We start from the raw sequence: 54,623 nt of genomic DNA on the forward strand, positions 1-54,623 counted from the left end.
GCGTCGAGGACGAAGGCGGCATGACGGGCGTCGGCGCGGCCGCCCCGTCGTCGCACTACGGCGAGACCGCCGACACCGTCGAGGCCGTGCTTCCGGACCTGCTGTCCGTGGTCGAGGAGGTCGGCGACGTCCACGCCATCGACCGAATCGAGCGCCGACTGGCCGAGACGGTCCGCCGCAACCCCGCCGCGCGAACCGCCGTGAGCATCGCCCTCCACGACCTCGCGGCCAAGCGCCTCGGCGTCCCGCTGTACCGCCTCTGGGGGCTCGACCCCTCGCGGACGCCCACCTCGTCGTACACCGTCGGTCTCGACGACCTCGACACGATACGCGAGAAGACCGCGGAGGCGTACGAGGCCGGCTACGACGTGCTCAAGGTCAAACTCGGCACCGACCGCGACCGGGCCATCATCGAGGCCGTCCGCGACGAGGCCCCCGGCGCGACCATCCGGGTCGACGCCAACGAGGCGTGGACGCCCCGCGAGGCCGTCGAGATGACCGAGTTCCTCGCCGACTTCGGCGTCGAGTTCGTCGAACAACCCGTCCCCGCCGAGGACCGCGAGGGGCTGAAGTTCGTCTACGACCGCGGCGCGCTCCCCATCGCGGCCGACGAGTCCTGCATCACCGCCGACGACATCCCGCGCATCGCCGACCGCGTCGACATCGCGAACCTCAAACTGATGAAGTGCGGCGGCCTCACGGAGGCCAAACGCGCCGTCCACGCCGCCCGCGCCCACGGGCTGGAGGTCATGCTCGGCTGTATGATAGAGTCGAACGCCGCCATCGCGGCGGGCTGTCACCTCGCGCCGCTCCTCGACTACGCCGACCTCGACGGCTCGCTCCTCCTCGCGGACGACCCCTACGAGGGAGTCCCGATGCCGAACGGCGGGATCGACCTCGAAGCGCTCGACCGACCGGGAACCGGCGCACAGCGTCGGTAACGCGGACGCGGCGACGCTCCGACGCCGACCGACGCCGACGCGAGACCGCCGCCCCCGTCAGGACTCCCAGTCGAGGTCGTCTTCGCGGGTCTCAGACCGAAGCACGAACGGCCCGATAGAGAGCGTCCGTTTTGCGACCGTCGAGATGCGGAGGACCGCGGCCGCGAGCACCGCAAAGGGCGAAAGCGAGACGGCCACCACGAACGCCACGGTAAGAAGCAGGTTCGACACGCCGAGCGTCGCGCCGGTAATCGTGGTCGGGTCGTCGAGGAAGAGAATCGCGCCGATGCTCGCCACGAGCGCGGGGACGGCCGCGTAGAACATCGTCCGCGAGAGGTCGACCAGTTCCCACCGGAAGTACAGCGTCTTGACGTGCTCGCGGGCGGGGCCGAACAGTTCGAGCGCGTCGCGTAGCTCCGACAGCGCCGTCTTCGTCTCCGCCGAGAGGTCGGCGTCGTGGACGCGGCGGAGCCGCGCCGCCTGATAGATTTTCCACGAGTAGTTGAGGTCCAGCGCCGCCGACAGCACCGCGAACGTCCCGAACTGCCGGCCCTCCAGCCGCTCTGCGACCGCCTCGGCGTTTGACTCGACCTCCCCGGCGAACTCGCGGACGCGGGCCACCGGGTCGCTGTCGGTATCGTCCGCGTCGCCGTCCGTACTCGTCTCGCCGCTCTCGCCGGCGTCCCCGTCCGCATCGAGCGTGTCTTCGACCGCCCGCGCCCGCGACGCGATGCCCTCGGCCAGCGCGCGCAGGAACGCCGAGGGCTCCGGCGGCGCGACCGGCGCGTCCAGCAGGTCGGCGACGTCCTCGCGGAAGCGCATCGACCCCTCCATCCGGTCGCGCTGGTCGCCCAGCGGGCCGAGTTCGCGCGAGAGCACGAGCTGATTGATGGTGACGACGAGCGTGACGCCCGTGATAATCGCGGTGAGAAGCCCCTGCGCGAGCGTCTCGATTGGGTCCGAGGACTCGACGGCGACCCGGAGCGGGGTCGGGTCGAGTTGGCCGAGGACGACGACGCTACAGAAGACGACGACGAGCGGGGCCGCGGCGACGGCGCGGCGGTCCGCGTCGAGGAGGGCGCGGAGCTTCGCGCGGCTCGTCGTCCCGCGCTCCCGCATCGTGTCGTCGGGCTCGCCGGCCGACGGGCCGCCGGTGTTCGACATGCCCGAAGCTATCGAGCGGCGGGGTCAAGTGCGTACTGGCGGTCGGTCGCGGAGACGACAGAGGCGACTGGGTCAGCCGAGCGCCTCACGGCAAGGCGTCGGGTCGGGCGGGCGCGCTCAGGAGGACGAGGAGTCGTCTTCGTTCTTCAGCTCTTCGAGTTCGGCTTCGACCTCCTCGTCGGCCACCTCGGTCTCGACGTCCACGTCGGCGTCGCTCGCGCTCTCGCTCGATGACGACGACCCGGAGGACTTGCCCATCTCGGCCTTGAGCGTCTCCAGTTCGGTGTCGACTTCGGCGCTGGTGCGACCGGCTTCGAGCTCGCGCTCGATGGAGTCTTTGTCCGACAGCGCGTCGTCGAACGCGCCGGAGTCCATGAGCTCGTCCATCGCGGCCGAGCGGGCCTCCATCTCGTCGGTCTGCTCCTCGGCGCGTTCGAGCGCGCGCCCCACGTCGGCCATCTCGTCGCCGACGCCGGTCATCGCCTCGGAGACGCGGCTCGACGCCTCGGCGGCCTCGTAGCGGGCCTTCATCGTCTCCTTTTTCGTGCGGAACTCCTCGATGCGGCTCTGGAGTTCGTCCTTCTTGTTGACGAGTTGGTCTTGGGTCTCCTGCAGGCTGGCGATTTGCGTCTCCAGCTCCTCGATTTGGCTCATCTTGGCCTGCTTCTTTTCGAGCGCCTTGCGCGCGAGGTCCTCGCGGTCCTGCTGGACGGCCTCGCGGGCCTGGTCGTTGTGCTTTTCGACGTTCTCTTCGAGGCGGCGCTTCTGAATCTCCAGTCGCTTCTTCTGGGTGGTCAGGTCGGCGATGCCCTGTTTGACCTGCTGTAGCTCGTCGCGCATCTTCTCGTAGGAGTAGTCGAGCGTCTCGGTCGGGTCCTCCGCACGGTTGAGGAGGGCGTTTATCTTCGACCGGATGACGTACGACGTGCGAGAGAGAATTCCCATACCCAATTACTACGCGACGTTCGGCTTAAAACCTCACCAGCGCAACCTGTCTCTATGACCGAGACGATTCTCGTGCCCGGCGGCCGCGACGTGCGGGCGACCCTCGACCGCGCCCGCGGGGACGGCGCGGACGGCACCGACGACACCGGCGACGCGGCGGGCCAAGGCGCCGCGATTGTCGTCGCCTGCCCGCCCCATCCGCAACACCAGGGCCACCGCGGCGACGCCCGTCTCGTCGCCGTCAGCGACGCGCTCTCCGCCCGCGGCGTCGACTGTCTCCGCTTCGATTACGGCCCGTGGGACGAGGGCCACGGCGAGCGCGCCGACACCCTCCGGGCGGTCGAGTGGGCCGCGGAACGCTACGACCGCGTGGGCCTGTTCGGCTTCTCGTTCGGCGGCGCGATGGCGCTTCTCGCGGCCGCCGAGGGCGCGGACGCCGACGCCGTCTCCGCGCTCGCCCCCGCCGGGCGACTCGCCGACGACCTCGACGCCGTCGCCGCCTTCGACCGCATCCCCGTCCCCGTGCAGGTCATCTACGGCACCCGCGACGACGTCGCCGACTGGGAACCCGTCGTCGAGCGCGCCCGCGAGTACCACCAACCCGTCGTCGAGTTCGCGGCCGACCACTTCTTCATCGGCCAAGAAGAGAAGGTCGCGGCCGCCGTCGCCGACTTCCTCGTATCGAACCTCGGCGTCGAGTGAGAACGGGGGGGACGACGGGGGAGAGGAGAGCAACAGGGGCGAGCGACGGCGTCGCCCCCGACCCCAGCGACCCGCGACGAAACGACTCTCTCCCAACCATTCGACCGAACGACACTTCTGACTCGGCTCCGAAGCCGGGGCTATGGTCCCCCGCAAGCGGCTCGCCGCCGTCGTCGCCCTCCTCCTCGTCGGCGTCGCGCTGAGCCAGTCGTTCGCCGTCGCCACCTCCACCTCGTCGCTCGAATCGACGTACGAAGCCGAGCCGGTGACCGCCGACTCGCCGCCCGGTCTCGTCGCCTCCTACGACCCCGACGTGGTCAACCTCGCCGCGACGGTGAACCGGACGCCGCAACTCCGGGAGCCGGTCGCCACCGCCGCCCGCACCGGCCGGTACGACGGCGACATCGAACCCGAGGCGTACATGACCCTCTCGGACGTGAACGAAGACGCCGAGTTCGCCGTCTACGACGGCCGGTACTACCGGTTCTCGCTGAACGTCTCGGGCGACCCGGTCCGCGCGACCATCGAACTCGACCCGACCGACTGGGAGACGGTCGCCGCCGGGGCGTCGTCGCCCGCCGCGAACGCCAGCGCCGACGTGCGCGAGGCCATCGACGGCGGCACCGTCACCAACAGCACCTTCGTCGTGCCGGGGCTCTACGAGCGCGGCGGCGCGCACTACCTCGTCCACCCGGCGAACGAGGGCGAGATTCTCGGGAACTTCCTCGCCATCGTCGGCGGGTTCCTGTTCAACCCCATCGGCTGGGCGTACACCGTCGCGGGTCTCGGCCTCCTCGGTGCGTTCCGGATTCACCGACGCGCCCGCCCGCTGGACCGCCGAACCGCCGTACTGGTCGTTCCCGGCACGCTCGTCGCCATGTGGCTGGCGACGACGCTCACCAACACGGGGTCGCTCGGCATGCGCTACGTCCTCGTCCCCGGCATCGGCGTCGTGACCGCCTTCGGCCTGTTCGCCGGCTTCTGCATCCGCCGCGGGTCGTGGAAGTCGCTCGTCGGTTGGAGCGTCGCGCTCGTCGCGGTCGTCATCGCGGCCGACGCCGTCGCAATCGGTCTCGTCGGCACGATTTTCGGCACGCTCGGACTCGTCGTCGGCTGGTTCGGGAGCCTGTTGCTCGTTCCCTACGGCTACGCGCTGGCGGCTGACGCCGAAGACGAGGTCGAAGACGGACCGGGGGCGGTGACGGCCGCGGAGTTGGGTGACGGGTGACTCGGCTCTCGGGACTCGGTGTGTGAGCGTGGAGACAGAGGGGTAATCAGTTTCTCAGTTGTACTCGCGCCATCGGTAGCCGCACTCTTGATGCTTGCTAAGTTGAAGTTTGTTATTTTCTGTGTTTGACTCTCAACAGAGCCAAACCTCACGAGGATGGGATCCTTTTGCGAATTGCTTTGCGGAACCAGTCACCTCTATTAATATCTCTGTTATTCCAGTCCCTACTCTGGATTCTGAATAGGTAATACAGCTCGTGGACTAGCCAAGTGACCCACGAAAGGAGAACGAACACACCGAATAGTAGCTGTATTTGTGGATTCAATTGGTATGATTGGAGGAGGAAAAACAGTCCAGAAAACAGAAGCAGGCCGGAGTATCTGAGAGCTGTTATTTGTAGATGAAATATTACTACTCGAATGTCACTAAAGAGTTCCAGAATGAACGTGAGCATCAAGAAACCAGCACAGACAGTCAGGACTCCAATCGTAAGTTCCTGATAGTAGCCAATCTGGTTATCTTCCAGTATAAATTTAATCACCACTAATACGATAGCAAACAGGGCGACTGATTCTGATGCTGTTCTGTCAACCACTGACATTGAATCCTCAGCGGAGGGAGCTTCGGTAGTCGATGCTGGATTGATTAAAATCTGTCCAGCGGGAACAAATATAAAAATCCCAAGTAAAGCGAGATATATCAATCCTAAGGAAGTCATCTAACTATTTACGGTGTTCAAAGCAGTAGTCGTGTTCTCGCCCTACAACAGTTTTACATCCTGATTCAGTACAGGATTCCTGTAATGTGTCGGTTTCAGATTCGTCATTAGACATACTCAGTTTCGGTGTTTTGGACAAAATTTATGTTCTCGGCCTATGGTTTCGTCACATCCAGACTTAGCACACATACTAAGCTTTTGATCTATCTCAAAGGAGTCATCACCTAACATAATCACCCTCGGTGCTTCGGACAAAATTTGTGTTCTCGCCCAATACTGACTTTACAGCCGTCTTCGAAGCAAACTCTAACATTAGCCGATATACTCTGTTTATTTTCGTCATCAGACATAGCAGAATAGGTTAAGCCTCCCGGTGTTTAAAGCAGTAGTCGTGTTCCCGACCAATACGATTGCCACAGCCACTTTCCCTACAAACTCCTTGGAGCATCCGCTTTTTGTCATCTGTCATTATTCTTGATGCAGGGTGCAGAAATCGTGTTCCCGGCCAATTGGATTATCGCAACCAGTCTTTGAATAAGTCACATATCGTTTAATTGTGTCTCTATCGTCCTCACTCATACATCAAATCTGTAAATCTCAACACATCAGTTTTACGGGGATTAATGTGGTAGAGAGAACCTACGAAAATTACCAAATTTGTTCGACCACTTCTTTCGGATGTCCGAGTCTAAGTGGAGGCACTTCATTGTCGCTGTGACGCTCTTGTACCGGAGTTGTTCTCTCGGTGGTGTGGGCCGACGTGGTTCGCCCAATATGTTATGGCCCCGTGACAGATATTATTCCACGAGAACTCTCTGAACCGGCAGTATCCTACCTTTCCAATAGGCAATTCCGTTTGATGTTCTAATCTGAATTGACTAGACATGTGGTAAATTCTTTCAAAACTTGTCAAAAATATACCCTCTGCTTTCGGAGGTTTGGGCGGGCTGTTAGTTGTACTCGCGCCACCGATACCCACATTCCTGACATTTAAAGAACCGCGTCGGCGGTTCGTCGGCAGAGCCGGTCTGTTTGATGGTGTACCACGCTTCGGTGTGGCCGCAGTCGTCGCAGTGAACGTCCTTCGCGGTCGGTTTGCCCTCGAACTCAGCGCCCTCTTCGGTCTCGATGAGTTCGTCGCCCGACTGCGCCTCGGTGGAGACGAACTCCGCCGCGAGTTCCTCGTCGCGCTCGGCGGTCCCCTCGCAGTCGTCGTTCGTGCAGGTCATCGCGCCGTTCTGGCTCACCATCATCGAACCGCACTCGTCGCAGAACTGCATACCCGGCGGTAGCGGACCGAGGGCAAAGAAGCTGTCACTCCGTTCTGTCGCGGGAAGAATCAGAGTCGCCCCGCCGCGCGCGCCGTCAGTCGTCGTTGTCGACCATCGGGCAGTTTCGCACCCGGAAGTGGTCGCTGTCTTCGAGTTCGACGATGGTCGTCCCCTCGTGGTGGCACGCGAGTTTCGGCGGCTCGCCGAAGTGCTCACAGCGCTGGCAGAACTCGGTCTTGGGGACGACGTGGTCCGCGACGCCCTCGCTGGCGTCGACCGGGGTGGCCTCGGCGCCGACGCCGACGCCCTCCGCCTCCTCGCTGTCCCCGCCCTCGACGAGCGACGTCCACACGTCGTCGCGGTCGAGTTCGCCGACTTCGACCGACTCGAACAGTTCGGTCACGTCGTCGCGCTGGTCGGTGACTCGCGAGCGGTCGCGGCGCTCGGCCACGCGCCCCGCGAGGTCCGAAAGCGGGGCCGAATCGGCGTCGCCGTTGCGTCCGCCGCGGTCCGCTTCCGGGGGGCGCTCGGCGTCGGACGCGCCGTCCGTCGGGTCGTCGCGCTCGGCGCGGTCACCGCGGTCGCCGAAGGTGTACGTGTGGTCTCTCTCCGCGTCGTCCGGGGGGTCGTTGTCGTCGGTCATCGTCTTCGTGGGCTCTCAGTCGTCGCCGTGTTCGCTCCCCGCCGCGGCACCGGCACCCCGCTGGGCGGACTCCTCCTCTCGGGCGGCGGGGGACCGGTCGCGCTCGTCGATGGGGGCGTCGTCCGCGTCCGAACCGGAACCGGCGTCCCGCTCGTCGGGGATGGCCTCGTCGAGTAGGTCTTCGACCTCGTCGGTCGCGCCGGACGAGTCAGCCGCCTCCAGCGCGGGGAGCCGGCCGGTGTGGAGCGTCGCCGTCCCGAAGAACCCGGGCGACGACGACAGGTCGCGGAAGGGAGTCCGACACGACGGACAGCGGGGTTCCGCGAGCAGGTCGAGGTGGACGGTCGCGTCGCACTCCTCGCACCGCGCTTTCTTCTCGCCGGCCGCGTTCGCCGAACGGAGGAGTTCGGCGAGCGCCGTCCGTTCGAGGTCGGCGGCTTCGAGGTCCGCCGCCCGCCCGCGGAGGTCGAGGAGCGTCCGCGCGACCGTCCGGAGGTTCTCGTCGAGCGTCGCCGTCGTCTCGTCGAGGTAGCTGAGGATCTCCTCGAAATTCTCGAAGCCGGCGTCGAGTCGGTCGTCGAGGTCGGCCACGCGGTTGCGAACCGCGTGCACGTCGTCGGCCAGCCGGTCGAGTTCGCCGTCCAACTCGGGGTGCGCGTGGTCGCGCGGCGCCTTCTCGTCGGTCTCGCGTTTGACCTGGACGACGCGCGTCCGCACGTCGGCTATCTTCTCGTCGAGGTCGCCTTCGAGCGCCTCGACGCGACCCTCGACCCCGTCGAGTCGGTCGGGAACAGATTCGCTCTCGTCGATTGATTCGCCCGCGTCGATCACGGCGAGCCGGTAGGTCCCGAGGGCCCGCGCGAGCACCGTCTCCGGGTCGACGCCCTCCTCGTCGGCGCGCGCTTCGACCCACGTGCGGAGGTCGTCTGAGAGCGACAGCCCGTCTTCCCCTTCCATCTTCGTGTCCAGTTTGTCTACGGAGCCTTAAGAACTGTCCCCGAATCGGAGACAGGTTGTCGCACGACCCCGTCCCGGTTCGCTCAGCGAATCTTCCGCACGTCGCTCACGTCGAGGCCGCTTTCGTTGATTTCGGTCTCGAACTGCACGATGTTCTCGCTCTCCAGTCGGGCGAGCACGCCGCGGAACTCCTGGACGACCATCGTCCGCGCGCGTTTCGACCCGCCGGACTCCCACTCGAAAAGCAGTGTCCCGCCGGTCGCGCCCTTGAGGACGCCGAGTTCGGTCTTCGAGAGCGCCTCGGTGCTCGCGAGCACGAGGATGAGCCCGCCCCACTGGTAAGAGGCCTTCTCCAGCCCCTTGATGACCATCGCGATGTCCGACCACGTCATCTCGTCGGACTGGCTCGCCACGAGGTCGGTCAGGGAGTCGATGACGACGAGGTTCCCGGGGGCGTGTTCGCTCAGAGTGCTCCCCAGCGCGCCCAACACGGACTCGCGGTTGTGTCTGTGGCCGAGGTCCTCCAGCTTCGTCGGCTGGCCGAGGTACCACTCCCGCGGAATCGGGCTGAGCTGGAAGTACTCCGGCGAGAGGTCGTGGAACTCGATGTGTTCGACCGCGGACTCGACGACCTCGTCGTCCATCGTGTAGCCCATCTCGCGGCGCAGGTACTCCTCGCCGGAGGTAAAGGAGACGTAGTGAATCTCCGGCGGCGGCGTCGCGGTGTCCGCGAGCGAGCCGTAGTGGAGGTCGAACAGCTCCTCGTCGGTGTGCGAGAGGGCGTTCATCGTCGCGCTCGTGTAGAGGAACTCCCGAGCGCCCGCGCCGGACTCCCCCGCGAGGAGCACGACGTTCCCCGGGGGTGCGCCGCCGCCGATGATGCTGTCGAGGCGGGGGACGCCGAAGGGGATTTGAGACATACCGAAGCCGACTCGGCCGCGTCGGTTAGGCGTTTCGGGGAGCGCGGTGGGGCCGTCGCGGTCGCCACCTCCGACTCGCCCCGCGATGCTCGCACCCGTTTGCTCACGTCCGTTCGCTCACACCCGCTTCACTCGACGCGCGCGCCGCGGTTCCGCCCGCGGGCGACCGAGACGGTGCCGTCGATGTCGGCGTCGGCCAGCGCCGCCCGGCCCGCCTCGACCGCCTCGTCGACGTGGTCGGCGTCGGTGACGCCGTAGACGCACGGCCCCCACGACGACTGGCCCGCGCCGTAGACCACGGGCGACTCCGACAGCGACGAGACGAGCGCGCCGACCGGCGGCCGGTAGACGCCGCCCTGCTCGTCGGCGTACCACGTCCCGTTGAGCCGGCCGACGGACTCGACGGCCTCGCCGAACCGCTCGGCGGACCCCTCGGCGAGCGCCGGGAGGAGCCGCCGGGTGACGATGCCGGCGATGCGGTCGCCGGTCTGCGCGTCCGCGCGCTCGACGACGGAGCGCATGCTCGACTCCTCGGCCGCGCCGTTGCGGCCGGGGTCCGTGTCCGGGACGACGAGCAGGAATCGCCAGCGGTCGGGAACCTCGTGTCGGGCGGCGACCGCCGGCACCGACCACGAGCCGTCTTCCGGGCGGTCGGTGGTGAAGCGCGCGGTCGGGTGACCCGCGTCGAGGACGGCCCCGCCGGCTTCGAACGTGGCGACGCCGACGCCGGAGCGGCCGCCGCGACCCATCTCGGGGGCGAGGCGGCGCACGTCGGCCTCGCGGTCGGTGGCGGCCGCGACCGCCCGCAACACCGCGAGCGCGAGCTGTGTCCCGCTCCCGAGGCCGGCGTGTCGCGGCAGGGCGCGCTCGACCGAGACGTCGACGCCCTCGACGCCGAGGAGTTCGACCGCCTGCTCGGCGTACTCGCGGGCGGCGGGATGCCGGCACCGAACGTCGGCCGCGGGCTCGGCGGCGACGACCACCCGCGGCTCGTCGAGCGCGACGCCCACGCCGCCGTAGAGGCGGTCGCGGGCGAGGCTCAGATTGAGGAAACCGAAGTGGATGCGCGCGCCGGTCGAGACCCGAACCATGTCACCGGCTATCGGCGGGGACGCCAAAAGGGGGTTTCGACCATGGCAACGCGGGCCGGGGTCTCCCGCCGCTGTCGGTCGGTTTTGACTCTCACGGCGGGCGTCAGAAGAGGGCCGGACGCTCGACAGCGCGGGGAGAACGGGCGTGGGCCGAACCGAAGCGGGGTCGGGAACTCCAGCGAGACCGGTCGCGTCGGAGCGACCGCGTTACGAGGTCGTCTCGGTCGATTCCGTCTCGTCTGACTCGTACGCCACCGTCACCTCGTCGGCGACGGGCTGGAGGACGTACTTGCCCGCGTTCCCGGCCGTGACGGGCGTGAAGTCGGCCGTGAACGTGGTCGTCTCGTCGGCGCGAATCTCGAAGGACCGCTCGAACTTCAGCGGGGCGGAGCCGGGCACCTCGATGGTCGCGGACGACCCGTCTGCGAGGGTCGCGTCGGTCTCCGACACCTCGACCTGCAGGAACTCGTAGGTGCCCGTCTCCAGTTCGAACTCCTCGACGAGCGCGGAGGCGTCGCCCTGCAGTTCGACGAGGTCGAGTGCTGTGTCGCCCGCGTCGAGCGACTCCGCCTCGCCGTCGGCGAGTTTGACGCGGACTGTCGAGACCGTCACGACGCAGGACTCGAAATCGTCGATGTCGCCGGGCTTGTCGCTCACGCGGGTCGAGAGCGTCCCCGTCGTCGCGGACGCGGTGCCCATACAGCCGGCGAGGCCGGCGGTGGTTGCGGCGGCGATTCCGGCGGCGGACGTGAGGAAGCGTCGTCTGGTGTGTGTCATTGGTTGGTGTTCGCGTGTCTGCGGGGGTCGCGGCACTGCCGGGCGTCCCGGGGTGATGACTGGTGGGGGCCGCCCGCCCCCGCGACATCGACCGCTCTGCACGCCGCCGTATTGAATGGTGAAAACCGGCTCGCCGGCTTGCGGTCGTTGGCGTGAAATTCGGCTCGAACGGCGTCGAATTTCGCCGAGTTTCGTCGGAAAACGTGGGGTTCTCACCGCCTCCCCGCGCGGGTGGGCGGCGGACGGTATCGACTCAGCGCACGCGACAGACGTCCCCGTTAGTCGGCTGGTCGCGGGCGGGCGAGACGGCGTCGACGACGGGCAGGACGCTGAAGCCGGGCGACCCGCCGGTGGCGAAGCCGATGGCGAACACCGAGTAGGTTCGGCCGCCTTCGAGCGTCGTTCCGGGGAGGTCGAGCACGACCGTCCCGTCCGACGAGAGGACGACCTGCAGGTCGTACGTCCCGGCGGGGACTGTCTCGTAGTCCGAGACGTCGCCGAACGCCAGCCCCGAAAACAGCGTCGGGCCGTCTTTGACGACGATGTCGACCTCCGGCGCGTCGGGCGAGAAATGCGCGACGCGGACGCTGGCCTTGCCGTACGGTGCCGGGCGGTTCGTGTCCGCGAGCACGACGGCCGCGATGTCGGCGAGCACGCCCGTCGCCGCGACGGTGTAATCGCGGTTGCGACGGAGCGTGACCTCGGTGTCGATGACGACCGTCGAGGCGTCGCCAGCGGGCGTGACCTCGGTGTCGATGACGACCGTCGAGGCGTCGCCAGCGGGCGTGACCTCGACCTGATACGTCCCCGCGGGGACGGTGAAATAGTCGGACAAGACGCCGAACGGGACGCCCTGCAGGCCGGGGAAGGGGTCGCCGTTTACGTACACGTCTACGGGGGGCGCGTCGGGCGAGAAGTGGCCGACTCGGAACCGCGCGTCGCCCGCGGCGACGCCGCCGGGGCGTGCCGCCGCGGTCGTCGCGCCGCCTGCGAGCAGGAGACCGGTTGCGCCGAGGCTCTTCAGCATCGTTCGTCGGGAGAAAGACGACATTTGCAACTACCATGAAGGTCCGTGAAGATATTAATATATCTACAAATCAAATCGTGGAAGAAAGTCACCGAACCGAGACAGTCGGATGCTCCTGACCGTCTCAAACGAGTTCTTCCGCGACAACGTCGACCGCGAGCAGGTTCGGGTCGATGGCGAGGTCGGCTTGGCCCTTGGCGAACTCCGGGAGGGTGTCGTAGGCGTAGGTCACGACCCGCACGTCGGGGTTCAGCTCCTTGGCCACCGCGATGGCCGTCGCGTCGTCCATGTCGGTGAGCACGAGCAGGTCGGCGTCCTCGATGCCGGCCTCGCCGAGCGAGTCGGCGGAGGCGATGCCCGTGACGCGGACGACCGTCGCGCCCTCGTCTTCGAGCGCTTCGCCGAGTCCGTCGGGGTCCGCCCCCGCGACGACTGCCGTCGTCATTCGTACTCGATGGTCGCCGGCGGTTTGTGGGTCACGTCGTAGACGACGCGGGCGACGTTCTCGTTCGTCCCGGTGATGCGCGACTGGATGCGCTGGAGGGTGTCCCACGGCAGTTCCTGTGCGCGGGCGGTCATCCCGTCGCGCGACTCCACGGAGCGCACGGAGACGATCCAGCCGTGGACGCGGTTGTCACCCTTGACGCCGGTGCCCTTGCCGATGACGGCGGCGAACGCCTGCCACGGGTCGTGCTTTTCGGTCTCGTCTTCGACGACGTGACACGCGTCGCGGGCGACCTGTACCTTCTCGGGCGTGACTTCGCCGAGGACGCGGACCGCGAGTCCCGGCCCCGGGAACGGCATCCGCTCGGCGATGATGGATTCGAGGCCGAGCGCACGGGCGACCTCGCGGACCTCGTCTTTGTAGAGGTCGCGGACGGGTTCGACGATGCCCTCGAAGTCCACCACGTCCGGCAGGCCGCCGACGTTGTGGTGGGACTTGATGTTGCCCTCGGACTCGATGCGGTCGGGGTAGATGGTCCCCTGCACGAGGTACTGGGCGTCGGTCTCTTTGGCCTCGCGCTCGAACTCGCGGATGAACTGCTCGCCGATGACCTGGCGCTTTTCCTCGGGGTCGACGACGCCTTCGAGGGCGTCGAAAAAGCGGTCGCGGGCGTCGACGACGCGGAGGCTCTCCATGAAGGAGAAGGTGTCCGCAATCTGCTCGGTCTCGCCTTTGCGCATCAGGCCGGTGTCGACGTAGACCGGGGTGAGTTGCTCGCCGACGGCCTCGTAGGCGAGCGTCGCCGCGACGGAAGAGTCCACGCCGCCCGAGAGGGCGATGATGGCGTGTTCGTCGCCGATTTGGTCGCGAATCGATTCGGTCGCGTCTTCGATGAATTCGTCTACGTTTACCATTATGCGGTCACCTCTTCGTTGCCGAGTTCGCGCGCGTCGAGCTCGCCGAGGACCGCGCGGAGGAAGCCGAGGAACGGCGGGCTCGCGCGGTCGGGTCGGGAGCGGAACTCGGGGTGGAACTGCGTCCCGAAGAAGAACGGGTGGTTCGTCAGTTCGAGAATCTCCATGCGGTTTTCGGCGCGGCCGGAGAAGCGAAGCCCCTCGGATTCGAGCTCGTCGATGAGTTCGGGGTTCACCTCGTAGCGGTGGCGGTGGCGCTCCGTACAGGAGGTGTCGCCGTACACCGCCTCCGCGAGCGTGCCGGCGTCGATGTCGGTGTCGTGCGCGCCGAGGCGCATCGTGCCGCCCATCTCGTCGACCTCGTACTGCTCGGGCAGGAGGTCGATGACCGGGTAGGGCGTGTCGGGGTCGAGTTCGGCCGAGTGGGCCTCGTCGTGGCCGAGGACGTTCCGGGCCTGCTCGACGACGGCCATCTGGAAGCCCAGACAGAGACCGAGGAAGGGGACGTCGTTCTCGCGGGCGTAGCGGATGGCCTCGATTTTGCCGCCGGTTCCGCGGGAGCCGAAGCCGCCGGGGACGACGACGCCGTCGGCGTCCTTCAGGCGCTCTTCGTGCTTGTCGAGCATCTCGTCGGAGTCGACCCAGAGGATGTTCACGTCGACGCCGCACTCGATGCCCGCGTGCTTGAGCGCCTCGTGGATGGACATGTAGGCGTCTTCGAGGGCGTACTTGCCGACGAGCGCGATGTCGACCGAGCCGGTCCGGTCGGCCGTGACGAGCTCGCGCCACCGGTTGTCGCGGTCTTCCTTCGGGAGCGCCTCGTCGGCGATGCCGAGCCGCTCCATGACGTACTCGTCGAGGCCCTCCTCTTCGACCATCAGCGGGACGTGGTAGATGTCCGGCACGTCGGGGTTGGAGAACACGGCGGCGTCCGGCACGTCGCAGAACTGCGCGATTTTGCTCTTCGTCGCCGGTTCGAGTTTGTCGTCGGCGCGGCCGACGAGGATGTCCGGCTGGAGGCCGATGCTCCGAAGCTCCTTGACGGAGTGCTGGGTGGGCTTCGTCTTCTGCTCGCCGTTCTTCGAGTAGGGAACGAGCGTGACGTGCGTGAACAGCACGTCGCCGTCTTCCTCCTCGGAGGCGAACTGGCGGAGCGATTCGAGGAACGGCATCGACTCGATGTCGCCGACGGTGCCGCCGACCTCGACGAGACACACGTCGGTCCCCTCGGCCGCCTCGCGGATGCGGCGCTTGATGTCCTCCGTGACGTGCGGGATAATCTGGACCGTCTTCCCGAGGTAGTCGCCGTCGCGCTCCTTCTGGATGACGTGCTGGTAGGTCTTGCCCGTCGTGATGTTGTGGTCGGCGGTCATGTCGACGCCCAGGAACCGCTCGTAGTTCCCGAGGTCGAGGTCGACTTCCGCGCCGTCTTTCAGTACGTACACCTCCCCGTGCTCGTAGGGGTTCATGGTCCCGGCGTCGACGTTCAGGTACGGGTCAATCTTGACCGCGGTGACGTCGAACCCGGCGTTCTTCAGGAGTCGCCCGGTGCTCGCGGCCGTGATACCCTTCCCGAGGCCGGACATGACACCCCCGGTTACGAAAATGAACTTGCGCCCCATCTCTGGGTCGTATTCGTCCGTCGGCATACTGACCGTGTGCGAGCGTACTTCAAAACCATTTCGGAGGGAACATCGTGTGCCAGAGCACCGCACGCACCAGAATCCGAGAGAATCGCGCGACTGCGACGCGGCGGCGACGCCGACGCGACGGTGTGCGCCCGGTCAGTCCAGCCTTTTAATGACTCGCGCCGGGTTGCCGCCGACGACCACCGAGTCGGGAACGTCCTTCGTGACGACCGCGCCCGAGGCGACCACCGCGTCGTCGCCGATGGTGACGCCGGGGTTGACGACCGCCCGCCCGCCGAGCCACGCGTTGTCGCCGATTGTCACCGGCTCGCCCGACTCGGGGCCTTTGATTCGCTCCGCGGCGTCGAGCGGGTGGGTCGCCGTGTAGACGTGCACCCCCGGCCCGAGCTGGCAGTTGTCGCCGATGGTGATGAGACAGACGTCGAGGAAGACGCAGTCGAAGTTGGCGAAGAAGCGCTCGCCGACGCGGACGTTGTAGCCGTAGTCACAGCGGAACGGCGGCTCGATTCCGAACGACTCGCCGACCTCCCCGAACAGCTCCCGAATCAGTTCCTCGCGGCGCTCGGTCTGCGTCTCGTCGGTCTCGTTGAACTGGCGCGTGAGTCGACGCGCGCGCTCGCGCTCGGCGACGAGTTCCGGGTCGCTCGCGTCGTACGGGTCGCCGGCGAGCATCTTCTCCTTCTCGGAGGGCATACCGGCGATAACTGGCGGGTGGGTGGTAAGTGTATCCACGGCTTCCGCAACCGCAGGATTTGACTCGCCCGCCCGCGACCGTCCGTCCATGAAGGACTTCCCGCGACTCGGCTTCGGGACGTACAAACTCGAAGACCGCGACGAGTGCGTCGAGGCCGTGAAGACCGCCCTCGACGCCGGCTACCGCCACGTCGACACGGCCCAGATGTACCACAACGAGGAGTTCGTCGGCGAGGGGCTCGCCGAATCGGACGTCGATGCCGACGACGTGTTCGTGGCGACGAAGCTCGACACGGACAACCTCGGCTCCGACGACGTGTTGGAGACGGCCCGCGAGTCCGCCGAGAGACTCGGTGTCGACACCATCGACCTCCTGTACGTCCACTGGCCGCTCGACAGCTACGACGAAGACGAGACGCTCGCGGCCCTCGACGAACTCGTCGAGGAGGGCGTCATCGACCACGTCGGCCTGAGCAACTTCCGACCCGACCAGCTCGAATCGGCCATCGAGACGCTCGACGCGCCGGTGTTCGCCCATCAGGTCGAGATGCACCCGATGCTTCAGCAGACCGAACTCCGCGAGTTCGCCGCGGACCACGGCCACCGACTGGTCGCCTACTCGCCAATCGCGCGCAATCAGGTCGCCGACGAGGCGGTCATCGTCGACATCGCCGAGAAGCACGACGCGTCGCCCGCGCAGGTCGCCCTCGCGTGGCTGATAGCAAAGGGCGCGACGCCCATCCCGAAGGCCGCCTCGCCCGACCACATCCGCGACAACTTCGCCGCGCTCGACCTCGACCTCGACGAGGAGGACGTGGCCGCCATCGACGCCCTCGATTCGACCCACCGCATCGTCGACTTCGACGAAGCGCCGTGGAACCACGCCTGAGCTGAGCCGACCTGCCCCCGGCCGACGGCCGCGACGCTGAAGCCTCCATTTTCGACTGTTCGACCGCTCTGTATCCAATATTCGTCATCATGGACGCCCCGTCAAAACGGGACGTGCGACCCCGCCACAAACGGGGTGAAAATATATGATGGACTCGCCCGTACCGTCGAATATGGCAACGGTGGTGGTGTGCCCGCACTGCGGACAGGAAGTCGAATCGAGATACGAGGGCGACGCCGACTTCGACGGTGTCAGACAGCGATTAAAAAGCGAGTATCGCGTCGCGCGGCAGACCTGCCCGGTCTGTTCGAACCCGTACGACCTCCGTCGGGCCTAATCGCCCCCGGCGGCGCGGCGACGGAGTCCTCGGCGGGTGGCCGAGGGCGTCGGCGTCGCGGTCGCGTTATCCCGTGTTCTTCATCCCGGCGGCGATGCCTTTGACCGTGAGCCGCAGGGTCTGTTCTTCCTCGTCGGTCCGGTGGGTCTGCGACAGCAGGTGCGTCTGCAGGAGGTTCAGCGGGTCGACGTAGGGGTTGCGGCGGCGGAGGCTCTCTTCGAGCCACTCGCGCTTCAGGAGGCTACTGCGCTCGCTGATGTCGAGCATCAGCCCCGCGGCGTCTTCGTACTCGTCGGTGAGCCGGGTGAAGAACTCCTCGCGGAGTTCCTCGTCGGCGAGGTTCGCGTACTCCGTGGCGATTTCGAGGTCGGTGCGCGCCAGCGCCATCGCGGCGTTGTCGAACGTGCTCCGGAAGAACGCCCACTCGTCGTACATCTCGCGGAGGTCGTCCATGTCGCCGCCGTCTTCGAGGAAGGCGTTGACGCCGGCGGCCAGCGAGTACCAGCCGGGGAGGATACACCGCGACTGGGTCCACGAGAACACCCACGGGATGGCCCGCAGGTCCTCGACGCTCCGCTCGTCGGACCGGGAGGCCGGCCGGGAGCCGAGGTTGAGCTCCTCGATGACGGTGATGGGGGTCGCCTGCTCGAAGTAGGAGACGAAGCCGTCGGCTTCGAGGAGGTTCCGGTACTCCTCGCGGGCGGCGGCCGCCATGGTGTCCATGGCGTCGACCCAGCGGTCGGGCACCTCCTCTTCGGGCGTCCGAATCGCCTGCAGGCGGGCGCGAATCTGGGCGTTGAGCATCTGTTCGAGGTTCCGCTCCGCGATGCGCGGGTTGGCGTACTTCTCGGCGATGGCCTCGCCCTGCTCGGTGAACTTAATCTGCCCCGTGACGGTCTCGTTGGGGAGCGCGAGCATGGCCTCGTTCATCGGGCCGCCGCCGCGGGAGATGGAGCCGCCGCGGCCGTGGAACAGCCGCATCGTCACGTCGAAGTCGTCGCAGATGTCGGCGAGGCGGCGCTGGTTCTTGTAAAGGTCCCAGTTGGCCGCGAGGAAGCCGTTTTCCTTGTTGGAGTCGGAGTAGCCCAGCATGATTTCCTGGACGTCGTTCCGCGCGGCGAGCGCCTGCTCGTAGGCCTCGTTTTCGAACAGCGTGCCCATGATACGGCGCGCGCCGTTGAGCGCCGACTCGGTTTCGAGAAGCGGGACCACGTCGATGCCGCAGTGGTCGGGCATGGAGACGACGCCCGCCTGGTCGGCGAGGAACAGCACTTCGAGGACGTGCGACGGCTCTTCGGTCATCGAGATGCAGTACGTGTCGATGGCGCCGACGCCGTACTCGCGCTGCCACTCGCCGAGCTTGCGGAAGCGGCGGAGGACGCGCTCGGCCGTCTCCGACACGTCGCCCGGCTCTTCGAGGTCGACGACCGGCTCGTCCTGCAGAATCGCGTCCGTGAGGAGTTCGACGCGCTCGTCCTCGGAGCTACCGTAGTAGTCGAGGCCCTCGTGGGCCAGCGCCTCGTGGACGGCCTCGGTGTGGTTCTCCTGGTGGTCGCGGAGGTCGAGGCTGGCGAGGGTGAAGCCGAACGTGTCGACCTGTCGCATCAGGGGCTCGACGTACACGTCGGCGACCTGCGCCGCGCCGGTCCGGCGGAGGCTGGTGTCGATGACTTCGAGGTCGGCCATGAGTTCGCTCGCGTCGGCGTAGCCGTTCGGGCGGACGTCCTCGACGCGGCGGAGCCGCTCGCGCATCAGCTTGAGCTTCTGGCGGTACGGCTCGTTGGGGTAGCGCTCGTCGGACTCCTCGGCGACGACGGGGAGGAGCTCGCGGTCCGCCTTCAGCGAGCGTTCGAGCTCGTGGCCCGGGTCGATTCGCGTCGCGTCCTGACTCAGCACACCGGAGAGACGCTTGAGCGAGTCGCTGTACTTTTCGAGGGCGACGCTCCGCTGGCGTTCGAGCGTGTCTTCAGTCACCTCGGGCGTGACGAAGGGGTTGCCGTCGCGGTCGGAGCCGGCCCACGAGCGGAACTCGAACAGCTTCGGCACGTCGAGGCCGGGGTACTCGGCGCGGAGCTCCTCTTCGAGTTCCTCGTACACCTCGCCGACCACGTCGAAAAGCGTGTTTTCGAGGTACCACTGGACGTTTCGGGCCTCGTCGGTCGGCTCCGGGCGGCGGTCGCGGACCTGCGAGGTCTGCCAGAGGCTCGTCACCTCGGCGACGACGTGCCGCCACTCCTGGTCGTGTTCGAGGTCGGTGAGGCGGCGCTCGTCGAGCGTCTCCAGCCGGTTGGCGATGGAGCGGAGCTTCGATTTCACCGTCTTCCGGCGGGCCTCGGTCGGGTGGGCCGTAAAGGTCGGCTCGATGAGCACGTCTTCGAGGACGCGTCCCAGAAGCTCCTCGTCGACCTCCTCGTCGTCCAGCGCGTCGAGCGTGTCGAGGATGCCGTCTTCGAGCGTCCCCTCTTGGGACGCCTCGCGGATGACGCGAACCCGCTCGCGCTCCTCGGCGAGGTTGATGAGTTCGAAGTAGGTGGTGAACGCGCGGGCGACGACGCTCTCGCGCTCCGGTTCGAGGTCGCCGACCACGTCGTAGAGTCGCTCGCGCGACCCGGACTCGCCTTTCCGGTAGGCGATGGCCGCCTGTCGAAGCTCTTCGACCGTCTCGAACGACGCCGTCGACGTCTGCGCTTCGAGCACGTCCCCGAGCAGTGCCCCCAGCTCGCGGACATCTTGCCGCACGTCTCTGGTGTGCAATCGCATCCTACTCGAATACGAGTACCACATTCTAAAAGGCCACGAGTAACGCCGAAAATTTGCCCGGAGATGGGTCCTAAACGAACGTTTCTAATGGTTTGTACAGTTTCTCCGGCCGCGGGGTCGGCGGGCCGAACCCCTCGCGGGCGGCCGTTTCGTGGGGCGTACTAACACGGTTGATTCGTCACGCTTTTACTGACCGGGTCGAAGGTGGATGTATGAGCGATAGCGACAAGTACCCCGCCGATTCGGGTCGCCGTCGGTTCGTCAAGGGCGTCGTCGGGGGAGCGGCGCTCGCGGGCGTGGGAACGACAGGCGCGGCCGCCATCAACACCGCAACGTCGTCCACCGGTTCCGGCGGTGGGCCGACGCAGGCGTACGCCATCGAGAACACCGGCGGTCCCGCACCGCGCGGCATGCCGCAGATTCCGATCGAGATCGACGACGAGGGCTACATCAGAGGCGTCTGGCCCGAGGTCCAGACCGTCACCCAGAACGGTGTGGAAGTCGAACTCGCCATCAGCGAGGACTACCAGGGCACGGGCGTCACCTACTCGCAGGACTGGTTCCAGTACTGCGGCGTCCAGACCTACGACGGGCTGAACCCGACGTTCGAGTCGGACAACTACTTCCGCTCCGACAACGGGGCCTACGACTGGCAGTCCGAGACCTACAGCGCCGGCGACCGCCTGAACGTCAACGACTTCGACGAGTACGAGACGTGGGGCAACGGCATCGGGCAGGCCGGTCTCGGAATGCCCGCGACCGGGACGTGGCGCTCGCAGGACACCGAGGACACGATGCCGATTCAGGTGGTCCGCTCGACGCGCATCGAGGAGGCCGCACAGGACAACGAGTGGCTCGCCGCCTCGACGGACCAGGGCGTCATCGCGTGGCTCAACAAGTGTACGCACTTCTGCTGTGTCCCCGGCTACAAGCAGTCGGCCAGCTCCGCCACGTTCGGCGGCGAAGACGGCGTCTACTGTCAGTGCCACCAGTCCACCTACGACCCCTTCACCATCGTCGAGACGCTCTTTACGGCACTGCCGCGCCCGAGCGAGTAACCTCGCCTCGGCGCCCGCCTTCCCGCTTCGCGACCGGCCGCGACGCGTCCCTCCGTTCCGTTCTATCTCGTCCTGTTCCATCCCGTGCCGACGTACCCCGTTTCGCGTGCTGACAGACCGGCGGCTCTCGGGTCGTCAGTTAGGGTTCGAGAACCACCCACCGACCGGGCGACGTCGCTCCCGGGCGACGACCGCGCGCTAGCCGCCGCTGACCGGCGGGAACAGCGCGAGTTCGTCGCCGGCGGCCGTCGCCTCGCCGAGCGCGGCCGCCTCGCCGTTCCGGAGGACGTTGATGTGGTCGTACAGTTCGCCGTCGTCGCCGAACACCCGCGATTCGAGCGCCGGGTGCGCCCCGACGAGGGCGTCGAGCGCGTCGCCGACGGTCGCGTCGCCGTCGACGTCGACTCGAACGGTGCGCGCGCCGGCGACTTCCGCGAGGTCGGCGAACAGCTTCCACTCCATACTCCCGTCTCGTCGCCCGGCGCTCATGAGGATTGCGCCCCGGACGACCGCGAGCCGTCGCCGTCGGAACCGCCGGCGTCGCCCCCGTCGTCGCCGCCGTCGGTGCGGCTCGTGTCGGTCGTCGCCCGGCGTTCGACCTTCCGGAGCACCTCCGGCCGACCGACGACGTAGAGCGTGTCGCCGGCCGCCAGTTCGCGACCCCGGCCGGGAATCGCGTCGACCGGGCGGTTCGAAGACCGGATGGCGACGACCGTGGTGTCGACTTCCGAGACCGGCGCGCCGTCGAGGTCGGCACCGGCCGCGACGGTCGTGACCGCCATCGTCTCGTCGGCGTTCCGCAGGAGCGACGCGAACTCGCGGTCGACGTGGGGGTCCGCGGGGAGCGTCACGAGCCGGTACTGCTCGCCGCTCGTCAGGCGCTCTGCGTCCTCCGCGTCGAGGGCGACGGTCGCCACGTCGTCGGCGACGCCGCGGAGTTCGCCGAAGGCGACGCGGGTCGGCGCGGCCGGCGCGGTCGGCGCGTCGGTGCCGCCGTCGGACAGCGAGCCGGTGTCTGGCCCGCCGGCGGGCGTCTCGGCCGATTCGACGGCGTCGGTCGCCTCGGGCGGTTCAGATGCGTCCGCGGAGCCGCCGTCCGACGGTTCGTCCTCCTCGTCGCCCGCGTCCGGTTCCGGAACCGACCAGACCTGCACGGGGTCGCCGGCGGCCGCGCCGGAGCCGGGGTCGCCCCGAATCGCGACCGCGACGGTGCCGGGCGCGAGCGTCGGCCCGAGGCCGGCCGCGCGACTGCCGAGCGCGAGATAGGACACCTCGCTCTCGCCGGCTTCGAACTCCACGTCGACGTGGCCGACGCCGTGGTCGTCCTTGATGCGCGTGGCGAGTCGGTCGCGGAGTTCGGCCTCGCTGAGCCGCCGAGGGAACAACAGCGTCTTCCCGCTCAGCTGGGTCTTGACGGTCTTTGCGACCGGGTCGTAGCCCTCGATGTCGCCGATGTCCTCGGGGAGCGTCACCGACGTGACGCGGCCGACGGTCCGGACGAGTCGGCTCACGTCGGCGTCGAGTTCCTTCGCGCCCGCGACGGCGAACACGTCGGTCGCGAGTCGGTCGCCGGCGACCCGGCCGACCGGCGCGATGAGCGCCCCGCCGGCGAGCGACCCGATGTTGAAAAGCACGGTGTCCAGTTGGAACACCTCGGTCTCGCTACCGGTGGTGAACGCGCCGAACAGGCCGATGGTGTTCAGGTAGAGCGCGACGACCGCGGCGCCGAACAGCACCGCCAGCGCCCGCGGGATTATCTCCCGGGTGTACCAGCGGTAGAGAAGCGAGGCAATCGCCGAGACGATGAACGCGCCGACGACGAGGCCGATGAGCCGGAGCACCGGCGGGACGAGCGCGTCGTCCGCGGCCGGAATCGACACCTGCCCGGCGGTCGCCGACTGCCCGACCGCCGCGAACAGGTCGGCGGCGGGGGCGGCGGAGGCGAGCGCGACCGACATCACGCCACCACCTCCTCGAAGCGGGTCAGGTCGCTTCTCGACCCGACCGCGTAGACGGTGTCGCCGGCGGAGACCGCTTGGTCGCCCCGCGGCGCAATCGTCCAGTTGCCGCCGTGGCGGACCGCGAGGACGGCCACGCCGTAGGCGTCGCGGACGCCCACCTTTCCGAGCGTCACGCCGTCGAGCGGCCCGTCGGCCCCGACCGAGAGCCGCGAGAAGCGTTTGCCGGCCCGGCGGAGCAGGGAGACGAGTTCGAACTCCCGGCGGACGCCGCGGGAGGCGACGACGAACCGGTCCACGTCGCTCCCGAGGAGCGGTTCGACCTCCCCTCGGTCGACCGCGAGCGTGACGCGGCCCTCGCCGCCGACGGCCGTGGGGGCGCGCGGCGCGGCCTTCGGCGCGTCCGCGTCGTCCTCGTCGTCCTCGGGTTCGCTCAGGGCCTCGACGACCGATTCGACGCTGGCGACGGTCGCCGTGACGGTTTCGGTGCCGCCGTCGGTGACGACGACCACCTCGTCGCCCTGCGCGAGTCCCGTCGGCACGAGCGCCGTCACCGACACCGCGCGCTTGCCCGCCGGGAGGCGCTTCGAGAGGCCGCCGACCGGGGCCGCCGCGGTGACGGTGGCGCGGGCTCGCTCGTCGATTCTGACCTCGACGGCGGCGAGGTCGAACTCGTTCTGCAGGCGGTCGGCGAACCGCGATTCGAGCTCCACGAGCGGGATGTCGGCCGGGAACGTCCACTCGCCGTTTCGGATGCCGGTGCGGATGTCCAGCGGGACCGGCGGGTAGCCCTCGATGTCGCCGACCTCGCCGGTGACGGTGACGCTGACCTGCCCGCGGCCGCCGACGAGTTCGACCACGTCCGTCGACAGCGACCGCTCTGTGAGCTTTCGAAGCGACATCTTCCGCGGGATATCGTTGGCGAAGGCGTCGCCGCGGTTGTGCGCGTACAACGAGCCCATCAGGACGACCAACAGCGCGACCGTCAGCCTGACCTGGTTGTCCGACTGCGTAATCGAGGGGTCGGCCAGCGCCATGAGACCGCCGCTCGCGCCCGCGATGGCGACGCTGAGGACGACGACGGCGAGGCCCGGGACGGTGACGCCGGTGACGTAGCGGAACCCGAAGCCGAGGAGCCACGCGACGGCGGCCGGCACGAGCCCCGTGAGGATGCCGAAGTACAGCCCGTAGACGACTTCGACGGGGAGTGAAGCCATGGGCCGGTACACTCGCCGACGGGATAAAGGCGTGACGGCGCGCCCGTGACGGGCCGATACCCGACCGCTTTTGCCCTCTGACGCCAGAACTGGGAAAGACATGGCTTCCGTACGCGAGTGGGTCGGTGCCCGCGCGACCATCGGGACGGTGTTCGTCGCCGCCGTCCTCTCGGTCGCCATCGGCATCCTCAACATCAGCGTCCCGGTGAGCGGCGGCGTGCTGGCCGCGTACATCCCGGAGGCGGTCCGCATCACCGCCGGGTTCACCGGGACGCTGACGGGCTTTCTGCTCCTCGCGAGCGTCTTCGGGCTCCGCCGCCGCTACCGCGCCGCGTGGTACTCGGCCGCGATACTGCTCCCGGTGACGGCCGGGCAGGGGCTCGTCCAGTCGCCCGAGCGGGCGGCCCCGCTCGTCGGCCTCTCGCTTATCAGCCTCGCGCTCTTGGTGTTCAACTACAGGGCGTTCGACCGCGACCTCGACCTGACGGCGACACAGCTGTCGGCGCTCCTCGCAATCGCGGGGGCACAGACGTACACGACCGCCGGCGCGTGGGCGCTCAGAGAGCAGTTCAACGGCATCGAGACGCTGTTCGACGCGTTCTACTTCGGCGTCGTCACCGGGAGCACGGTCGGCTACGGCGACATCTACCCGCAGACCGCCATCGCCAGGCTGTTCGGGATATCGGCGCTCCTTATCACGGTGGCGACGTTCGCCGTGGCGCTCGGTGTCCTGCTCACGCCCGCAATCGAAGCGCGACTCACCAAGGCACTCGGACGCATGACCGAATCACAACTCGACATCCTGGAGAACCACATCCTCGTCCTCGGCTACGGGGAACTGACCGAACCGATTCTCGAAAAGCTCGGCGACCGCGCCCGCGTCGTCATCGTCACGCCCGACGAGGCCCGCGCCAAGCGCCTCACCGACCGCGGCTACGCCGTGGTCACGGACGACCCGAGCGACGAGGAGGCGCTCCAGCGAACCCGCGTCGACGCCGCCCGCTCCGTCGTCGTCGCCACCAACAACGACGCCGAAGACGCGCTGGCCATCCTGACGGCGCGACAGCTCAACCCCGACATCCACATCGTCGCGTCGGCGACCCAGCGGGAGAACGAGCGGAAACTGCGCCGCGCCGGGGCCAACACCGTCATCAGCCCGGCGGCGCTCGGCGGCCACTTCCTCGCCGAGTCCGCCGTCGGCGGGAGCGGCCTCGAAACCATCGAGGAACGACTGCTCGACGAACAGCCCACCGACCCGCCTACCGACCCGCCCGCCGACGGGACGACCGAGGCTGACGGGACGACCGAGGCTGACGGGACGGGCGAGTCAGACGAATCCGAACCGGACGGTCGGAGCTGACGAGGCCGGCGACCCCGGTCGCAAGCGCGAACTGACGCCGACGCCGACTGCTCCGCTCCGCGTCGCTCCCTCTCCGCTTAGTGCCCGCGGTCGAACACCGCCACGTCGCAGTCTATCTCGCGGATGCGCTCGAACGTCGGCGGCGCGATGAACCGCGAGGCGGGCGAGCGGTCGCCGCTGGAGCCGAGCACCACGAGGTCGTAGGTGGCGGCGTTGGAGGCGATGAAGCCGGTCACGTCGGCGCGGGCGACCCGCGTCTCGATGTTGCCGTCGGCCGTCTCGACCAAGTTGGCGAGCTTCGACTCCGCGGGGCGGCGCTCGACCTCCGAGGTGATGCAGGTCGTGACGCTCACGCTCCCCGTTTTCCCGGCGAGGCGGGTGGCGAAGTCGATCATCGCGTGGGCGGCGTCGCCCGGCCGCGAGACGAGCACGAGGATGCGCCGCCAGCGGTAGGTCTCGCCGGTCGAGCGGAACGCCACGGTGTCGTACGACCCGCCGAACAGCCCGCGGATGTAGTCCGAAAGCAGGCCGCGGTCCTCCTCGTAGGGCGTCACCACGAGGTCGGAGTTGGTGTTCGCCGCGGCCTCGGTGGTCGCCGTCAGCGGGTCGCCGCGCGCGACGGCGATTTCGACCGGGACGCCCAACTGGGTCCGAAGTTTGTGGGCGCAGGATTCGAGGCGCTCGACCGACGCGTCGGTCTCGGCGTCGAGGTCGGCGTCGGCCTCGCCCTCGGCGCCCGAGTTCGCGTCGCTCTCGTCGGCCGGCGTCGGCGGGAGCACGTCGAGGAGGACGACTTTCCCGGCGCTGTGGGCGGCGGCGAGTCGGGCGGCGAAAAAGGCCGTCTGGGTCGCCGTCTCGCCGCGCATCGGCACGAGGACGTGGTCGTCGCCGCGGACGGTTCCGTAGAGGTACTCCGCGCGGCGCTCGTAGAACTGCTCGCGCCAGACGGTGAAGGCGATAGCGATGACGAAGCTGGCGAAGAAGATGCTCACCACGTACTCCTCGGGGTTCACGTCGCCCGTCACGAGCGTCAACAGCGCCGTCGAAAACGCGGAGGGCGCCTCCACGTCCAGCGCCCACGTCGTGACCCCCGCGAGGAAGATGGCGAGCGCCGCCGCCGACGGGTGGACGACCGCGGTCCCGGTCGGGCCGTAGGCCCACCCGGCGAAGCCGACCGCGACGAGGCCGCAGAGCGCGCCGACCGTGAGGGCGACGACGAACTTCACGGGCGAGGCGTACCGCCCTTCGGGGTCCGAAAACAGCGTGTACGACCCCGACGCGAGCGGCGGGAAAAGCAGGAACGACAGCGTGCTGACCGAGTTGGAGATGAGCGTCACCCCGGCGATGAGCACGGGGATGATGAGGAGAATCGAGAGGTGAAGCAGGTTGTTCGTGTTCTCTATCCAGCGGCCGAACGCCACCTTCTCGCGCCGCTCTATCCGGCGGATTCGGGTGCGAAGCGCCCCGACGCGTGCGACCGCTCGGGCCGCGAGGTGGCGGACGTCCACGGTGCTCGTCTACGCGAGGTCGGCGACCGCGTCGAGCGTGATGGAGATGGCGCGCTCGACGTTGTTCTTCGCCTTCTCGGGGAGTTCCTCGTCGGAGTCGGCTCCCTTCTGGGTGCCGGCGACGAGGTTGCCGTCGACCGTGCAGATAGCGCCGGCGCGGAGGCCCCGGCGGCGGGCGAGCGAGAACACCGTCGCGGCCTCCATCTCGATGGCGAGCAGGCCGGCGGCGTTCCAGTCTTCGACGTACTCGTCGGACTCGTTGTAGAACGCGTCGTCGGAGACGATGGGGCCGACGTGGACGTCTTCGTCGTTCGCCTCGGCCGACTCGACGAGCGAGGTGAGCACGTCGTAGTCGGGGACCGCCGGGAAGACTTCGGACTCGTAGCGCTTCGAGGTGCCCTCCTCTTTGGCCGCGCCCGTGGCGACTATCATGTCGCCGATTTCGATGTCCGCTTGGAGCGCGCCGATGGTGCCGACGCGGATGAACGTCTCCACGCCGACGCGGGCGAGCTCCTCGATGGCGATGGCGGCGGAGGGACAGCCGATACCGGTCGAGGAGATGGTGAGCGGGACGCCCTCGTACTCGGCGTTGACGACCTTGTACTCGCGGTTCTGCGCGACTTCCTCGACGTTGTCGCACTGCTTTGCGATGCGGTCGACCCGCCCGGGGTCGCCCGGGATGAGCGCGATGTCGTTCACGTCGCCTTCTTCGACGAGGAGGTGGGGCTGTTTCGCCATGTACCGACCCACTCGGGTCGCGGGCAAAAACGACGCGGTTCGACCGGGGGGCGGCGTCGACCCGGCCGACCATCGCCGCGCGCTCGCGCTCGTCACGCCCCGACGCCGACGCCCTCGACTGCCAGACAGTCAGCCCCGACCGAACTCGCGATTATCGTTCTCGGGGTCGTATCGTGTGTATGGTCGAACACGTCCTCGTTCCCTTCGACGGGTCGCCGCTGTCCGAGAGCGCGCTCGAATTCGCCTGCGCGGAGTTCGGCTCGCGGACCATAACGGTGCTGTACGTCGTCGACAGCCACACAGACGACACCGCCGCAATCGGGTGGGGCGACCACCCAAGCGAGTGGGACGACTGGCTCGAAGACCGGCGGGAGCACGCCGAGGAGCTCTTTTCGCGGGCGCAGGCGGGAATCGCCGACGAGTACGGCGTCTCGCTACAGACGGGGGTCGCGGTCGGCAGAGTCGCGGAGATGGTCCTGCGCGCGGCCGCCGAGTACGGCGCGGACCTCATCGTCGTCGGAACCCACGGCCGCCCGCACCTCGAGGAGTTCGTGCTCGGGAGCGTCGCGGAGTCGCTCGTCCGGCAGTCGGAGCTCCCGGTGGTGACGATTCGATAGCCGTCGGTCTCACGTGAGCCCGGTGAAGACCACCGGCGCGAGGACAAGAAGCGTCGCGCCGAAGACGAGCGAGGAGCGGAGCCACTGCCCGCGGACCGCCGTCGCGCGCTCCTCGTAGATGCGCCGGCCGGCCCGCGGGAGGACGAACCGGGCGAACGCGACGTAGATGAACGCCACGACGACCGCGGTCGCGACGAGGTGCGAGGGGAGGTCGACGCCGGCGACCCCGAGGTCCGGCGCGACGGCGTCGGTCGCGAGGTAGACGACCGCGTAGAGGACGCCCGCGAGCCCGCCGGCGGCGTGGTGGGCGACGTTCGCGTCGCCGAAGCTCACCTCGTCGGGCGTCGTCCGGCGGACGACCGCCGCGGCGACGTACGCCGGGGTGAAGCCGTCGTCTTGTCGCCACATCGGGATGGCCATCACGACCGCGGCCGCGACGCCGACGACCGCGCCGAGAAGCAGTCGCCCGGCGACCGCGCCGAGGCTCGACGCGGCGTCGAGGGCGGCGACGGTGGCCGGGAGGAGGTCCAACATCGTCCCGACGAATGGCTGGTGAGGATAAAACTGGTCGGGTCGTCGCCGAGCGGCGTGGCGGGCGGCGGCTCAGCCCTCGACGAGGTCGTCCAGCCGCCGCCAACTGAGTCGCGTCCGCGCTCCCGGTTCGGCCGCGGTGAGCGCGCCGCAGGCGTTGGCGACTGCCAACGCCCGCTCGTAGGTTGCCTCGTCGAGGCGGGCCGCGATGAACCCCGAGGCGAAGGCGTCGCCCGCGCCGGTCGTGTCCACCGCGTCGATGGGGTAGCCGGGGTGGACGTGTCGCTCGTCGCCGTCTCTGACCTCCGCGCCCCGCGGGCCGTGTTTGAGGACGAGCGTCGCCCGCGCGAGCGCCTCGGCCACGTCGGACACGGGTTCGGCGTCGGCGCTCCGGCCGCGTTCGACCGCCGCCTCGCCGAGCGCGGTGGCGGCCTCGCGGTCGTTGAGAAAGACGTAGTCCACCTCGCGGAGCGCGTCGGCGTAGCCCCGGTCGCCGACCCGCCGGCCGGGGTCGAAACTGACCGTCGTGTCGACCTCGTGGGCCCGTCTGGCGAGCGTCGCGGCCGTCTCGGGCGACTGGCTCGTCAGGTGGAGGTGGTCGGCCGACGCGAGCGGGTCGGTCGGGAGGTCGGTCGCCTCGAACGCCTCGTTGACGCCGGGCGAGCCGAGGACGAACACCTCGCCCGCGGCGTCGACGACGATGTACTTGACCGTGGTCGGGCCGCGGTCGACGCTGACGACGTGGCGGCAGTCGACGCCCTTCGAGGCGAGTTCGGCGACGGCGGCGTGGCCGTGTTCGTCGTCGCCGACGCTCCCGAGGAGCGCGGCGGGCACGTCGAGGCCGACGAGGCCGCTGGCGACGTTGGCGGCGCTCCCGCCGCCCGCGCCGACCCGCGACTCGACGGTCGCCTCGCCGTCCGGCTCCGGCAGGGCGTCCACGCGGAGGGTGACGTCCCAGTTCACGTGGCCGGCGCAGATGACACGGGACATGCGTCCGCGTAGGTCGGTTCGCCTGTGGGATAACTCCCTCGGGTCGGGCGACTACGGAGCGCGGGGAAAGAGCGTGAACGCGGAGGCGGGCGGCCCCCCAGCCGAATCCCGGCCTCAGCCGGCGATGGCGAACAACAGGAGGTTGTGGACGCCGGGGCCGAGGCCGACGGCGGCGACGAGGCCCAACAGGAGCGACCCCTCGGTCGGGTCCTCGCGGACGTAGTCGGCGAGGAGGGCGACCACGAAGCCGGCCACGGCGAGTTTCACGAGGACGAACAGCCAGCCGACGCCGAGGGCCTCGGCGGTCGGGAGCGCCGCGGCGGCGTCGAGGATGACGCGCGACAGCGGCGTCCGCTCGCCGAACCCGAGCACGTCGACGCCGACGGCGGTCGACAGCGCGTCGAGGGCGTGCCCGAAGATTGCGAGGAGGCCGAGCGACCCCGCGGCGGCCGCCTCGGGCGCGAGTCGCGTCACGACCCGCCACGTCAGCGGGCTGACGACGAGCGCCGCGACGAGCGCGACGCCGGGCCAGACGACCGAGAGCGTCCCGGCGGCGAGGCCGATGAACAGCGCGAAGCCGGCGAGCCCGGCGGCGACGAGCGCGCCGGGGGCCGCGAGCGCCGGCGGCGAGGCGAGGTCGGTCGCGTCGAGCGCGAGCCACGTCGCGCCGGCGACGACGGCCACGGAGAGATAGACCGCGGGCGTGCCGGCGAGCGGTTCGACCGCGGGCGGGAGCGCGTCGACGACGTAGAGCACGTGGAGCGCCGACCCCGCAACCATCCACGGGACGAGCGCGAGGACGTGCTCGGGCGTGACCGTCGGGCGCGTGCGAGTCAGTCCGACGCCGACGCCGACGAGCCCCGCGGCGAGGGCGACGAGGTAGGGAAGCGGCGGGAGCGCGAACCCCTCGGGGAGGATGGCCATGCAGGAGGCGCGGCGGGGCGGCGTGAAAGCCTTACGTTCTTTAGCCTCGGGTCGCCTCCACCGGGTATGAACCGAGCCGACCTCGCCCCCCGAATCGACCACACGGTCCTCGGACCCGAGACGACGATTGCCGACGTGGAGGCCGTCCTCGACGACGCCGACGAGTGGGGGCTGAACGCCTGCATCCCGCCGTGCTACGTCGCCGAGGCGAGCGAGTACGCCCCGGACGTGTTGCTGGCGACGGTCGTCGGCTTCCCCCACGGCCAACACACGACGACGGCCAAGCGCGAGGAGGCCGTCGACGCGTGGCAGGCCGGCGCGGACGAACTGGACATGGTCATCAACGTCGGTCGGCTCAAGGCCGGCGAGGACGACCTCGTGACCGAGGACATCTCCGAGGTCGTCGCGGCCGTCCCGATTCCGGTGAAAGTCATCATCGAGACGGCGCTTCTCACCGAAGAAGAGAAACGCCGCGCCTGCGAGGCGGCCGTCGAGGCCGACGCCGCCTTCGTCAAGACCTCCACCGGCTTCGCCGACGGCGGCGCGACGGTCGAGGACGTGGCGCTCATGGCCGAGTACCTGCCCGTCAAGGCCTCCGGCGGCGTCGGCTCCTACGACGAGGCGGTCGCCATGTTCGAGGCCGGCGCAGAGCGCATCGGCGCGTCGTCCGGCGTCGACATCGTCTCCGGCGCGCCCGAGAAGTAGGTCGGCAGTCAAGCGGTCTCGCAGTCTCGCGGTTTCGCGGTCATCGATATATCCCGAACGTCGCGGGCCCAACATTGATTGTTCGACTCCCGAGAACCCAGTACCATGCTCCGAGGCGAACAGGCCGTTCAAATCGTCGTGATTCTCGTGTCAGTGCTTGGGCTCTGGGTCGGCGCGCGGCTGTTGGTCGACGCCGCCGTCCGGTCGGCTCGGAGATTCGGGCTCTCGGAGCTCACTATCGGACTGACAATCGTCGCAATCGGAACCTCGACGCCGGAGCTCTCTGTCGCGGTCGACGCCGCGTACAAAGGGCTGGGCGATATCGCGGTCGCCAACGTTCTCGGCTCGAACATCTACAACCTGGCGTTCGTGCTGGGCGTCATCTCGCTGGTTCGGGTGATTCCGGTCGCGGAGTCGCTCGTCTCCCGCGACGGCGTCGCCCTGTTGGCGAGCACGCTCCTCGGCGGGGTGGTCCTGTTCGACCTCCGGGTCACGAGGCTCGAAGGAGTCCTCTTAGTCGGGGCGTTCGTCGCCTACACGGCGTTACTGCTCCGTAGCTCCCAGACAGAGGTCGACGGCGGAAGCGAACAACAGACCGAGCAATCGACCGACCAGTCGCTCGGCGACGACAGCGTGACCCGTTCGATAACCGAACGAATCGAGTTCCCCGGGCGGGACGCCGTGTTCCTCGCGGGCGGGTTGGCGCTGGTGTTGGTGAGCGGCGACTACATGGTGCTCGCCGCCTCGGAGTTGGCCCGCGGTGCCGGCGTCTCCGAGTGGGTCATCGGCGGCACAATCGTCGCGGCGGGGACGTCGACGCCGGAGTTCGCCGTCTCGCTGGTCGCGCTCCGACGGCGGAGTCTCGGGGTCTCCGTGGGCAACGTCGTCGGGAGCAACATCCTCAACATCACCGGCATCGTCGGCGTCGCGGCGGTCGCTCGCCCGCTCGCGGTGAGCGCCTCGGCGCTCGGGACGCTCTCGTGGCTGGTCGCGGTCACCCTCCTGATTGTCGCCGCGCTCTGGACCGGGAGAGTCCTCTCCCGTTTGGAAGGTGCCTTCTTTGCGACCTCCGAGGTCACGCGGTGGATACTGGGGCTCATCTGAGGGCCGCAGTCTCCCGAGACGGTCCTGTCGAGCGCCCCCTAAATCGCTCTCCTACTCGGCCCGCAACGCGACGAGCCGTCGCGGTCCGTCGTCGCCGCCGGATTCGACGACGAACAGCGCGTCACCCGCCGGCGTCGGGCCGGTCAGCGCGCGCCCCGCGAGGTCGTATCGCCAGCGCTCGGCTCCGACGCGAGTGTCACCGAGGCCGACGCCGCCCCCGGCGTCGTAGGCGACGACGCCGCCGTCGTCGCTCGTGTCCGAGACGAAGACGGTGTCGCCGGCACCGGCGGGCGGGGCGAAGAAATCGTCACCGCCCGCCCACGAGGGAGAGCCGGCACGCTTGTCGAAGGCGTCGATTCCCGTCCCGTCGGTCGAAAAGACGCGCCGGGGACCGACGACGAGCGAGCCGTGCGGCGAGGGCTCCTCGCGGTGCCAGTCCACGGCACCGGCGCGGAGGCCGCCTCTGAGGCGGGCGACGCCCGCGCCGAAGAAGCCCGCGAACACGTCGTTCGACTCGGCGATTGCGAGCGCCTGCACGCCCCCGGGGTGTTTAGTTCGCCACCGCCCGGTCGCGCCGCGTTCGACGCCCTCGTCGCGGAGCGCGACTACTTCGCCGCCCTCCGTGCCCGCGACGACGGTGTCGTACCGGGCCGCGAGAGACCGAACCGGACCGAACACCTCCTCGCGCCACTCGACGGCACCGTCGCTGGCGCGGACGCGATAGAGGTTCCCCGCGGTGTCGGAGGCGTAGAGGCGGTCGCGGTCCGGTTCGGGTCGGACGACGGGTGCCCAGACGCTCGACTCGGTCGGCGCGTGCCACGCCTCCTCGCCGTCGTGGGTGTACGCGAGCACGCCGGTTCTGGCCCCGACGTGGCCGACGTAGACGCGCTCCGAATCGACCGTCACCGACGAGCGGAACCCGCTCTGAGAGTCGCTTTCGACCGACCACTGCTCGGTGCCGTCGGCGACCGAGAACGCCCGGAGACGGTCGCTGGTGGCGAGGTACACCGTCTCGTCGAACACGACCGGGCGCGCCAGTTCGAGGCCGTTCACGTCGATGCCCCACGACTCGCTCGGCTTCGACGCCGGGCCGGTCGCGCGGGGGTTGTAGCCCGCCCCCTCCGGCGAGAAGTAGGGGTGTGGCCAGTCGGCGCGGCCGTCGCCCGTGGAACCTTCGTCGGCGCCGACACAGCCCGCGAGACCGGCGACTGCGCCGGCTCCGAGGGCTCCGAGGAACGCCCGCCTCGATGGCCCCGCGTCGGGTCGCGTCACGACTCCGACCCTCCAGCGTCCGCGGCTGTCCCCGCGGTCGCGGTCGTGCCCGCACTAGATGAATCGGCGGCGTCGCCGACGACAGTCAGGCTGAACAGGCCGTCGTCGCGGACGAGCGGGCAGAACACCCGGCGGTCGGTCGCGGCGAGCGAGTGGCCGACGTAGCGACCGAGCGGAATCGACCAGCGCTCGCGGTCGCCGAAGGGGCCGCCGCCGTCGGTTCGATTCAGGGCGACGAGTTCGCCGTGTCCCGTACCGACGTAGACCGTGTCGCCGACGACGCTCGCGGCGGAGACGGTCTCTCGCGGGTCGTACGTCCATCGCACCTCGCCGGTCGCGCTGTCGAGCGCCCGGAGCGACCCGCGGGCGGCGTAGAGGCGCTCGCCGTCGAACGCGAGTCGCTCGTGGACGCCGCGGTCGTCCTCCCAGACCACGTCGCCGTTCCGCCGGTCGAGCGCCGCGATGCGGTCCCAGCCCGCGATGTACACTCGCTCGTCGCCGACGACCGGCGCGACGGTCTCGACCGTCTCGGTCGGGACCTGCCAGCGGGCACGGCCGTCAGTTCCGAGGCAGTAGAGCCGCTGGCCCTCGGTGACCACGAAAATCGAGCGGAGGTTGACCGCGAGGGGACGCCGGACCGCGCCGAACAGCGACCGCGTCCACGTGACCTCGGCGGCGTCGATGTCGACCGCGCAGACGCGTTCGTCGTCGAGGCCGAGAAACAGCGTCTCGCGGTCGTTGGAGAACGCCGGCGGCGTCCGCGGGCGACCGGGGAGCTCGATAGTCCGGAACTCCCGGCCGGTGCGGGCGCGGTAGAGCGCGAGCCGGTTCGGGCCGTGGACCGTCACACCGAGCGAGTAGACGACGCCGTCGAGGACGACCGGCGCGGTCCACCCCTCGCCCTGTGCGGTCCACAACTCCTCGCCGGCGGCCGGGTCGAGCGCCCGCATCGGGTCGCCGGGCGTGTAGCCCACCCCGTCGGCGGCGACGGGCTCGGTGGAGTCCATCCCGAAGTCGGGTTCGTACTCGATAGTCGGCTCGGAGATGGCGTGCCTTCGCGGAGAAACGCGGTGTTGGCGTCGTCGTGGGCGTAAGTCGGCCAGCCGCGGTCGAAGCGGACCCCCTCGGGGAAGCCGTCGTCTGTCTGTCCCTCGCCGCCGCCGAGGCATCCGGCGAGACCGGCGGCCGCGCCCGCCCCGAGAAGGCGAAGCGCGCCGCGGCGGGTGCTGGTGCTGTTGGTGCCAGCGGCGGACGAAGCGACGCTGTCGGTCGCGGCCGAGTCGCGGGCGGAGGGCGAATCGGGTTGTGTCCTGCGGGAGCGCATCGACCACAACTGCACAACACCGTGACAAGTAACTTTTCGCCGGAAGCGGCGACGAGGGCGCGAAAGCGAGGGAAAAGCGGGGGAAAAGCGGGAGGAAGCGAAAGGGAGCGGAAGGGGCACTGAGGATGCGGGAACGCGGACGATAAAACAGGGATCGAGGTCGAACAGAATCGAGGTCGAACTCGTCGGCTCAGGCCGCGGGTCTGGTGCGGCGGGCGGCCGAGCGGTCGTGGAGCATGCTTCCGAGTGCGCCGCCGATAGCGCCGGGGATGCCCGCGAGGGCGATGATGACGACGGCCGCGGCGAACACGGTCAGGCCGAAGAACACGCCCGCGAACAGGACGTTCATGATGACGAGACCGATGGCGACGATAATCCCGCCGAGCGTCGTGCCGACGAGCCCGTTGAGCGCACCGTCGGCCGGGCCGGTCGTGACGATGTAGCCGGCGACGAGGCCGCCGATGATGCCCGTGAGGACGTAGCCGACCGTGGGGAGCGTGACGTTCGTGAACGGAAGCGCGAAGCCGCTGAGGATGCCGACGACCACGGTCGCGATGAACCCGTAGGCGATGGCGCGCGTGTTGAACTTCATAGCGACTCTAAATACAGCGTTTGAGATAATGAATTATGTTCGTTCTCAATCGGATAATACGGCCGGTGTGAGACTCGCGGGGGGCTGAGCGTCCGGCCGGCGCGATGCTCCGTGGGGCGTGCTCGTCGGTGTTCGTCGGACCGTTGCCGTCCGCGTCACGGGAGAGGCGCTCGCGGGGCGCTATCACGCCCCGCGGACGCCGGCAGTCCCGGGGGAGACCGCGGCGTTTTTGCCCGCTGACCCGGTACGTGGGGTAACCGAATGGCCCGATACCACATCGAGACATACGGCTGTACCTCGAACCGCGGCGAGAGCCGCGCCATCGAGAGCGCGCTCCGCGACGCCGGACACTACCGCGTCGACGGGCCCGAGGAGGCCGATGTCGCCATCATGAACACCTGTACGGTCGTGGAGAAGACGGAGCGGAACATGCTCCGTCGGGCCAAAGAGCTGGAGGCGGAGACGGCGGACCTCATCATCACGGGCTGTATGGCGCTCGCGCAGGGCAACGACTTCCGCGAGGAGGGCATCGACGCCCAGATTCTCCACTGGGACGACGTGCCGACCGCCGTCACCAACGGCGAGTGTCCGACCCCCGGCCCCGGCGTCGAGCCCGTCTTGGACGGCGTCGTCGGCATCCTGCCAATCGCCCGCGGCTGTATGTCGAACTGCTCGTACTGCATCACGAAGTTCGCCACCGGCCGGGTCGATTCGCCCTCGGTCGACGAGAACGTCGAGAAGGCGCGGGCGCTCGTCCACGCCGGCGCGAAGGAGCTCCGCATCACGGGACAGGACACCGGCGTCTACGGCTGGGACAAGGGCGACCGGAAGCTCCCCGAGCTACTGGACCGCATCTGCACCGAAATCGACGGCGAGTTCCGCGTCCGCGTCGGCATGGCCAACCCCGGCGGCGTCCACGGCATCCGCGAGGAACTCGCCGACGTGTTCGCCCGCCACGACAAGCTCTACAACTTCATCCACGCGCCCGTGCAGTCCGGCTCCGACGAGGTGCTCGAACACATGCGTCGCCAGCACCGCGTCGACAAGTTCCGCGACATCGTCGAGACGTTCGACCGGGAACTCGACTACTGGACGCTCTCGACGGACTTCATCGTCGGCTATCCGACCGAGACCGACGAGGACCACGAGCGGTCGATGGAACTGCTCCGCGAGATTCGCCCCGAGAAGGTCAACGTCACGCGCTTCTCGAAGCGCCCCGGCACCGACGCCGCCGACCTGAAGGGCCTCGGCGGGACGCTCAAGAAGGAGCGCTCGAAGGAGATGTCCGAGGCGAAGATGGACATCGTCGCCGCCGCCTACGACGAGATGGTCGGCACGGAGCGCGACGTGCTCGTCGTCGAGGAGGGCACCGGCGACTCCGTGAAGTGCCGCGACGAGGCCTACCGGCAGATTATCGTCCAGAACGCCACCGAACACGGCCTCGAACCCGGCGACTTCGCCCGCGTGACGGTGACCGCCCACCAGACCGTCTACGCCTTCGCCGAGCCGGTCGACGCACGGCCCGAACCGCGAGAGCCGACGGTCGCCTGAGCGGTCGGGGCCGCGCCGGTACGGTCGGTTCGTATCCCTGTTTTTCGCCGACGCCGGCAACAAGATTGATAGCGACGCGACGGCTGACAGCACCCGTGTCCGACGACAGCCCATCGGAGGCCCGAGCGTTCGCCAGAGACGCGCTGGAGACGGTCGCTCTCGTCGTCGCGGTCGGCGCGGTGCTGTTCGCGGTCAGCGGCGTGTGGCCGCCGATGGTCGCCGTCGAAAGCGGGAGCATGCAACCGACCCTCGAACGCGGCGACCTCGTCGTCGTGACTTCGGAGGGTCGCTACGTGGGCCCCGCGGCCGACGACCACGGCGTGGTCACGGCGAACGCGAGCGAGGGCTACGGGCGACTCGGCGGCCCCGGCGACGTCGTCGTCTACGCCCCGCCGTCGCGCGCCGAGTCGCCCATCATCCACCGCGCGGTCTTCCGGGTCGAGGACGGCGAGAACTGGTACGACCGGGCCGACGACTCGTACGTGGACGGCGCGGACTCCTGTGCCGAACTCCTGAACTGTCCCGCGCCGCACGCCGGCTACGTCACCCGCGGCGACGACAACGACTACTACGACCAGGCGCGGGGCATCGCCTCGCCCGTCCGGCCCGACTGGGTGCGGGCGAAAGGCCAGTTCCACGTGCCGTATCTCGGGGAACTGCGGTTAGAACTGCAGAAACTGCTGTGAAGCGTCGCCGACGCGTCAGCGACCGTCGCCGCCGTCGGGCGAGAACATGGTGTAACGCTCCGTCTCGTCGTCTTCCTTCCACTCGCCGAGCTCCCGCGGGTCGATGTGGACGAACACGTCGTCCACCTCGTCGATGTTCCGAATCGCCTGCACCACCCACGTCTCGATGTCGTGGGCCTCGGTAATCGTCATGTCGCCTTCGACCTCGATGTGGAGGCTCACGTCGATTTCGGGGCCGACGTAGTGGGCGACCACGTCGTGTGCGCCGTAGACGTCGGGGTGCGACAGCGCCGTCTGGACGATGAGCGCCCGGAGGTACTCCGGCGGGGCGGCCCCGACGAGGTAGTTCACGTTGTCGCGGACGATTTCGTAGCCGGTGTAGACGATGCCGATGGAGACGACCATCGCGGCCAGCGGGTCCAAGATGGGGTAGCCGAACTGGCCGCCGACCACGCCGACGAGCGCCGCGCCCGCGGTGAGGATGTCGTTTCGGTTGTCGACGCCGGCGGCGACGAGCGCGGGCGAGTTCTGCTCGCGGCCGACCGAGTAGCAGTAGCGGTAGAGGACGTACTTGAACACCGCCGCGACGACGAGGACGACGACGCCGAGCGTCCCCGCGGACCCGCCGTAGGTCCCCGCGAGAATACTGGACGTGCTCCGCCAGAGAATCGCTCCGCCGGCGGCGAAGATGCCGACCGCGACGAAAAGCGAGATGAACGGCTCGATGCGCTCGTGGCCGTGGGGGTGTTCCCAGTCCGGTGGCTTCGTCGTCAGATAAAGCCCGCCGAGGATGATGGTGCTGTAGACCGCGTCCGCGAGGCTGTTGACCGCCTCGGACCCGAGGGCCAGACTCCCGCTCGTCCACCACACGCCGCCCTTCCCGACGACGAGAAGCACGTTCGCCGCGAGGACGACGAATCCGACCCGCCGGATGGCCCGTCTGCGCTCCATTACCGTGGCTTTCGGGAGTGGGGTTCAAATGCGCTTCGGGGCGGAGCGGGCTATTAGACGCACTCGACGTGAGTTTTAGAGTCAGTCTAATTCGAAGCGAACCGCGTCGTCGTCGCCGTCGACGACCGCGCCGTCGAGGCCGGCGAACGCCTCGTGAAGCTGGTCGTAGGAGTCGTCGAGGGCCTGCACGAGCACCTTCGTGTCGGAGATGACCGGCATGAAGTTCGTGTCGCCGCTCCACCGCGGGACGACGTGGGTGTGGAGGTGGTCGTCGATGGAGCCGCCGGCGGCCGACCCGCCGAGGTTCTCCCCCGCGTTACAGCCGTCGGGGTCGAAGGCGGCGTCTAACGCGGCGAGCGTCTTCGATTTGAGCCGGGCGTGGTCGAGGAGTTCCGCGTCCGAGAGGTCGCCGAACTCGCCGGTGTGGCGGGACGGGATGACCATGACGTGGCCCGGCGCGTAGGGGTAGTTGTTCAGGAGGACGAACGAGTGCGGCGAGCGGGCGACGATTTTGGTCTCTCGGTCGTCGTCGCGCTCGGGGAGCGCACAGAAGGGACAGCGGTCGTCGTCCGGGTCGTCGGCGTCGGCGTCTTGGTCGTCGTCGCGGGCGACCCACTCGATGCGCCACGGGGCGAACAGTTGGTCCATGGCGGCTCAATGGAACCGGACGGGCAAGCCGTTTCGGTCTCGGGGCGACCGGTGCCGCCCGGCGTCACCCGACTACCGCGTGAGGTTCTCGTAGCCGTCTTCGGTGACGATGATGGTGTCTTCGGCCTGTCCGACCAGCGCGCCGTCTTCCTCTTTCAGGACGGGGTAGCCGCGGAGGATGCCCTGCTGTTCGAGCCGACGGATGGCCATCTCGGAGCGGCCGCCCTCGAACCAGCGGGCCGCGAAGGGGAGCAGTTTGTACTTCTCGCGCACCTCGTCGAGCAGTTTGCGCGACATGCGGTCGCGGACCGACCGGTCGTTGACGAGGCTGTAAATCTCGTTTTTCGAGCCCTCGGTGACCTTACCGGTGCCGTCGGTGGCGAACGGCTCGATGGCGACCACGTCGCCGACTTCGAGTTCGACGCCGCGCTCTGCGCCGCGGTTCGGGATGGTCGGGTCGGTGTGGGCGTCCCACTGCTCGACGCCGTGGCCCGAGAGGTTGAGGACGGGCGTGTAGCCGTAACCGCGAATCACGTCCTCGATTTCCGCGCCGATTTTCCCGGTGTGCGCGCCCGCTTCGACCATGTCGAGGGCGGCGTCGAGCGCCTCCTCGGCGGACTCGACGAGTTCGTCGTTGCCCGAGAGGTCGACGGTCACGGCGGAGTCGGCGATGTAGCCGTCGACGTGGACGCCGACGTCGAGACACACCATGTCCTCGCCGAACACGGTGTCGTCGTCGCGGCCGGGGCTGGCGTGCGACGCCTCCTCGTTGATGCTGATGTTGACCGGAAAGGCACAGCCGTCGGCGAGTTCGCGGATGCGCGCTTCGGCGTGTTCGGCGACTTCGAGGTGGGTGACGCCGGGTTCGACCATCTCGGCCGACTCGTCCAACACCGTGCGGAGGACCTCCCCTGCCTCTCGATACTTCTCGACCGTCTCGTCGTCGAGGGGTCCGATGCTCATGGGCGCGACTTCGCGGCCGCGCCGGAAAGCGATTGCGGGATGGCCGGCGACCGGAATCGGACCATCGCCCCCGCCCGGCGAGGTATGCCTGATAGTCTCTGCCACGTCTATATAGCACAACATTCCGAAACTAGCAACCCTTTCTTAGGCTGGGACGTTCTGAAATAGGAGAGAACGTTTCCAATGAGTGTCCCATCCTTCCACCCCGACGTCGCCGAGCAACACCTTCGAGTCGACATCGACGACTGGGACGACGTGTACGTCGTCGGCGACGTACACGGGTGTCTGCCGGCGCTCGAACGCCTCGTCGACCGGCTCGACCCCTCCGAGGACGACCTCGTCGTCTTCGTCGGCGACCTCGTGCGGAAAGGTCCCGACAGCAAGGGCGTCGTGGACTACGTCCGCGAGCGCGACAACTTCCTGACCGTCCGCGGCAACAACGAGGAGAAGCTCATCCGCGGCACGAAGGAGCTAGACGCGCTGACCGACGACGACCTCGAGTGGATTTCGAACCTCCCGGTCGCTATCACGTGGGACGGGGCCATCGTCGTCCACGGCGGCGTCCACCCCGAAAAGCCGCTCGACGAACACGACGTGGACGAACTCGAAAACACCCGGGCGATGAACCCCGGCGACAGCTACGACGGTCCCTTCTGGTTCGAGTACTACGAGGGCCCCGAACGCGTCTTCTTCGGCCACACCGTGATGGCCCACCCCGCCGTCTTCGAGCACGCGATGGGCCTCGACACGGGCGCGGTCTACGGCGGCGCGCTGACGGCGTACGACCTCCACGCCGACGAACTCGTCGCCGTCGACTCCGAGGTCACCCACGAGTCCCGCAAGGACTCGAAGATTCTCGAACCCCGCCAGCCCGCGCTGGTCTGAGCCGCGCCGCGGCGACGGTGGGAGCGACGGCCGAGGCGGCGAACTAAAGGTCGCCGCCGAACCATCTCCTCTCAAGCACATGTCCGACGACGAGCCTCGCGGCGGCGACTCGCAGGGCCGACGCGCCGGTCAGGAGCAGACGACCGCGCCGGTCCGCGCCCGCGAGCGCGGCGAAGACGCGACGGAGCCGGCCGACGCCGACCTCGCAGACCCCGCGCTGTATCTCAACCGCGAACTCAGCGAACTCGCCTTCCACGAGCGCGTCCTCAACGAGGCGATAGACGACCGCAACCCGCTTTTCGAGCGCGTCAAGTTCCTCTCGATTCTCACCTCGAACCTCGACGAGTTCTTCATGAAGCGCGTCGGCGGCCTGAAACAGCAGATGGCCGCGGGCGTGAGCGAACTCTCGCCCGACGGGCGGACGCCGAGCGGGCAGTGGTCGCTCGTCCTCGACCGCGCCCGCGACCTGCTCGACCGGCAGTCCGCCTGCTTTCACGACCTCGTCCGGCCCGCGCTCGCCGACGCGGGCATCGAAATCGTCGGCTACGACAACCTCGCGCCCGACGAGCGGGCGGCCCTCCGCGACTACTTCGAGGCGTCGGTCCTGCCGACGCTCACGCCCCTGACGTTCGACCCGTCGAACCCCTTCCCGTTCATCTCGAATCTCTCGCTTTCGCTCGCGGTCCGCACGACCGAGGGCGCAGAGGAGCCGACGAAGTTCTCGCGGGTCAAAGTCCCCGGCAACCGCCCGCGACTCGTCAACGTGGACGAGCGCGTCGCCGACGCGGATGGGGCAAGCGACTCCGACACCGTTTCATCGGCCGCCGCCTCCGCGCCAGTCAGATTCGTCCCGCTCGTGGCCGTCATCGAGCGCAACATCGACCTGCTGTTCCCGAACGTCGAGATAATCGACACCTCGGCGTTCAGGGTGACGCGGAACGCCGAGGTCCGCCGCAACGAGGAGGTCGCAGAGGGCCTCATCGCCACGATAGAGGACGTGCTCCGCCAGCGTCGGTTCGCCACGGTGGTCCGCTTGGAGGTCCAGTCGGGCACGCCCGAGGCGGTCCGCGACCTGCTCGCGGAACAGCTCGACGTGGACGACCCCGAGGTGTTCGAGCGCGACCTACCGCTGGACTACGGGGCGCTCGCGTCGCTTTTCGACCTCGACCGCCCGGAACTCGAAATCGCGCCGTGGACGCCCCAGCCCCACCCGCGGTTCGCCGGCCGCTCCGCCGACGACCCCGAGTCGGTGTTCGCCGAAATCGCCCGGAAAGACGTGCTCGTCCACCATCCGTACCACTCGTTTACGGGCACCGTCGGCACGTTCCTCGCGGCCGCCGCGGCCGACCCCGACGTGCTGGCAATCAAGGCCACCATCTACCGCACCGCCCCCGACTCCGAGGTCATCGAGACGCTCATCGAGGCCGCCAACAACGGCAAGCAGGTCGCGGTGATGGTCGAGCTCAAAGCGCGGTTCGACGAGGAGAACAACCTCCGGTGGGTCCGCCGGCTCGAAGAGGAGGGCATCCACGTCGCCTACGGCACCATCGGCCTCAAGACCCACTCGAAGACGGCGCTCGTCGTCCGCGAGGAGGGCAACGAGGTGCGGCTGTACTCCCACGTCGCCACCGGCAACTACCACTCCCAGACCGCGAAGCTCTACACCGACCTCGGGCTGTTCACCGCCGACCCGGACATCGGCCACGACCTCGTGCGCCTGTTCAACTTCTTCACCGGCCACTCGCGGGCCGAGACGTACCGGAAACTGCTGGTCGCGCCGACGAACCTCCGCGAGGAGATGACGCGATTCGTCCGCCGAGAGGCCGACCACGCCCGCGCCGGCCGCGAGGCCCGCATCGTCGCCAAGATGAACGCCCTCGAAGACCCCGCGATGGTCCGCGAACTGTACGAGGCGTCGATGGCCGGCGTCGACATCGACCTCGTGGTCCGCGGCATCTGTCGGCTCAGACCCGGTATCGAGGGGCTCTCGGAGAACGTCTCGGTGTCGAGCGTCGTCGGTCGGTTCCTCGAACACTCGCGTATCTTCTACTTCGAAAACGACGGCGACCCGGAGTACTACGTCGGCTCCGCCGACTGGATGACCCGCAACCTCGACCGCCGGGTCGAGGCCGTCGCGCCGGTCGAGGACCCCGAACACCGCGCCGAACTCGACGCCGTGCTCGACGCGCTCCTGTCGGACAACCGCCGGCGCTGGGTGATGGACGCCGACGGTCGGTACGAACAGCGTCGCCCCGGCGACGGCGAGCGGGTCCGAGAGGCCCACCGAGAGCTGATGGACCGGGCGCTCGGCGAGGCGTACCGGGCGGGCGACGACTGACGAAAAATCGAATCCGAGTCAGGCGCTCGGTTGCACCCGCGCGAGCACGTCGCCGCGAGCGAAGTCGTCGCCCTCGCCGACGCGTATCTCCGTGACCGTCCCCGCCGTCGGCGCGGCCACGTCGATGCTCACCTTCTCGACCTGTATCTCGCAGAGCGTCTCGCCCTCGTCCACGGCGGACCCCTCGCGGACGAACCAGTTGGCGAGGTAGCCCTCGTCTACGTCGTCCGCGTCGTCGGGCCACGAGTCCGCCGAGTTCACGTCGACGGCGTCCGTCATGCGCGACCCCCGTTCGGTTCCGACGCTCCCGTCATTCGTGGAGTTCGCGGACGGCCGCCGCGATGTCGTCGGTGCCGGGGTTGACCTCGTCTTCGAGCGAGCGGGCGTAGGGAATCGGCACGTCGGGGATGGCGAGGCGCTTGACCGCCGAGAGGTCGTCCAGCGCGCCCTCCGCCGCCCGCGCGACGATTTCACCCGTCACGCCGAACGACTGGTAGTCCTCGTCGACGACGAGGAGTTTCCCGGTCTTACGGACCGAGTCGAGCACCGTCTCGGTGTCGAGCGGCACGAGCGTCCGGAGGTCGATGACCTCGGCGTCGATGCCGTCTTCGTCGAGTTGTTCCGCGGCCTCCATCGCCCGGTGGACGTGCAGGCCGAGGGTGACGACGGTCACGTCGTCGCCGGGGCGCTTCACGTCGGCCTCGCCGAACGGAATCGTGTAGTCCTCTTTGGGGACGCCGGTCTTCGGCCCCGATGGCGACGGCATCCAGCCGAGACCCATGAGGCGCTTGTGGAACATGTAGACGACCGGGTCGTCGTCGCGGATGGCGCTGTGCATCAGGCCCTTGGCGTCGTAGGCCGTCGAGGGGACGACGACCTTCATCCCCGGCAGGTGGGCGAAGGTCCCGTAGAGCGTCTGGGAGTGCTGGCCGGCGTCGTTGTAAGTGCCGCCGACGGCCGTGGTCAGCACCATCGGCACCGAAACGGCCCCGCCGCTCATGTAGGTGTTCTTCGCCATGTTGTTGTAGATCTGGTCCATGGCGACGCCGAAGAAGTCGACGAACATCAGCTCGGCAATCGGGCGCATTCCGGCCTGTGCGGCCCCGACCGCCGCGCCGAGGTAGGCCGTCTCGCTGATGGGAACGTCCATCACGCGGTCGCGGCCGAACTCGTCCAAGAGGCCGGTCGTACTGGAGAAGATGCCGCCGTAGTCGGCGACGTCCTCGCCCATGTAGAACACCTCCTCGTTCTCGCGCATCTCCCACGCGATGGCCTCGACCATCGCCCGGCTCATGGTCAGTTCGCGGTCCGTCTCGGTCGCTTCGGTGTAGTCTCGTGATTCGGTCGCCATCAGTTGTCACCTCCCGTCTCGCCGGCGTCGCCCGGCGCGTCTGCCGCGGCCCCGCCGTCCGTCGCCGCCTGCGCCGGCGGGTTCGTGAACACGTTCTCGTACGCCTCCTCCGGGTCGGGCTCGGGCTGTTCTTTCGCCCACGAAATCGCCTCCTCGACCCGCTCGTGGGCGCGCTCTCGAATCTCGTCGATGTCGTCGTCGGTCACGCCGTGCGAGCGGAGGTCCTCGGCGAGTCGCTCGATGGAGTCGCGCTGTTCCGCGCGGTCGATGTCGGCCTCGGGGCGATACCCCTCCGCGTCGCCCATGAAGTGACCCATCCGGCGGTGGACCTGCACCTCGATGAGCGTCGGCCCGTTGCCGTCGCGGGCGCGCATCACGGCCTCGTCCGCGGCCTCGTAGACCGCCACCGCGTCGTCGGAGTCGATACGGACGCCCGGCATGTCGAAGCCGTCGGCGCGCTGTGCGCCGTTCTGTACGTCCGTCACGCGGTCTTTGGGCATGCTGATGGCCCAGTCGTTGTCCTCGACGACGAAGACGACCGGGAGGTCGTGGACCGCCGCGAGGTTCAGCGATTCGAGGAAGCCGCCCTGGTCGATAGCGCCCTCGCCGAGGAAGGCGACGGCGACGGCGTCGGTGTTCCGCTTTTTCGCGGCCATCGCCGCGCCGACCGCCGGCGGACAGCCCTGCGCGATGATGCCCGAACACGCGAAGTTCACGTCGGGGTCGAACAGGTGCATGTGGCCGCCCTTCCCGCGGCACAGCCCCGTCTTCCGCCCGAAAATCTCGGCCGTCATGCGCTTGAGGTCGACGCCCTTCGCGATGGCGATGTGGTGCGGTCGGTGCGGCGCGGTCACCGTGTCGTCGTCGCGGAGGTGGATGCAGACGCCCGCGCCGGACGCCTCGTGCCCCGCCGCGAGGTGCAGTTCGCCGGGAATCGGTCCCGCCGAGATGTCGAACGCCGGCTGTTTCCCCACGAGGTACTCGTCTACCAGCCGCTCCTCGTAGTGCCGAGCGGTCACCATCTGCTCGTACATCGTCCGTAGGTCGGTAACACTCACCATGGTTGGCGTTCGGGTGTACTCCCGATTGTATATTAACATTAATTGTGTAAGTCATGACCATCAGAACGAGCGGACTCCGCGTTCACGGGAGCCGACGGGTCGAGACAGGCCTAAGCCGCAGTCCGTCGTATCGTCTCGTATGAGCGACACGACGCCGAATCTCGTTTCGATACCCGTCGGCGACGCGGTGCTGGAGGGCGACCTTCGGGTTCCGGCGGGCGCGGCGGGGCTCGTGGTGTTCGCCCACGGAAGCGGGAGCAGTCGAAAGAGCCCGCGGAACAACTCCGTCGCCGAGGTCATCCGCGACCGCGGAGTCGGCACGCTCCTTTTCGACCTGCTCACGGAGGCGGAAGACGAGGAGTACGGGACGCGGTTCGACATCCCGCTTCTGAGGGAGCGACTGCTCGGCGCGACGGAGTGGCTCCGCGGCCGCGACGACACCGCCGGGCTCGACTACGGCTACTTCGGGTCGAGCACCGGCGCGGCGGCGGCGGTCCTCGCGGCGGCCGACCTCGGTGACGACGCCGGCGCGGTCGTCTCTCGGGGCGGCCGCGTCGACCTCGCGGAGTCGCGGCTCGGCGACGTGACGGCTCCGACGCTGTTCGTCGTCGGCGGTGCCGACGAACCGGTGTTGAGTCTGAACCGCGACGCGTTCGCGGAACTCGACTGCGAGAAGTCGCTGGAGGTCGTCGAGGGCGCAGGCCACCTGTTCGAGGGGCCGGGCGAGCTGGACGCGGTGGCCGACCTCGCCGCCGACTGGTTCGAGACGCACCTCGGCTGAGGGCGTCGCTCGCGGAGCCGACCGCGGGGCGACTGCGGGGCGACCGCGAGGCGACCGCGAGGCGACCGCGGAGTCAAGTGCGGGGCGACCGGGATGGGTCGGGACGCTCAGCGCGAGAACTTGAGGTCTTTCGCGGGGTCTTCGACGACGACCCACCAGCGAACGTCCTCCTTGGGGTGGCGGCGCTCGACGTGCTCGTCGAGTCGCTCGCCGCTGTCGAAATCGCGGCCGCAGAGGTTGCAACGGTGGTGTCTGTTGGCCATGTACATAGCTACGGCCGCTTACAAAATGAAGGTACCTCGCGCGGGCTTCGCCCGGCGAACGCGGGTTCAGACCCCGTCGACGAGGCGTTCGAGCTGTTCCGGCGGGACCGCGCCGCGGGCCGCGTAGCCGTCGTAGGCGAAGGTGGGCACGCCGGTCACGCCGTGGCGCTGGGCCTCGGCGAACTGCTCGCGCACCTCCGCGAACAGCGCGTCGTCCGACAGCGCAGAGCGGACTTCGTCGCCCTCGACGCCCGCGTCCTCGGCGAGTTCGACGAGAAGGTCCTCGTTGCCGATGTCCTCGCCCCCCTGCCAGAGCGCGTCGAAGATTGCCACGTCGAATTCGAGCCACGTGTCGTTGTCGTAGTGCTGTTTCACGTGAAACGAGGCGACCTGCGCCGGCAGGGAGTCGATGTCGGTCGCGATGTCGAGGTCCATCTCGACGCCGTACTTGTCCTGCAGGCGGCGGACGCCCTCCTTGGCCTGCTCGTAGTAGTCGTCGTCTTTCCCGTCGTCGACGGAGAAGTCGATGCTCCCGTCGGGGCGGCGCTTGTGGCTCCGGAGGTCGAAGGGGTGCCAGTCGATGTCGAGTTCCTCGTCGCGGGTCGCCTGATACTGCCGCAGGGACTCGCGGCCGAGGTAACAGAACGGACAGACGTAGTCCGAGTAGACGGTGATGTGCTCCGGTCCGCGTCGGGTTCGCTCATACACACTCGTATCCCTCCCGATTACAAAAGCGGATTGCTCTGTCGTGTGCGGTCGACGCGACGACGCGGCGACGGCTCGGACCGGGACTCACACGCCGGGGGTCGATTCGAGCATCCGGCGGAGCGCGACTTCCATCTCCTCGAACTCCGAGAGTTCGAGTTCGTCGGTGGTGACGATGACGCCGCGGTCGCCGCCCACGACGCGGCCGACGAAGCCGTCCGAGAAGACGCGGAGGGTGAACTCGTACTCGCCGAAGTCGGGGGTCGCGCCGGTCGTGCCGGCGCTGTAGGTCTCTCGCGGGCCGAACCCGGTGCGTTCGTTCTCGACGAGTTCTGACTTGGCGGCGCGCGCCGCGGCCTCGTCCCAGTCGTAGAGGTCCCGTCGGACGTACAGCACGTCGAAGTCGTCGCGGGTGAAGTGGACGACGCTTCGCAGGGAGTCCCCGAGCGTCGTTCGGCAGGTGGAGACGATGGCGTCGGCGACGCTCTGAGTGATTGTCGGCGTTGATTCGGTCACGGGGGTAGATAGCACGCCGCAGTATTTGGCCGTCTCGCCTCCCGGCGCTCGTCCGAGACAGGTGGTGAATCAGGCCAGTCGGAACCGCGTGTCGGTGAGTTCCTCCGACACGTCCCAGAGCCGCGCGGCGGTCTCGGGGTCTCTGGCGCGGTCGCTCGGCTCCGCGATGCCGGGATGGCCGCGCATGCCGAACAGCCCCTGCGGGCCGACGTACTCCCCGCTTTCGACGGCCGGCGAGGTCACGGCGTACAGGAGGGGGAGCGCGCCCATCTCGGCGGACTGGGCGAATATCGCGTTGCCGAGTTTGCTCATCCAGTACCGGAGCGTCGACCCGGACGCCTCGGGGCCGCGGAACTGGAGGTTGGTGGCGGCGTAACCGGGGTGTGCGCCCACGCTCAGCACGTCGTCGATGCCCGCGGCGGTCAGCCGGCGGTCGAGTTCGAACGCGAAAAGCAGGTTCGAGAGCTTGCTCTGGGCGTAGGCGTCCCACTCGTCGTAGTCGCGTTCGCCCTGCAGGTCGTCGAAGTCCATCCGGCCGCGCTCGTGGAGGCCGCTCGACATCGTGACGAGCCGCGTCTCGCCGGGCGTGTCGCGGAGCGTCGGGAACAGGCGGGCGCTCAGGGCGAAATGGCCGAGGTGGTTCACGCCGAACTGCGTCTCGAAGCCCTGTGCGGTCTCGCGCCGGGGAATCGCCATCACGCCGGCGTTGTTGCAGAGGACGTGTAGCGACCCGTGTTCGGCGGCGAACTCGTCGGCGAACCGCCGGACCGAGTCGAGGTCGGCGAGGTCGAGTTCCGAGAGGGTCAGCGAGGCCGCCGACACCGAGTCGCGGATGTCGGCCATCGCGTCCGCGCCGCGGTCGAGGCTCCGGCAGGCCATGACGACGTGCGCGCCCTTCTCGGCGAACACGCGCGTCGCCTCGAAGCCGAGGCCGCTGTTCGCGCCGGTGACGACGACGGTCTTCCCGGAGAGGTCGGGAACGTCGGCCGCGGTCCAGTCGCTCATGGGGGATTCAACGGCCCGAACCGAGTAAACCGTGGCGGCGGGGCCGGCGCGACCGGAAGGCGGCCGCGACCGGCCACGAGGACCTCAGTTCGACGCGGTGCTGGTCTGCATCCCGTCGGAGTTGAACGCCGAGCCGAAGCCCTCGTCGTCGAGGAGGATGATGCCCGCCGACGACCCGGTGAGTTCGCCGAACTCCTCGATGGCGAGGTCGGCCGCGGTCTGGGCGTCACAGCCGCGTTCGAGGTGGCCGACGGCGCGGCGCGCGAGCGTCACGCGCGCGATGTCTTCGCCCGCCCCCGTGGTCGACGCGCCGCCGGCCGGGGAGGCGTAGAAGCCCGAGCCGACCTGCGGCACGTCGCCGACGCGGCCGGCGAGGGCGAACCAGCGGCCGCCGGTCGAGGTCGCGGAGGCGAACGTCTCGCCGTCGGTGGCGACCGCCCCGACCGTGTCGTGGCCGGGAAGGCGAACATCGTGAGCCGAGCGGCCACTGCCTGCCGAGGTTTCCTCGTCCGCCGGCAGGTAGCCGTCTCCCGCCTCGGCCGTCGGGTCGCTCGTGCTCTCGCCGAACCGGTCGGCGAGCCACGCGAGGTGTTCCGTCGGCGACCCGTCGGGGGCGTCCGCGTTCGCCCAGCGCTCGCGGGTCTCGTCGGTAAAGAGGTCGACGCCGGTCTCGACGCCGGCGTCGGCGGCGAACTCGACCGCCGGGTCGCCCGTCAGGAGGACGTGCGGCGTCTCTTCGAGGACCGCCCGCGCGACGGAGACGGCGTGTTCGACGCCCTCCATGCCGGCGGCCGCGCCGACTTGGCGGTCGCTGAGCATGACGCCCGCGTCGGTGCGGACGACGCCGTCGGACTGGACCGCGCCGCCGACGCCGGCGTTGAACCGGCGGTCGGATTCGAGGACGCGGACCGCGGTTTCGACCGCCGAAAGCGGGTCGGACTCGCTCGCGCCCGCGTCGGCCGCGTCGTCCATGACAGCCTGTCTGGGCGCCGGTTCGCCGGGGATGCCGCCGGCACCGCCGTGGAGGATAATTCGCATACGCGAGTGTCTCCCGACTGCGAGTGTAAACGTATCGACCCCGCACAGAGCGATACTTGCCCTTCGCCGTCGATAACGGCAGGACTTTTACACCGCACTAGAAAGCTCTGATTGTTCATGAGCTACGACCAGATTGAGGTTCCGGACGACGGCGAGAAAATCACGGTCGACGAGGAGACGGGAGAGCTCTCCGTCCCCGACAACCCGATTATTCCGATCATCCACGGCGACGGAATCGGAACGGACGTCGGCCCCGCCGCGCAGAAGGTCCTCGACGCCGCCGCCGAAGCGACCGGCCGCTCGGTCTCTTGGATGCGCGTCTACGCCGGTTCGTCCGCCCGCGACAAGTACGACGAGAACCTCCCGGAAGACACGGTAAGCGCCATCCGCGACCACCGCGTCGCCATCAAGGGCCCGCTCACGACGCCCGTCGGTGCGGGCTTCCGCTCGCTCAACGTCGCGCTCCGCAAGAAGCTCGACCTCTACGCGAACGTCCGCCCGACCTACCACCTCGACGGCGTCCCGTCGCCCGTCAAGAACCCCTCGGCGATGGACATGGTCACGTTCCGCGAGAACACCGAGGACGTGTACGCCGGCATCGAGTGGGAAGCCGGCACCGACGAGGTCCAGAAGGTCAAGGAGTTCGTCGAAGACGAGATGGGCGCCACGGGCGTCATCCACGACGGCCCTGTCGGCATCGGCATCAAGCCCATCACCGAGTTCGGGACGAAGCGCCTCGTCCGCGAGGCCATCGAGTACGCCCTCGAAAACGACCGCGACTCCGTCACCCTCGTCCACAAGGGGAACATCATGAAGTTCACCGAGGGCGCGTTCCGCGACTGGGGCTACGAGCTCGCAGAAGAGGAGTTCGGCGACGTCACCATCACGGAAGACGAGCTCTGGGAGGAGTACGACGGCGAGAAGCCCGAGGACAAGGTCGTCGTCAAGGACCGCATCGCGGACAACATGCTCCAGCAACTCCTGACCCGCACCGCCGACTACGACGTCATCGCCACGATGAACCTCAACGGCGACTACATGTCCGACGCCGCCGGCGCGCAGATCGGTGGCCTCGGCATCGCCCCCGGCGCGAACTTCGGCGAGGGCCTCTGTCTCGCAGAGCCCGTCCACGGCTCCGCGCCCAAGTACGCCGGCGAGGACAAGGTCAACCCGACCGCGATGATTCTCTCCGGCCGCCTCATGTTCGAGTACATGGGCTGGAAGGACGCCGGCAAGCTCATCCGCGACGCCGTCGAGAAGACCATCTCGGACGGCGACGTGACCTACGACCTCGAACGCCAGATCGAGGGCGGTAACAAGCTCGCCACGAGCGAGTACGCCGACAAGGTCGTCGAGAATATTCAGGAACTCGCGTAAGCGACCACACCACTTCTCTCTCGCGGCACGGACGCCGCATCTCTTTCGCGCCGACTACAGTCGATTCGGGTCTCGCCAGCGCCGAATCCGGTTCCACAGCGGTCTGACGACGCCGAAGACCACCGCGCCGGCGGTGTCGGCGACGATGTCGACGGCCGTGTCTTCCAAGTAGACCGAGCGGGGCCACTCGACCCAGAAGCCGGTGAAGAGTCGCTCGTACACCTCGAACCACGTGCCGATTGCGGCGACGGCCATCGGGAGGACGACGAGGAGCGCGAGCCGCGAGTGGAGCAGGCGGGGATTGAGGACGTAGAGAATCGCCGCGACGCCGAACCCGGAGGCGGCGTGGACGAAGATGTCCCACCACCAGATGCGCGTGTAGAGAAACAGCGCCATGCTCGTGAAGTGCGTCACGGTGACGACGCTCCCGAACACGGCGACGACGGCCATCTCTCGGGGGCGTTCTTCCCACCCGGCCAACACCGTCTCGTTCCAGGTTCGTCTCAGCATGCGCGGGTCGAACGGTGAACCGCGTCGGCTGGGGTGGCGGGGAGGTGTGTGCGGTTGCCTGCGAGCGGAAGCATAGACGAGAGATAGGCCATCATCGGTATGTAACTTTTCCCGACGAAACGACACGTCCGGGGTGAAATTAACCTCGTCGACGGCCGTGCCGACGCCGGAGTCAGCGGTTCGCCGGGCAGTCGTCGCCCGACTGCTCGCCGCCGTCCGAGCGGAGGTGGCCGATTCGGCGCGACGACTCGCCGGGAGTCGCGTCGGCCGGCGTCCGCGACCGGAGGATGCCTTCGACGAAGGCGAAAAATCCGAGGCCGCCGACCACGTCGACCACGAGGTCTATCGCGGTGTCCTCGGCGTAGTAGGCCATCGACCAGCCCCACCAGAAGTCCTTGAACAGGTACTCGTACACCTCGAACCCCGCGCCGATGGCGAGGAGGGCGGTCGCGACGACCACGGGGGCGCGAGCGCCGCGGAACGTCTGCGGGAACACGAGGAACAACACGCCCGCGACGCCGAAGCCCGAAAGCGAGTGGGTGAGCACGTCCCACCACCAGATGCGCGTGTAGACGTTGTACGCGAGCCCGCCGAAGTGGAGCGCGCTGACGACTGCCGCCCAGACGCCGACGAACGCCCACAGCCACGGCTCGCGCGCGAGCTTCGAGTGACTCATCGTCGGCCGTCGCTCGTCGCGGTGACCGGGGTGTTCGGCGCGCCGGGCGTTGTCCATGGAGGAAGTACGCGGGGGGAGGGCATAGTTAGGGACTACCGTCTATCGGGTTGTGACACCGGGCTGATAAATGCTTTCTCCTCATATGTTTCGACTGAAACGTATCACGGCCTCGTTCGAGAGGGGCCCGCGGCGGCTCGCGCTCCCGAACGTTCAAATCCGCCGCCGCGGAACAACGGCGTATGTACGCGGTCGTGGGGTGTACGGACTGCGCGAACATGTGGTTGCTTTCGGACCCCGACGGGTCGAAGACGGCGACGTGTCCGCGGTGCGGCAGGCGACACCAGACGAAGAAGCTCCGGCGCTTCTTCGAGTCCGACGACAGGGACGCCGCGCGGCAGGCGCGGTCGGCGCTGTTGGCGAAGAAACACGGCGACAGCGAGGCGTTCGCGCAGGTCGAACACGTCTCGGAACTCGACCGGCGGGTCGAGGAGTCGGGCGTCGACGACCGCGAGTACCTCGAAGGCTCGGGACTCGACGCCGACGAGGTGTTCGAGGCGGGCGAGGCCGCCTCGCGGGGTCGGAACTCGTCGACCGGGTCGCCCGACCGCCTGACGGTCGTCCGCGAGGCGGTTCGGGACGGCGACCGGCCGACCGAGGCGGAAATCGTCGCGGCGGCGGTCGAGCGGGGCGTCCCCGAGGACCGCGCCCGCGACCTGCTCGATAAGCTCCGGCGGCGCGGCGAGGTGTCGGAGTCGCGGGGCCGACACCGGCTGGTCTGAGCGCCGGGGTCGCCCTCGCGGACTCACCTCAGAGCGCGCCGAGCAACTTCGCCACGGTCAGCGCGGAGGCGACGACGCCGAGCGCCAACTTCACCAGCCTGAGCGCGAGCGCCACCCGCCGCGCGTCGTCGTACTCGTCGGGCGATTCGGGGTCGGTACCGCGTGTGGAGACGGGCATGGGAGGGGATGGGGGTGTGGACACGCCCGCGGGTGCTCCCCGACGGACGCGTTTTCATCGTTTTCACGGGAACGGAATAAACGCGAGCCACGGGTGCGGAGTGAAAGTGAAAGTGGACGTCGAGGTTCGAATCAGGAGGGACAGGTCCGAAAAGCGCGAAGAAAAGCGGTTCAGTCGTTTCTGGAGCTAGTGAAACTGAAACGGCCCGGTTACCGGCCGAGTTCGGCGTGTGCGCTGGAGAGGTGCCGCGAGGCGAGCGCGGAGAGAAGCGAGAGTTCGCCCGCGAGGGAGCCGACGGCGATGCACTCGGCGAGGGCGTCGGCGTTGGAGCCGGCGGGGTCGCCGCCGCCGCTGACGCCGAGGACGTCGAGGCCCTCGGACTGCGTCGGGAG

57 protein-coding genes and 1 pseudogene (2 of these 58 only partly in view) are annotated in these 54,623 nt (G+C 68.5%); 17 read left to right on the top strand and 41 right to left on the bottom strand.

The window, feature by feature from the left end; genetic code table 11:
- Nucleotides 1–941, top strand: partial view of a dipeptide epimerase gene (locus tag C441_RS11720; RefSeq protein ID WP_007275270.1) — the 3' portion only. It extends 97 nt beyond the left edge of the window; the window shows 941 of its 1,038 coding nt (coding positions 98–1,038); the start codon falls outside the window, past its left edge; the stop codon is at nt 939–941.
- A gap of 57 nt (nt 942–998) precedes the next feature.
- On the opposite strand, the gene C441_RS11725 is transcribed toward C441_RS11720, so the two are convergent.
- Both C441_RS11725 and C441_RS11730 read right to left on the bottom strand, forming a co-directional pair.
- Nucleotides 999–2,105, bottom strand: a complete 1,107-nt coding sequence (locus C441_RS11725) for a hypothetical protein (RefSeq protein ID WP_007275271.1) — start codon at nt 2,103–2,105, stop codon at nt 999–1,001.
- A gap of 117 nt (nt 2,106–2,222) precedes the next feature.
- Nucleotides 2,223–3,050 (bottom strand): PspA/IM30 family protein, encoded by an 828-nt coding sequence (locus C441_RS11730; protein ID WP_004969511.1) that lies wholly within the window; start codon nt 3,048–3,050, stop codon nt 2,223–2,225.
- Nucleotides 3,051–3,104: 54 nt separating this feature from the next.
- On the opposite strand from C441_RS11730, the gene C441_RS11735 reads away from it, so the two are divergent.
- Together C441_RS11735 and C441_RS11740 are read left to right on the top strand one after the other, a co-directional pair.
- Nucleotides 3,105–3,752: a dienelactone hydrolase family protein gene (locus C441_RS11735; RefSeq protein WP_007275272.1), complete on the top strand. Its 648-nt coding sequence runs from the start codon at nt 3,105–3,107 to the stop codon at nt 3,750–3,752.
- A 142-nt stretch (nt 3,753–3,894) separates the two neighbouring features.
- A complete protein-coding gene (locus C441_RS11740) occupies nt 3,895–4,980 on the top strand; it encodes a hypothetical protein (protein WP_007275273.1) in 1,086 nt (361 codons plus the stop codon).
- A gap of 148 nt (nt 4,981–5,128) precedes the next feature.
- On the opposite strand, the gene C441_RS19540 is transcribed toward C441_RS11740, so the two are convergent.
- The 12 genes from C441_RS19540 to C441_RS11795 form a co-directional block, all read right to left on the bottom strand.
- A complete protein-coding gene (locus tag C441_RS19540) occupies nt 5,129–5,698 on the bottom strand; it encodes a hypothetical protein (RefSeq protein WP_152420726.1) in 570 nt (189 codons plus the stop codon).
- A gap of 950 nt (nt 5,699–6,648) precedes the next feature.
- A complete protein-coding gene (locus C441_RS11745; RefSeq protein ID WP_007275274.1) occupies nt 6,649–6,978 on the bottom strand; it encodes a transcription factor S in 330 nt (109 codons plus the stop codon).
- 85 nt (nt 6,979–7,063) lie between these two features.
- Nucleotides 7,064–7,612: a hypothetical protein gene (locus tag C441_RS11750; protein ID WP_007275275.1), complete on the bottom strand. Its 549-nt coding sequence runs from the start codon at nt 7,610–7,612 to the stop codon at nt 7,064–7,066.
- 15 nt (nt 7,613–7,627) lie between these two features.
- Nucleotides 7,628–8,569, bottom strand: coding sequence for a hypothetical protein (locus C441_RS11755; protein ID WP_007275276.1), 942 nt, complete (start codon nt 8,567–8,569; stop codon nt 7,628–7,630).
- 83 nt (nt 8,570–8,652) lie between these two features.
- Complete coding sequence (locus tag C441_RS11760) at nt 8,653–9,489, bottom strand: RAD55 family ATPase (RefSeq protein WP_007275277.1); 837 nt, start codon at nt 9,487–9,489, stop codon at nt 8,653–8,655.
- A gap of 128 nt (nt 9,490–9,617) precedes the next feature.
- Nucleotides 9,618–10,580, bottom strand: a complete 963-nt coding sequence (locus tag C441_RS11765; RefSeq protein WP_007275278.1) for a beta-ribofuranosylaminobenzene 5'-phosphate synthase family protein — start codon at nt 10,578–10,580, stop codon at nt 9,618–9,620.
- 207 nt (nt 10,581–10,787) lie between these two features.
- Nucleotides 10,788–11,357, bottom strand: a complete 570-nt coding sequence (locus tag C441_RS11770; RefSeq protein WP_007275279.1) for a DUF4382 domain-containing protein — start codon at nt 11,355–11,357, stop codon at nt 10,788–10,790.
- Nucleotides 11,358–11,610: 253 nt separating this feature from the next.
- A complete protein-coding gene (locus C441_RS11775; protein ID WP_007275280.1) occupies nt 11,611–12,384 on the bottom strand; it encodes a DUF4397 domain-containing protein in 774 nt (257 codons plus the stop codon).
- Between the two features lie 124 nt (nt 12,385–12,508).
- Entirely contained in the window at nt 12,509–12,829 is a 321-nt protein-coding gene (locus C441_RS11780) for a DUF7126 family protein (protein ID WP_004969520.1), read from the bottom strand.
- Complete coding sequence (gene guaA, locus C441_RS11785; protein WP_004969521.1) at nt 12,826–13,743, bottom strand: glutamine-hydrolyzing GMP synthase; 918 nt, start codon at nt 13,741–13,743, stop codon at nt 12,826–12,828. The genes C441_RS11780 and guaA overlap by 4 nt, the downstream gene beginning before the upstream one ends.
- A complete protein-coding gene (gene pyrG / locus C441_RS11790; RefSeq protein WP_007275281.1) occupies nt 13,743–15,392 on the bottom strand; it encodes a glutamine hydrolyzing CTP synthase in 1,650 nt (549 codons plus the stop codon). The genes guaA and pyrG overlap by 1 nt, the downstream gene beginning before the upstream one ends.
- A gap of 135 nt (nt 15,393–15,527) precedes the next feature.
- Nucleotides 15,528–16,085, bottom strand: a complete 558-nt coding sequence (locus C441_RS11795; RefSeq protein WP_007275282.1) for a sugar O-acetyltransferase — start codon at nt 16,083–16,085, stop codon at nt 15,528–15,530.
- Nucleotides 16,086–16,173: 88 nt separating this feature from the next.
- Here C441_RS11795 and C441_RS11800 point away from each other — a divergent pair, with 88 nt between their 5' ends.
- On the top strand, nt 16,174–16,974 hold the full coding sequence (locus tag C441_RS11800) for an aldo/keto reductase (RefSeq protein ID WP_007275283.1): 801 nt from the start codon (nt 16,174–16,176) through the stop codon (nt 16,972–16,974).
- Nucleotides 16,975–17,146: 172 nt separating this feature from the next.
- A complete protein-coding gene (locus tag C441_RS19945) occupies nt 17,147–17,311 on the top strand; it encodes a hypothetical protein (protein WP_167321011.1) in 165 nt (54 codons plus the stop codon).
- 66 nt (nt 17,312–17,377) lie between these two features.
- Here the strand turns inward: C441_RS19945 and ppc are convergent, their stop codons facing one another.
- Entirely contained in the window at nt 17,378–20,071 is a 2,694-nt protein-coding gene (ppc, locus tag C441_RS11805) for a phosphoenolpyruvate carboxylase (protein ID WP_007275284.1), read from the bottom strand.
- Between the two features lie 212 nt (nt 20,072–20,283).
- Here ppc and C441_RS11810 point away from each other — a divergent pair, with 212 nt between their 5' ends.
- On the top strand, nt 20,284–21,129 hold the full coding sequence (locus tag C441_RS11810) for a hypothetical protein (protein WP_004969527.1): 846 nt from the start codon (nt 20,284–20,286) through the stop codon (nt 21,127–21,129).
- A gap of 198 nt (nt 21,130–21,327) precedes the next feature.
- Here the strand turns inward: C441_RS11810 and samp1 are convergent, their stop codons facing one another.
- The 3 genes from samp1 to C441_RS11825 are packed head-to-tail and all read right to left on the bottom strand — an operon-like array spanning nt 21,328 to nt 24,304.
- Nucleotides 21,328–21,591 (bottom strand): ubiquitin-like modifier protein SAMP1, encoded by a 264-nt coding sequence (samp1, locus tag C441_RS11815; RefSeq protein ID WP_007275285.1) that lies wholly within the window; start codon nt 21,589–21,591, stop codon nt 21,328–21,330.
- Nucleotides 21,592–21,614: 23 nt separating this feature from the next.
- Nucleotides 21,615–23,087 carry a cation:proton antiporter regulatory subunit gene (locus C441_RS11820; RefSeq protein ID WP_007275286.1) on the bottom strand — a complete coding sequence of 491 codons (1,473 nt, stop codon included), beginning with the start codon at nt 23,085–23,087 and terminating at the stop codon, nt 21,615–21,617.
- Entirely contained in the window at nt 23,087–24,304 is a 1,218-nt protein-coding gene (locus C441_RS11825) for a potassium channel family protein (RefSeq protein WP_007275287.1), read from the bottom strand. The genes C441_RS11820 and C441_RS11825 overlap by 1 nt, the downstream gene beginning before the upstream one ends.
- A gap of 100 nt (nt 24,305–24,404) precedes the next feature.
- On the opposite strand from C441_RS11825, the gene C441_RS11830 reads away from it, so the two are divergent.
- Nucleotides 24,405–25,664: an NAD-binding protein gene (locus tag C441_RS11830; RefSeq protein WP_007275288.1), complete on the top strand. Its 1,260-nt coding sequence runs from the start codon at nt 24,405–24,407 to the stop codon at nt 25,662–25,664.
- Nucleotides 25,665–25,741: 77 nt separating this feature from the next.
- On the opposite strand, the gene C441_RS11835 is transcribed toward C441_RS11830, so the two are convergent.
- Entirely contained in the window at nt 25,742–27,172 is a 1,431-nt protein-coding gene (locus C441_RS11835) for a universal stress protein (RefSeq protein WP_007275289.1), read from the bottom strand.
- 9 nt (nt 27,173–27,181) lie between these two features.
- Nucleotides 27,182–27,910: a nucleoside phosphorylase gene (locus C441_RS11840; protein ID WP_007275290.1), complete on the bottom strand. Its 729-nt coding sequence runs from the start codon at nt 27,908–27,910 to the stop codon at nt 27,182–27,184.
- A 179-nt stretch (nt 27,911–28,089) separates the two neighbouring features.
- Between C441_RS11840 and C441_RS11845 the strand changes: the two genes are divergently transcribed.
- Nucleotides 28,090–28,527, top strand: a complete 438-nt coding sequence (locus C441_RS11845) for a universal stress protein (RefSeq protein WP_007275291.1) — start codon at nt 28,090–28,092, stop codon at nt 28,525–28,527.
- Between the two features lie 9 nt (nt 28,528–28,536).
- On the opposite strand, the gene C441_RS11850 is transcribed toward C441_RS11845, so the two are convergent.
- From C441_RS11850 to C441_RS11860, 3 genes are all read right to left on the bottom strand, one after another.
- A complete protein-coding gene (locus tag C441_RS11850; protein WP_007275292.1) occupies nt 28,537–29,061 on the bottom strand; it encodes a hypothetical protein in 525 nt (174 codons plus the stop codon).
- 69 nt (nt 29,062–29,130) lie between these two features.
- On the bottom strand, nt 29,131–30,048 hold the full coding sequence (locus tag C441_RS11855; RefSeq protein WP_007275293.1) for a carbohydrate kinase family protein: 918 nt from the start codon (nt 30,046–30,048) through the stop codon (nt 29,131–29,133).
- Nucleotides 30,049–30,162: 114 nt separating this feature from the next.
- Entirely contained in the window at nt 30,163–30,972 is an 810-nt protein-coding gene (locus tag C441_RS11860; RefSeq protein WP_007275294.1) for a DUF63 family protein, read from the bottom strand.
- 66 nt (nt 30,973–31,038) lie between these two features.
- On the opposite strand from C441_RS11860, the gene deoC reads away from it, so the two are divergent.
- Nucleotides 31,039–31,677, top strand: a complete 639-nt coding sequence (gene deoC, locus C441_RS11865) for a deoxyribose-phosphate aldolase (RefSeq protein ID WP_007275295.1) — start codon at nt 31,039–31,041, stop codon at nt 31,675–31,677.
- A 105-nt stretch (nt 31,678–31,782) separates the two neighbouring features.
- Nucleotides 31,783–32,781, top strand: a complete 999-nt coding sequence (locus C441_RS11870) for a calcium/sodium antiporter (RefSeq protein WP_007275296.1) — start codon at nt 31,783–31,785, stop codon at nt 32,779–32,781.
- 51 nt (nt 32,782–32,832) lie between these two features.
- Here C441_RS11870 and C441_RS11875 read toward each other — a convergent pair whose 3' ends face one another.
- The 3 genes and pseudogenes from C441_RS11875 to C441_RS11885 form a co-directional block, all read right to left on the bottom strand.
- Complete coding sequence (locus C441_RS11875; protein WP_007275297.1) at nt 32,833–34,053, bottom strand: outer membrane protein assembly factor BamB family protein; 1,221 nt, start codon at nt 34,051–34,053, stop codon at nt 32,833–32,835.
- Nucleotides 34,050–35,377: pseudogene (locus C441_RS11880) on the bottom strand (outer membrane protein assembly factor BamB family protein). Before C441_RS11880 ends, C441_RS11875 begins: the two are co-directional and overlap by 4 nt.
- 190 nt (nt 35,378–35,567) lie before the next feature.
- Nucleotides 35,568–35,969 (bottom strand): DUF5518 domain-containing protein, encoded by a 402-nt coding sequence (locus C441_RS11885; protein ID WP_007275299.1) that lies wholly within the window; start codon nt 35,967–35,969, stop codon nt 35,568–35,570.
- Nucleotides 35,970–36,230: 261 nt separating this feature from the next.
- Here C441_RS11885 and C441_RS11890 point away from each other — a divergent pair, with 261 nt between their 5' ends.
- Together C441_RS11890 and C441_RS11895 are read left to right on the top strand one after the other, a co-directional pair.
- On the top strand, nt 36,231–37,520 hold the full coding sequence (locus C441_RS11890; protein WP_007275300.1) for a tRNA (N(6)-L-threonylcarbamoyladenosine(37)-C(2))-methylthiotransferase: 1,290 nt from the start codon (nt 36,231–36,233) through the stop codon (nt 37,518–37,520).
- Nucleotides 37,521–37,615: 95 nt separating this feature from the next.
- Nucleotides 37,616–38,206 (top strand): S26 family signal peptidase, encoded by a 591-nt coding sequence (locus tag C441_RS11895; RefSeq protein ID WP_007275301.1) that lies wholly within the window; start codon nt 37,616–37,618, stop codon nt 38,204–38,206.
- 15 nt (nt 38,207–38,221) lie between these two features.
- Here the strand turns inward: C441_RS11895 and C441_RS11900 are convergent, their stop codons facing one another.
- The 3 genes from C441_RS11900 to map form a co-directional block, all read right to left on the bottom strand.
- Nucleotides 38,222–39,157, bottom strand: coding sequence for a cation diffusion facilitator family transporter (locus C441_RS11900; RefSeq protein ID WP_007275302.1), 936 nt, complete (start codon nt 39,155–39,157; stop codon nt 38,222–38,224).
- Nucleotides 39,158–39,238: 81 nt separating this feature from the next.
- Nucleotides 39,239–39,805 (bottom strand): HIT family protein, encoded by a 567-nt coding sequence (locus tag C441_RS11905; protein WP_007275303.1) that lies wholly within the window; start codon nt 39,803–39,805, stop codon nt 39,239–39,241.
- Nucleotides 39,806–39,877: 72 nt separating this feature from the next.
- Nucleotides 39,878–40,768 carry a type II methionyl aminopeptidase gene (gene map / locus C441_RS11910; RefSeq protein ID WP_007275304.1) on the bottom strand — a complete coding sequence of 297 codons (891 nt, stop codon included), beginning with the start codon at nt 40,766–40,768 and terminating at the stop codon, nt 39,878–39,880.
- 183 nt (nt 40,769–40,951) lie between these two features.
- Here map and C441_RS11915 point away from each other — a divergent pair, with 183 nt between their 5' ends.
- Together C441_RS11915 and ppk1 are read left to right on the top strand one after the other, a co-directional pair.
- Complete coding sequence (locus tag C441_RS11915; RefSeq protein ID WP_007275305.1) at nt 40,952–41,653, top strand: metallophosphoesterase family protein; 702 nt, start codon at nt 40,952–40,954, stop codon at nt 41,651–41,653.
- Between the two features lie 79 nt (nt 41,654–41,732).
- Nucleotides 41,733–43,991: a polyphosphate kinase 1 gene (gene ppk1 / locus C441_RS11920; RefSeq protein ID WP_007275306.1), complete on the top strand. Its 2,259-nt coding sequence runs from the start codon at nt 41,733–41,735 to the stop codon at nt 43,989–43,991.
- A gap of 18 nt (nt 43,992–44,009) precedes the next feature.
- Here the strand turns inward: ppk1 and C441_RS11925 are convergent, their stop codons facing one another.
- From C441_RS11925 to C441_RS11935, 3 genes are read right to left on the bottom strand one after another with little or no spacing between them, the layout of a single operon-like run.
- The gene (locus C441_RS11925; protein WP_007275307.1) at nt 44,010–44,270 is read right to left on the bottom strand and encodes a lipoyl domain-containing protein; all 261 of its coding nucleotides are present in this window, start codon (nt 44,268–44,270) and stop codon (nt 44,010–44,012) included.
- 31 nt (nt 44,271–44,301) lie between these two features.
- Nucleotides 44,302–45,342, bottom strand: coding sequence for an alpha-ketoacid dehydrogenase subunit beta (locus C441_RS11930; RefSeq protein ID WP_007275308.1), 1,041 nt, complete (start codon nt 45,340–45,342; stop codon nt 44,302–44,304).
- Entirely contained in the window at nt 45,342–46,376 is a 1,035-nt protein-coding gene (locus C441_RS11935; protein ID WP_007275309.1) for a thiamine pyrophosphate-dependent dehydrogenase E1 component subunit alpha, read from the bottom strand. The genes C441_RS11930 and C441_RS11935 overlap by 1 nt, the downstream gene beginning before the upstream one ends.
- A 166-nt stretch (nt 46,377–46,542) precedes the next feature.
- Between C441_RS11935 and C441_RS11940 the strand changes: the two genes are divergently transcribed.
- Nucleotides 46,543–47,184 (top strand): dienelactone hydrolase family protein, encoded by a 642-nt coding sequence (locus C441_RS11940; RefSeq protein ID WP_007275310.1) that lies wholly within the window; start codon nt 46,543–46,545, stop codon nt 47,182–47,184.
- A gap of 107 nt (nt 47,185–47,291) precedes the next feature.
- Here the strand turns inward: C441_RS11940 and C441_RS19950 are convergent, their stop codons facing one another.
- From C441_RS19950 to C441_RS11960, 5 genes are all read right to left on the bottom strand, one after another.
- Nucleotides 47,292–47,447, bottom strand: coding sequence for a hypothetical protein (locus C441_RS19950; RefSeq protein WP_004969554.1), 156 nt, complete (start codon nt 47,445–47,447; stop codon nt 47,292–47,294).
- A 66-nt stretch (nt 47,448–47,513) separates the two neighbouring features.
- The gene (locus C441_RS11945; protein ID WP_007275312.1) at nt 47,514–48,155 is read right to left on the bottom strand and encodes a DsbA family oxidoreductase; all 642 of its coding nucleotides are present in this window, start codon (nt 48,153–48,155) and stop codon (nt 47,514–47,516) included.
- Nucleotides 48,156–48,239: 84 nt separating this feature from the next.
- The gene (locus C441_RS11950; protein ID WP_007275313.1) at nt 48,240–48,668 is read right to left on the bottom strand and encodes a DUF7522 family protein; all 429 of its coding nucleotides are present in this window, start codon (nt 48,666–48,668) and stop codon (nt 48,240–48,242) included.
- 69 nt (nt 48,669–48,737) lie between these two features.
- Nucleotides 48,738–49,673 carry an oxidoreductase gene (locus tag C441_RS11955; RefSeq protein ID WP_007275314.1) on the bottom strand — a complete coding sequence of 312 codons (936 nt, stop codon included), beginning with the start codon at nt 49,671–49,673 and terminating at the stop codon, nt 48,738–48,740.
- Nucleotides 49,674–49,757: 84 nt separating this feature from the next.
- Nucleotides 49,758–50,711, bottom strand: coding sequence for an isoaspartyl peptidase/L-asparaginase (locus tag C441_RS11960; RefSeq protein ID WP_007275315.1), 954 nt, complete (start codon nt 50,709–50,711; stop codon nt 49,758–49,760).
- A gap of 117 nt (nt 50,712–50,828) precedes the next feature.
- Between C441_RS11960 and icd the strand changes: the two genes are divergently transcribed.
- On the top strand, nt 50,829–52,088 hold the full coding sequence (icd, locus tag C441_RS11965; RefSeq protein WP_007275316.1) for an isocitrate dehydrogenase (NADP(+)): 1,260 nt from the start codon (nt 50,829–50,831) through the stop codon (nt 52,086–52,088).
- Between the two features lie 54 nt (nt 52,089–52,142).
- Here the strand turns inward: icd and C441_RS11970 are convergent, their stop codons facing one another.
- Both C441_RS11970 and C441_RS11975 read right to left on the bottom strand, forming a co-directional pair.
- A complete protein-coding gene (locus C441_RS11970) occupies nt 52,143–52,598 on the bottom strand; it encodes a hypothetical protein (protein WP_004969560.1) in 456 nt (151 codons plus the stop codon).
- A gap of 172 nt (nt 52,599–52,770) precedes the next feature.
- Nucleotides 52,771–53,274, bottom strand: a complete 504-nt coding sequence (locus C441_RS11975; RefSeq protein ID WP_083874920.1) for a hypothetical protein — start codon at nt 53,272–53,274, stop codon at nt 52,771–52,773.
- 239 nt (nt 53,275–53,513) lie between these two features.
- Here C441_RS11975 and C441_RS11980 point away from each other — a divergent pair, with 239 nt between their 5' ends.
- Complete coding sequence (locus C441_RS11980) at nt 53,514–54,053, top strand: DUF5817 domain-containing protein (RefSeq protein WP_007275318.1); 540 nt, start codon at nt 53,514–53,516, stop codon at nt 54,051–54,053.
- 28 nt (nt 54,054–54,081) lie between these two features.
- Here the strand turns inward: C441_RS11980 and C441_RS19720 are convergent, their stop codons facing one another.
- Together C441_RS19720 and hmgA are read right to left on the bottom strand one after the other, a co-directional pair.
- Nucleotides 54,082–54,231 carry a hypothetical protein gene (locus tag C441_RS19720; RefSeq protein ID WP_160166868.1) on the bottom strand — a complete coding sequence of 50 codons (150 nt, stop codon included), beginning with the start codon at nt 54,229–54,231 and terminating at the stop codon, nt 54,082–54,084.
- 209 nt (nt 54,232–54,440) lie between these two features.
- On the bottom strand, nt 54,441–54,623 hold the 3' end of the coding sequence (hmgA, locus tag C441_RS11985; protein WP_007275319.1) for a hydroxymethylglutaryl-CoA reductase (NADPH). The gene runs 1,029 nt beyond the window's last position; only the last 183 of its 1,212 coding nucleotides appear in the window; its start codon lies off the right edge, out of view; the stop codon is at nt 54,441–54,443.

Origin of the sequence: Haloferax sulfurifontis ATCC BAA-897, assembly GCF_000337835.1 — an archaeon.
Classification (GTDB): Archaea; Halobacteriota; Halobacteria; order Halobacteriales; family Haloferacaceae; genus Haloferax; species Haloferax denitrificans.

Excerpts from the sequence above, each read along its gene's own strand:
- C441_RS11940 (WP_007275310.1), top strand. The coding sequence starts at position 46,543 with ATGAGCGACACGACGCCGAATCTCGTTTCGATACCCGTCGGCGACGCG.
- ppk1 (WP_007275306.1), top strand. The coding sequence starts at position 41,733 with ATGTCCGACGACGAGCCTCGCGGCGGCGACTCGCAGGGCCGACGCGCC.
- C441_RS11755 (WP_007275276.1), bottom strand. The coding sequence starts at position 8,569 with ATGGAAGGGGAAGACGGGCTGTCGCTCTCAGACGACCTCCGCACGTGG.
- C441_RS11830 (WP_007275288.1), top strand. The coding sequence starts at position 24,405 with ATGGCTTCCGTACGCGAGTGGGTCGGTGCCCGCGCGACCATCGGGACG.
- C441_RS11745 (WP_007275274.1), bottom strand. The coding sequence starts at position 6,978 with ATGCAGTTCTGCGACGAGTGCGGTTCGATGATGGTGAGCCAGAACGGC.
- C441_RS11925 (WP_007275307.1), bottom strand. The coding sequence starts at position 44,270 with ATGACGGACGCCGTCGACGTGAACTCGGCGGACTCGTGGCCCGACGAC.
- C441_RS11860 (WP_007275294.1), bottom strand. The coding sequence starts at position 30,972 with ATGGCCATCCTCCCCGAGGGGTTCGCGCTCCCGCCGCTTCCCTACCTC.
- C441_RS11885 (WP_007275299.1), bottom strand. The coding sequence starts at position 35,969 with ATGAAGTTCAACACGCGCGCCATCGCCTACGGGTTCATCGCGACCGTG.
- C441_RS11780 (WP_004969520.1), bottom strand. The coding sequence starts at position 12,829 with ATGACGACGGCAGTCGTCGCGGGGGCGGACCCCGACGGACTCGGCGAA.
- C441_RS11960 (WP_007275315.1), bottom strand. The coding sequence starts at position 50,711 with ATGCGAATTATCCTCCACGGCGGTGCCGGCGGCATCCCCGGCGAACCG.
- C441_RS11970 (WP_004969560.1), bottom strand. The coding sequence starts at position 52,598 with ATGCTGAGACGAACCTGGAACGAGACGGTGTTGGCCGGGTGGGAAGAA.
- C441_RS11735 (WP_007275272.1), top strand. The coding sequence starts at position 3,105 with ATGACCGAGACGATTCTCGTGCCCGGCGGCCGCGACGTGCGGGCGACC.
- C441_RS11935 (WP_007275309.1), bottom strand. The coding sequence starts at position 46,376 with ATGTACGAGCAGATGGTGACCGCTCGGCACTACGAGGAGCGGCTGGTA.
- samp1 (WP_007275285.1), bottom strand. The coding sequence starts at position 21,591 with ATGGAGTGGAAGCTGTTCGCCGACCTCGCGGAAGTCGCCGGCGCGCGC.
- C441_RS11725 (WP_007275271.1), bottom strand. The coding sequence starts at position 2,105 with ATGTCGAACACCGGCGGCCCGTCGGCCGGCGAGCCCGACGACACGATG.
- C441_RS11820 (WP_007275286.1), bottom strand. The coding sequence starts at position 23,087 with ATGTCGGTCGCGCTCGCCTCCGCCGCCCCCGCCGCCGACCTGTTCGCG.
- C441_RS11980 (WP_007275318.1), top strand. The coding sequence starts at position 53,514 with ATGTACGCGGTCGTGGGGTGTACGGACTGCGCGAACATGTGGTTGCTT.
- C441_RS19945 (WP_167321011.1), top strand. The coding sequence starts at position 17,147 with ATGGCAACGGTGGTGGTGTGCCCGCACTGCGGACAGGAAGTCGAATCG.
- C441_RS11825 (WP_007275287.1), bottom strand. The coding sequence starts at position 24,304 with ATGGCTTCACTCCCCGTCGAAGTCGTCTACGGGCTGTACTTCGGCATC.
- C441_RS11915 (WP_007275305.1), top strand. The coding sequence starts at position 40,952 with ATGAGTGTCCCATCCTTCCACCCCGACGTCGCCGAGCAACACCTTCGA.
- map (WP_007275304.1), bottom strand. The coding sequence starts at position 40,768 with ATGAGCATCGGACCCCTCGACGACGAGACGGTCGAGAAGTATCGAGAG.
- C441_RS19720 (WP_160166868.1), bottom strand. The coding sequence starts at position 54,231 with ATGCCCGTCTCCACACGCGGTACCGACCCCGAATCGCCCGACGAGTAC.
- C441_RS11760 (WP_007275277.1), bottom strand. The coding sequence starts at position 9,489 with ATGTCTCAAATCCCCTTCGGCGTCCCCCGCCTCGACAGCATCATCGGC.
- C441_RS11900 (WP_007275302.1), bottom strand. The coding sequence starts at position 39,157 with ATGGAGCGCAGACGGGCCATCCGGCGGGTCGGATTCGTCGTCCTCGCG.
- C441_RS11975 (WP_083874920.1), bottom strand. The coding sequence starts at position 53,274 with ATGAGTCACTCGAAGCTCGCGCGCGAGCCGTGGCTGTGGGCGTTCGTC.
- C441_RS11730 (WP_004969511.1), bottom strand. The coding sequence starts at position 3,050 with ATGGGAATTCTCTCTCGCACGTCGTACGTCATCCGGTCGAAGATAAAC.
- C441_RS11795 (WP_007275282.1), bottom strand. The coding sequence starts at position 16,085 with ATGCCCTCCGAGAAGGAGAAGATGCTCGCCGGCGACCCGTACGACGCG.
- icd (WP_007275316.1), top strand. The coding sequence starts at position 50,829 with ATGAGCTACGACCAGATTGAGGTTCCGGACGACGGCGAGAAAATCACG.
- C441_RS11750 (WP_007275275.1), bottom strand. The coding sequence starts at position 7,612 with ATGACCGACGACAACGACCCCCCGGACGACGCGGAGAGAGACCACACG.
- guaA (WP_004969521.1), bottom strand. The coding sequence starts at position 13,743 with ATGGTAAACGTAGACGAATTCATCGAAGACGCGACCGAATCGATTCGC.
- C441_RS19950 (WP_004969554.1), bottom strand. The coding sequence starts at position 47,447 with ATGGCCAACAGACACCACCGTTGCAACCTCTGCGGCCGCGATTTCGAC.
- C441_RS19540 (WP_152420726.1), bottom strand. The coding sequence starts at position 5,698 with ATGACTTCCTTAGGATTGATATATCTCGCTTTACTTGGGATTTTTATA.
- C441_RS11870 (WP_007275296.1), top strand. The coding sequence starts at position 31,783 with ATGCTCCGAGGCGAACAGGCCGTTCAAATCGTCGTGATTCTCGTGTCA.
- C441_RS11765 (WP_007275278.1), bottom strand. The coding sequence starts at position 10,580 with ATGGTTCGGGTCTCGACCGGCGCGCGCATCCACTTCGGTTTCCTCAAT.
- C441_RS11840 (WP_007275290.1), bottom strand. The coding sequence starts at position 27,910 with ATGGCGAAACAGCCCCACCTCCTCGTCGAAGAAGGCGACGTGAACGAC.
- C441_RS11800 (WP_007275283.1), top strand. The coding sequence starts at position 16,174 with ATGAAGGACTTCCCGCGACTCGGCTTCGGGACGTACAAACTCGAAGAC.
- ppc (WP_007275284.1), bottom strand. The coding sequence starts at position 20,071 with ATGCGATTGCACACCAGAGACGTGCGGCAAGATGTCCGCGAGCTGGGG.
- C441_RS11955 (WP_007275314.1), bottom strand. The coding sequence starts at position 49,673 with ATGAGCGACTGGACCGCGGCCGACGTTCCCGACCTCTCCGGGAAGACC.
- C441_RS11855 (WP_007275293.1), bottom strand. The coding sequence starts at position 30,048 with ATGTCCCGTGTCATCTGCGCCGGCCACGTGAACTGGGACGTCACCCTC.
- deoC (WP_007275295.1), top strand. The coding sequence starts at position 31,039 with ATGAACCGAGCCGACCTCGCCCCCCGAATCGACCACACGGTCCTCGGA.
- C441_RS11775 (WP_007275280.1), bottom strand. The coding sequence starts at position 12,384 with ATGCTGAAGAGCCTCGGCGCAACCGGTCTCCTGCTCGCAGGCGGCGCG.
- pyrG (WP_007275281.1), bottom strand. The coding sequence starts at position 15,392 with ATGCCGACGGACGAATACGACCCAGAGATGGGGCGCAAGTTCATTTTC.
- C441_RS11905 (WP_007275303.1), bottom strand. The coding sequence starts at position 39,805 with ATGGACCAACTGTTCGCCCCGTGGCGCATCGAGTGGGTCGCCCGCGAC.
- C441_RS11810 (WP_004969527.1), top strand. The coding sequence starts at position 20,284 with ATGAGCGATAGCGACAAGTACCCCGCCGATTCGGGTCGCCGTCGGTTC.
- C441_RS11890 (WP_007275300.1), top strand. The coding sequence starts at position 36,231 with ATGGCCCGATACCACATCGAGACATACGGCTGTACCTCGAACCGCGGC.
- C441_RS11845 (WP_007275291.1), top strand. The coding sequence starts at position 28,090 with ATGGTCGAACACGTCCTCGTTCCCTTCGACGGGTCGCCGCTGTCCGAG.
- C441_RS11740 (WP_007275273.1), top strand. The coding sequence starts at position 3,895 with ATGGTCCCCCGCAAGCGGCTCGCCGCCGTCGTCGCCCTCCTCCTCGTC.
- C441_RS11770 (WP_007275279.1), bottom strand. The coding sequence starts at position 11,357 with ATGACACACACCAGACGACGCTTCCTCACGTCCGCCGCCGGAATCGCC.
- C441_RS11930 (WP_007275308.1), bottom strand. The coding sequence starts at position 45,342 with ATGGCGACCGAATCACGAGACTACACCGAAGCGACCGAGACGGACCGC.
- C441_RS11850 (WP_007275292.1), bottom strand. The coding sequence starts at position 29,061 with ATGTTGGACCTCCTCCCGGCCACCGTCGCCGCCCTCGACGCCGCGTCG.